Origin of the sequence: Pseudomonas sp. CFSAN084952 (genome assembly GCF_009648855.1) — a bacterium.
GTDB classification, from domain to species: domain Bacteria; phylum Pseudomonadota; class Gammaproteobacteria; order Pseudomonadales; family Pseudomonadaceae; genus Aquipseudomonas; species Aquipseudomonas paracarnis.
The window spans coordinates 2,468,650-2,524,067 of record NZ_CP045767.1 but is presented as its reverse complement, the minus strand read 5'-3'; the positions used below and the strand labels follow the sequence as shown (position 1 = coordinate 2,524,067).

The following is a 55,418-nucleotide window of genomic DNA, read 5'->3' as shown; positions in this document are numbered from 1 at the left end:
CTGACTGCGCTCGTGATCGGGGTGCTGGTTTGCTGGGCCTTGCGACGGACGGTGGAGAAGGCGGGTATCCGCGTCGGTATCGCTGTTCTGCAGCGTGGTCGTCATCGGCTCGGCGACCATGTGGCGCGTTTGCCGGTCGGTTGGTTCAGCGCACAAAATACCGCACGACTGAGCCATTTAGCCTCCCAGGGCATGATGGAATTGGCTCAGCTTCCGGCCCACGTTTTCACGCCGTTGATCACAGGGGTGGTCACACCGGTTGTAATCGTTGCCGCGTTGTTCAACTTACATTGGCAAATAGGATTGATCGCGCTACTGGCTTTACCCCTCTTGTTGGGTATCTTTGCGCTGACCGCTCATCTGGGGCAGCGCGCCGACCAACGCTTTCAGCACAGCGCCGCGCAGACCAGCCAGCGCATGGTCGAGTTTGCCCAGGCACAATCGGTGCTCCGCGCCTTTAATGGCGAGGACGGCGGCACCCAGTTTCTCGAGCAGGCCATCGGGCGCCAGCAGCAGTCTGCAAAGCGGCTGATCCACGTCTCGGCGATGTCGGTGGTGTTCAATGCCTGGGCGGTGCAGGCCGGCTTCGCCGTCTTGCTGGTGGCTGCCACGCTATGGCTGGGTGATCAGTTGAGCGCAAGCCTGGCACCGTCTTCGGTCATAGCCGTGATCGTGTCGTTGCTGTTGGTCAGCCGCTTTATCGACCCGCTTCTGGAGGTCGCAGGTTATAGCGAAGTGCTACGTGGCGCGCGCGGTCAGCTTGATGCCGTGCGCGAAATCTTCGAGGTCGACCCTTTGCCGGAGCCGCAGGCCCCGCAAGCGCCGGTCGATGGATCGGTCGTATTGGAAAACGTGAGCTTTTGCTATGCCGAGGATCAGGCCGATGTGTTGCGCGATGTCAGCCTGCGTATCGAGCCCGGCAGCATGACGGCGCTGGTCGGTGCTTCTGGCTCGGGCAAGACCACCCTGGTGCGGCTGATTGCGCGCTTTTTCGATGTGACGCAAGGCCGCGTGATGGTGGGCGGTGTAGATGTTCGGCAGATGTCCAGTGGGCAGCTGGCCGGTCAGATCAGCCAGATCTTTCAGGATGCTTACCTGTTCCAGGGCAGCATCGCCGACAACATTCGCATCGGTAAACCCGATGCCACTGATGCCCAAGTGATGCAAGCAGCAACACAGGCTGGCGTCCTGGAGATCATCGAACGCTTGCCCCAAGGCCTGGACACGCCAGTAGGCGAGGGCGGTGCACGCCTGTCCGGGGGAGAGCGACAGCGAATCTCTATCGCCCGTGCGCTGATCAAAGAGGCGCCGATTTTGTTGGTCGATGAGGCCACCGCCGCTCTCGACGCCGAGAACCAAGCGGCGATCGCGCAAGCGTTGGCGCGTTTACGCGGCACGCGCACGCTGATTGTCATCGCGCACCAGCTGTCGACAGTGGTCATGGCCGACCAGATTCTAGTGCTCGACCACGGCCAGATCAGCGAGCAGGGCTCCCATGCGCAGTTGAATGCCAAGCCAGGGCTCTACGCGCACTTTCTCGCCCAACGCCAAGCCGCGAAAGGCTGGCGGATTGCTGGAGAATCAGACGGTGAGGGCGGTTCTTGAGCCGTGCAATCTTACTCTGCGTGTTTGCCGTGCTTTGTTGCCTTTCGTTGATGGTGGGGGTCAAAGAGGTTTCCTGGACGGCACTGTTCACGTTATCCGATGACGCTTGGCTGACACTGACTGCCAGCCGCCTTCCTCGCCTGGCCGCCCTGATTCTCACGGGGGTGGGGCTGGCCGTGTGCGGCGTGATTCTGCAGCAGATCGTGCGCAACCGCTTCGTCGAACCGGCAACTTCCGGCGGGCTGGATGCAGCAAAGCTGGGCATTCTGATTTCATTGACGGTGGCCCCCGCTGCCGGTGCGGCCGGCCGTATGCTGTTTGCCTTGGCGTTTTGCTTTGCGGCGAGCCTGCTTTATGTCGCGATCATCCGCCGCATCAAGTTCAAGAACACCGTAATGGTTCCGGTCATCGGCCTGATGTACGGCAGCGTATTGAGCGCCATCGCCGAGTTCTACGCCTATCGTCACAATATCTTGCAGAGCATGCAGGGCTGGATGCTCGGAGACTTCTCGAAGATCGTCCAGGGCAATTACGAGATCATCTACCTGATCTTGCCGATAGTCGTGCTCACTTATCTGTTCGCGCACCGCTTTACTGTACTCGGCATGGGCGAGGGCATGGCCGGCAGCTTGGGCCTGAACTACACGGCAAATGCGGCGTTGGGGTTGATGCTGGTGGCGGTCACCGTTTCCGCCACGGTCATTACCGTAGGGGCCATTCCCTTTGTCGGGCTGGTTATTCCCAACCTGGTGGCGTTGCACTACGGCGAGAACCTGGAGCGAACATTGCCCATCGTCGCGTTGTGCGGCGCGTCGCTGTTGCTGGCGTGCGACATTCTCGGCCGCTTGTTGATCTATCCCTTCGAAGTGCCCATCGGTCTCACCGCGGGAAGCGTAGGCGGTGTGTTGTTCCTGGTGTTGCTGATCAGGAAATACGCATGAGGCGTGTGGCTACCCGCTATGGTCTATGGGCACTGGTGCTGGTCCTGGCGATAGCGTTCCTGTTGTTGGGCTCAGGCTTTGACTTCGAGTACGTCATTCCCAAGCGAATGACCCGTTTGGCCGCGATGGTTATTGCCGGAGTATGCGTTGCTTATTCTTCGGTGATTTTCCAGACCCTTGCCGGCAACCGAATACTGACGCCGGCGATCATGGGGTATGAGGCAATCTACCTGTTGTTCCAGGCCTTGCTGATCCTGGTGCTGGGTACCCAGAGCCTGGTGCTGTTGGGGCGTAACGGTAACGTATTGTTGTCGATCCTGTTGATGCTCGCTTATTCAGGGCTCATTCACCGTTGGCTGTTCCATGACGGACGCAACAACGTGTACCTGCTGCTCCTGCTTGGGCTGGTACTGAGCATGGTGATGGGCACCTTTACCCAGTTTATCCAACTGAAGATCAGCCCTGGTGAGTTCTCGATCTTCCAGGGTTTCAACTACGCCTCCTTTAACAAGGCGCAACCCACGCAAGTGATCTATTCGGGGCTGCTGGTGGCGGCGGCGTGCTTTATCGCGCAAAGAAGCCTGCCGGTGCTCGATGTGTTGTCGCTGGGGCGTGACCAGGCGATTTCCCTGGGTGTCGATTTTCAACGCAGCGTGCGCCTGCAACTTGCGCTGATCGCGATTCTGGTGGCTGTCTCAACCAGTCTTGTCGGGCCGACGGCTTTCATGGGCGTGTTTGTGGCAAACATCACCTATGCGCTTGCCCGCACCGCCCGGCACCGGATTACATTGCCCATGAGTTGCGCCATTGCCATTGGCATTTTCATCGTCGCCCAGTACGTGGTCGAGCAGATGTTCAACTACAACACCTCCGTCAGCATTCTCATCAACCTGGTGTGCGGCGGGTATTTCCTCGCGCTGATGATTCGAACCCGAGGCGCTTCATGATTTCCCTTCGTCACGTCTATAAGACCTACGGCACCAAGCACGTCCTGAGTGACGTCAGCGTTCAGTTCCCGCCAGGGCAGGTGACTTCGCTGATTGGACCCAACGGGGCAGGCAAGACTACCTTGCTGATGTTGATCGCACGTCTGCTGGCGCCGACCCGCGGCGAACTGCTGATTGGCGGGCGTAGCATTGCGGATGTGCCCATCCGCGAATATGCCAGGCGTGTCGCCACCTTACGCCAGACACCCGATTTCAACCTGCGGCTGACCGTTGAAGAATTGGTGGCTTTCGGGCGTTTCCCTTATAGCCGAGGGGCGCTCACCGTCCAGGATCGCCAGGTCATTGACGAAGCCATCGAGTTTCTGTCGTTGCAACCATTACGCCTTTCTTACATCGACGAGCTGAGCGGCGGGCAGCGGCAAATGGCGTTCCTGGCAATGACCATTGCCCAGCAAACCGATTACCTGCTGTTGGACGAGCCGCTCAATAACCTGGACATGAAGCATGCCGTACAAATCATGCGTGCGCTGCGCCGCTTATGTGACGAACAAGGTCGCACCGTGATTCTGGTGGTGCATGACATCAACTTCGCGGCCAACTACTCCGATCATATCGTGGCCATGAAAAACGGCGCGGTGCACTTGCGTGGCCCGGTAGCGGAGGTTGTCACCGAGGCGCACCTGCGCGATCTCTTTGATTTGGATTTCGAGATTCTGCAGAGCGAGCAGGGGTTCGTCTGCAACTACTTCAACCCATCATTATCAAGGGAGCAGATATGAGTATTGGTAAGGCAAAAACAATCCGTGGGGCACTGCTGGCGGTCGCGGTGGCGGCCGGCCTGCAGGGCTGTGACAAACCCTCGGCACAGGCGTCCGCGCCAGTCGCTGCGCATACGCACTACGAGCCGATCAAGATCGAGCATCCACTGGGTAGCACGATGATCACCCAGCTCCCCCAACGTGTGGTGGCGTTCGATATGAGTGAACTCGATACACTCGACCAGCTGGACGCGCCGGTGGTGGGTATCGCCAAGGACTATGTCGCGAGTTTCCTTATCAAGTACCGTGACAATCCGAACATCATGGACGTGGGGTCGACCATCCAACCCAACCTTGAACGGTTGCATGCCCTCAAGCCCGACCTGATCCTGATCTCGCCGCTGCAGGCGCAAAGTTACGCAGAACTGAGCCAGATCGCACCGACGCTCTATGACGATGTGGACCTGACCAACCAACACGGCAATCTCTTCGCCACCGCCAAGGATCACCTCATGACCCTGGGGCGCATTCTAGGCAAAGAAGCGTTGGCTCGTCAGAAGGTTGCGCAAATGGACGCCAAGGTTGAACAGACTCGGCGCGTCACCGATGGGCGCCCGGAGAAAGCGCTGATCGTTTTGCATAACAACGGCGCATTCACCTCCTATGGCGTGAAGTCGCGCTACGGTTTCATCTTCGACACCCTGGGCGTAAAACCCGCCAGCACCGACATCGAGGCTGGCTTACATGGCCAGCCCATCTCCAATGAATTCATCCAGCAGGCCGATCCCGACATTCTCTACGTGATCGACCGTACCGCAGTGATGGAACGGCGGCCGGCGCTGGACATGAAGAGCCTGGATAACCCGCTGCTGCGCAAAACCAAGGCCTGGACCAACGGACGTGTGATCTTTGTCGACGCCCAGACCTGGTACCTGTGTACCGTCAGTGCAACGTGCCTGGGTCGCATGGCCGACGAGGTGGTTCAAGGCTACAAGGGCTGACCCGCTGTGCTTGGGGGCGCAAGGGCGGGTGCCGTGCAGGCACTCGCCTTTATTTTCAAAAAAACACAAATGCTAATGATTGTTATTGAGGGTTTTGCCTTCTGGTTCGGAAAGCCTAGTGAGCACATACACATTCTCCGAATCAAAAGGAATTCAGCATGTCGGAACGCTGTCGCCAACATCGCGCTACCCCTGATTCACCGCAGGCTGCGCAACGCTTTACTTTGAGTCATATGTTCACGGCTGTGCAGATGGCGCTGGTACTGGGGCTGACGGCGGCGCCCACCGCCGCGAGCGCTGCCCCGCAAGCAGGCACAAGCAGCGCCAGCCTGGAGTTGTCGGAAACGGTGGTGGAGGGCGTCATGGACCCCGCTACAGGTCTGCCGCCGGCTTATGCTGGCGGGCAGGTTGCCTCCGGCAGCCGCGTTGGGCTGTTGGGCAACAAGGATTTCATGGAGACGCCTTTCAATACCATCAGCTATACCGATGAATACATACAGAACCGTCAGGCGCAGGATATCGGCTCGGTGATCGGTGCGACCGACCCCTCGGTGTACGTGCCCACCAAACGAAGCAACTTTGAAACCTTTTTCATCCGCGGCTTCTACAGCAACGCCGATGACATCACCTTTAACGGCCTGGTCGGCATGGCGCCGAATATGCGCGGCTCTACCGAATTGGCGGAGCGCATCGAAGTGCTCAAGGGCCCTTCGGCGCTGCTCAACGGCATGCCGCCAAGCGGCAGTGTAGGTGGCAGCATCAATCTGGTACCCAAGCGCGCCGGCGACGAACCGTTGGCACGCTTGACCACCACTTATGAGTCCCGGGGCCTAGGGGGTGTGCACGCGGACCTGGGGCAACGTTTTGGTGATCAGAAGCAGTTTGGTGTGCGCTTCAACGGCGTTTACCGTGACGGCGATACCCCCGTGGATAATCAGCAACACAAAATGGCACTGTCTTCCCTCGGGCTGGATTGGCGTGGCGAGCGGGCTCGGATATCGCTCGATTTCTACAAACAGCGTGAACGCATTGATGGTCTCAACTACTTCGGGATCAACACAATTGCCCCCAACGTCACCCACTTGCCAAGCCCCAAGAAGGGCGATTATGCGTTGGCACCCAAGTGGGCCTACACCATCAACAACACCACTACCACGATGGTGCGGGGCGAATACGACCTGACGGATTCGCTTACTGCCTACGCGGCGTGGGGGCAGCGCGATGGTGGTTACAACGCGATGATCAACTCAAGCACCCTGGTGAACAATGTGGGTGGCATCAGCTCTTCGGCCATTCGTTCGATTCGCAGTGGCACCCAGCAATCGGGTGAGGTCGGGTTGAAGGGCAAATTCCAGACGGGCCCCGTGGATCATGCCTGGACCATCGCCGCGACCCGTTTTACCTCCGACAACAGTTTCAAGGACGCGAGAGCCGCCATCCCCGGCACCACAAATTACGACAACCTCGACTTTGGCAACGCGCCGACCTTCCCGGGCTATGGTGCAACCACCTCGCAAACCAGGGCCAACCTGGGCAGCTATGCGATTGCCGATACGCTGTCCTTCGCCGAAGGCCGTGTGCAATGGACCGTAGGCGCCCGTCGTCAGCGCGTGCAAAACACCACCGACGCTTTCGGCCCCAGGGCTTCGAAAACCAGCTATGACGAAAGCCGTGTCTCGCCCGCCACCGCACTTCTGGTCAAGGTGACGGATGAGGTGTCGCTCTATGCCAACTACATCGAGGGCCTCAGCCAAGGCGCGTCGGCCCCTGACTCGGCAGAGAACGCAGGTGCGGTCATGCAGCCGTACCAGACCAAGCAATACGAACTGGGGACCAAGGTAGACCTGGGCTCTTTCGCCCATACCGTCAGCCTGTTCCAGATTGAGAAGCCCAGTGCCTTTACCGATCCGCTCACCAATGTCTTCGGCGTCTACGGCGAGCAACAAAACCGTGGCGTGGAATGGTCGTTCTTTGGCGAGTTGCAACCAAGATTGCGCCTGATGGGCGGTGCGACCTATACCCAGGCAGAAATGACCAAGGTGGTCACCGGTGGTGTCAAAGACAAGCAAGTGACAGGCGTGCCCAAGGTGATTGCCAAGCTAGGCACGGAGTATGACCTCCTCGACGTCCCTGGGTTGACCCTGACCGGCAACATCAACCACACGGGCAAACAATACGCGACCAACGATCATCGGGTGTCGTTGGACTCGTACACCACCTACGATGTGGGGGCTCGCTATGCCTTCAAGGTCGAGACCAAGCCTGTGACCTTGCGCGCCACCGTGCAGAACGTCACCAATAAGGCGTACTGGCTTGGTTCGTGGAACGGCGGGGATGGCAGCGGCCTTTCTGGCGGCTTGGGCGCGCCGCGCACGGTATTGCTCTCGGGTACGGTAGATTTCTGAGGGTTTGCAAGTCCAAAAGCACTGGACCCTGGCGAGGAATGCCAAGCCAGCGTTCATACAGGCTGAGCGCTTCCTCGCTGGCAGAGTTCGGAAACACGAAAGTCTGCAAACATACGGAAACCGACGAAACGCCATAAACGAAAAAACCCGCCAAACGGCGGGTTTTCAAGGGTTCCACAAACAGTGCTGGCCGTCAGTGGAACAGGAGATGGTGCCCGAACCCGGAATCGAACCGGGACGCCCTTACGAGCGGGGGATTTTAAGTCCCATGCGTCTACCAGTTTCGCCATTCGGGCGGTAGCGCGGTGTAACAGGGTTGGGAATATATAGATCCAGCCGCTTCAGCGCAACCTCCAAGCCGGTTTTCCCGCATAAAGATGCGCAGGAAAAAGCGTGGCAGATCAGTGATCTACAGGGCCTTTGTGTCAAGTCCAGATGAACGCAAGCCACCCAGGAACAAGCCCCATAAATGACAGTCATAGCGATAGGCCATTTCGGCATTTTCGCAGGGAGTCGTTTGATGCTCAGTATCCGTAAGCAGGCTTGGATCATGGCCGCAGGTGTCGCGGGGTTGTTGGGCACTGGCGTATTCAGTCTGGCGCAGGCGGGGAGTGCGGTGCAGTGGGGGGAGTTCAGTGCGTCGTCTTCAGACAAGTTGACGGCCGGCTCGATGGATGTGGGCGGCGCCTATGTGTTGAAGCCCTCGGGTGTTTCCGTGGGTGATGTCGAGGCGCTGCAGGCTGGGCAAAAACAGAGTCAAAGCGAATTGCAAAGCTTGAAAAGCAAAGTGGAGGGCCAGGAGCGGGCGTTTGATGAGTTCAAGCGCAAGGACGGCTCGAGTGCCAGTAGCAGTGACAGCCAGCTGTCGAGTCTCAAGCGTACGGTGGATGAGCAGAAGAGCACGATAGAGCGGCAGAAAAGCGAAATCGACGGCCTCAAGCGAAGCCTGGATGATGTGAAGCGCAGTGTGGAAAACTTGAGCAGCAAGGTGAAGTGACAGCACTGATGCTGTGGGCAATATAGCGCAACTGTGGGAGCTGGCTTGCCTGCGATAGCGATGTGTCAGTCACAGGTATTGAACCCGTTACACCGCCATCGCAGGCAAGCCAGCTCCCACATTGACCGTGTCGGCCTTCAGTCAATCAGCGCCAGCAAGTCGGTGACCCCTACGTCCACACCCGCCTGGCTCAGCAGTGTCGTCACCTGGCCGCGGTGATGAGTCTGGTGGTTGAAAAAGTGCACCAGCAAACCGAAGAAGGGTTTCTCGGCGGCCACGCCGCGCATGTTGTGATAGCGCAGGCGTTGGTCGAGGTGGGGCTCGTGCAGGCTGTGGGCCCAATCGATGATGAGTTGATCCAGCCAGGCGCGATGGGCCGCTAGTTCGGCAAGGCTGGCGAAGGCCAGTTGCGTGAGGTCGCCGGGCGTGGCAACCCCGTTCAGCGGCGCCAAGGCCGCAAAGTTGGCCGGGTGTTCGGCGAAGCGCTTGAGCCAGACGGTGTCACCCAGCATCAGGTGGTTCAAGGTGCCGAAGATCGAACCGAAAAACGCTTGGCGGTCCAGGGTCAACTGCGCGTGCGTCAGGGCGGCGGCGGCGTCGTAGACCTTGCGGTTCATCCATTGGTTATAGGTGGCCATCAGCGCAATGTGCTCGATGCGGTTCACCGCGGTTCTCCCTTCTTGGCGTGATCGCGCCATCATAAAGCTTGCCCGCCCGACGGTCATGGTGTTCCATCAGGGGAGGACTATGTTTGATCAACGCCACTATTGCGCCCCGGAGGGCGACACCATGAATACCAGCGATCTACTGGAACAACTGTTGCGTGCAGGGCAGCAAGGCGGCGGAGCTGCGGGCGGCGGCCTGGGCGGGTTGCTTGGAGGGTTGTTGAAGGGCGCCGGCACCGGCAATGCGTCTGCGGCGGGCGGCGGTTTGGGTGGTTTATTAGGTGGCCTGGGTGGCTTGTTAGGCGGCGCGCCGGCGGGTGGGGCCACCCAAACGCGTAGCGGCGGTGGGATGAACTACGCGGCGCTGGCGTCCCTGGGCATGGCGGCGTTCCAGGCGTACCAAGCGTGGCAACGCCAACAGGCTTCGGCCCCGCAGCAAGCTATCCAGACCGTTGACCAGCTTGAAGGGCCTGAAGCCGAAGCCCATAGCCACGGCGTACTGCGTGCGTTGATCGCGGCGGCCAAGGCCGATGGCAAAATCGATGCGCAAGAGCAGCAAATGATTTCTGCCGAGATTGGCCGTCACACCGACGACCCTCAGTTGCAGCAGTGGCTCGACGCCGAAGTCGCCAAGCCCCTGGATGCCGCCGATTTTGCCGAGTATGCCAATGACCGGGCACTTGCTGCGGAGATTTACCTGGCGAGCGTGATGCTGGTCGATGATCAGCAGGACGCCGAGCGCAATTACCTTGACGACCTGGCTGGTCAGTTGCACATCGATCCGCAATTGCAGGTGCATCTGGAGCAGCAGGCCAACGCCTAGAACCTCAGTGTCGCCCCAGTGGTCAGCCACTGGGCGCGATCGCCAATCAGGCTGCGCCCGACCAGCAGGTCCACGTCGACACACTCACCAATGTGCAAGCGCGGCCCAGCCTGCCAGGCCTGTTCGCCGCCTTCCTGGCCATAGCGCTCGCCAATCAGCGTGAGCTTCTCTGCCAACTGATATTCGAACCCCGTGCCCCACGTCAGGCGATGCTGTTGATCACCGTCGTTGTAGGCGTGGCCCCAACCGGCGTTAAGGTTCAGGCGCAAGGGTGCCAGGGGTTGCCATGTCAATGGGACGTTCAGGTCTGCGCCATCAAACCCGTGATGGCGATCCAGCGCGACATGCGCCCCGACCGCAATCGCCAGTTCCAAGCCCAACTCTTGTCGTGACAGCACCTGCACCTTGGCTTGCGGGTTGATCTGCGTCTCGCCTTTGCCTGCATCCACGGCCCGTGACAACGCGGCGCCCCATTGCACGGCAGGCATAGCGCTGAACGTGCACGCGGGCGACAAGCTGCTGTTGTGGGTGCTGCCCGCGTGCCGATGGGCGCTGTACCAGGCGTCGACGTTGCATTCCCCCGGCGCGTTGATCGCACCGTCATCAACCACATAAGCGCCGCCTGCGGCTTGGGCTTTTGAAATCAACGCGACGACAAAGACCAGGCCCAGGGTCATGCCGATAAAGATCAAGTTGCGCTGCAATGCACGGCGCTTTGCTGGCGGCAGTAACAGCAGGGTGTGACGAGAGTGGCGTGCGCGATATTTGGTAAACCCGTCGCGGCGTGCCGGCGTGTATTTTTTGTGCATGATGCACCTCGCTTGAATTCAGCTTTCTACGGTCAGCACCGAAATGCCGCTGGCTTTGGCCTGGCAAACCAGCTCCGAGGTATCGTCACCACCCGGCAGGGCAATGATCAGGTCGGGGCGGCTGTCGGCCAGCATGAAGTGGTTGCGCTGGCGTTCCGCCTGTTTGCCATGGCGCTGCCAATTGGGTGGATAACGCACCACGTCGATACCGATTTCCCGCGCCCATTCCTCGATCTCACTGCCCAGGAACTGGTTGCCGCCGTGAATCAGTACCTGCACCGGGCGCAGGCGGTGGTAAGCGTCCAGCACATGGCGGGACTTTTTGGTGTCGGCGTAATGACGACCTGCACAGATCAACACGCGCATGAGCAAATCCTTGTATTGCACGCAGGCGACCAGGCAGCCGCCTGCGTTTGAACGGCGGGGAGGGTCAGTACCACTGTTTGAAGCGGCGGATGTAGATCGTCTTCATCAGTTGGGCGACGCAGCAGTAAGCCAGCAAGGTGCCCACCAGCCATGGGAAGTACGCCAGCGGCAGCGGTTGCAGGCCCACCAGGGTGCCCAGTGGCGAGAACGGTACGTAGATGCCCAGGGCGATCACGATGCAGGTCATCATCAACACCGGCCAGGCGGCCGTGCTCTGGAAGAACGGGATCTTGCGGGTGCGCAGCATATGCACCACCAGGGTTTGCGAAAGCAGCCCCTCGATAAACCAGCCGGACTGGAACAGGGTCTGCATTTCCACACTGTTGGCCGAGAACACGTACCACATCAGCGCAAAGGTGGTGATGTCAAAGATCGACGAGGTAGGGCCAATCCAGATCATGAAGCGGCCGATGTTTTTCGCATCCCACTTGCGTGGCTTGGCCAGGTATTCCTTGTCCATCTTGTCCCACGGCAGGGCCAGTTGGGAGATGTCATACATCAGGTTCTGCAGCAGCAGATGGATCGCCAGCATGGGCATGAACGGGATGAACGCACTGGCCACCAGCACCGAGAACACGTTGCCGAAGTTGGAGCTGGCGGTCATGTTCAGGTACTTCATGATATTGCCGAAGGTTTCGCGGCCCTTGAGCACGCCTTCTTCCAGCACCATCAGGCTCTTTTCCAGCAGGATGATGTCGGCCGATTCCTTGGCGATGTCGGTGCCGCTGTCCACCGAAATACCCACATCGGCATCCCGCAGCGCCGGTGCATCGTTGATGCCGTCGCCGAGGAAGCCGACGGTGTGCCCGTTAGCTTGCAGGGCCTTGAGCACGCGGGATTTTTGCAGCGGCGTGAGCTTGGCGAACACCGTGCGTTCTTCCACGCGACGCAGCAAGGTGGCGTCGTCCATGGCTTCGATTTCCACGCCCAGCAGCGGCTGGCCGGGTTCCAGGCCAACCTGGCGGCAGATCTTGCTGGTGACCACGGCGTTGTCACCGGTCAACACCTTGATCGCCACGCCAATCTGTTGCAGCGCCGCAATCGCCGGGCCTGCGGTTTCTTTCGGTGGGTCGAGGAAGGTCAAGAAGCCCTGGATCACCAGGTTGCGCTCGTCGCTGGTGGTGTACTGCTGGCGTGCCAGCGCTTTAGGGATATTGCGGGTCGCTACCATCAGCACGCGGAAACCGTCTTCGTTGTAGTCATTGGCGAGCGCCAGCAGGGCGTCACGACGGCCGTCATCCAGAGGCAAGGCTTCGCCGGCCTCCATGACATGGGTAGAAATGCTCAGCATCTCTTCCACCGCGCCCTTGCACACCAGCAACTGGTCATCGGCGGCATCCTTGACCACGATCGACAGGCGACGACGGACAAAGTCGAACGGCAATTCATCGACCTTGCTGTAGGCAAACGGCACCTGGAACTTGGGGTTTTGTTCCGAGAACTGCACCACTGCCTGGTCCATCAGGTTTTTCATGCCGCTCTGATGAAAGCTGTTGAGCCAGGCCAGGGACAGCACGGCGTCATCGCGCTGGCCGAAGGCATTGACGTGATGTTCGAGGATGATCTTGTCCTGGGTGAGGGTGCCGGTCTTGTCGGTGCACAGCACGTCCATCGAACCGAAGTTCTGGATCGCATTGAGGCGCTTGACCACTACTTTGCGCTTGGCCATGGCCGTGGCGCCCTTGGCCAGGTTGGCGCTGACGATCATCGGCAGCATTTCCGGGGTAAGGCCGACGGCGACCGCCAGGGCAAACAGGAAGGCATCACCCCAATCGCCCTTGGAGAAGCCATTGAGGAGGAACACGATGGGCACCATCACCAGCATGAAGCGGATCAGCAGCCAACTGACACTGTTCACGCCCCGGTCGAAGGCGGTTTGCACCCGCGAGCCGACAATCGCCTTGGCCAGGGAGCCAAAGTAGGTGCGCGGCCCCGTTGCCACCACCACTGCTTTAGCGCGGCCGCTGACCACGTTGGTGCCCATGAAGCAGATGTTCGGCAAGTCCAGCAAGTTGCCCTGGTCGGCGGCCAGGGTAGAGGCGGATTTTTGCGTAACATCGCCCAGGGTGTCGTACTTCTCCACCGGCAGGGCTTCGCCGGTCAGCACGGCCTGGCTGATAAACAGGTCGCGGGACTCGATCAGGCGGATATCGGCGGGGATCATGTCGCCGGCGGACAATTGCACGATATCGCCGGCCACCAGGTCACGCATCGGCACTTCGCGCAAGGTGGGCTGAGCACCAACCTGCTCGCGGCGCAGTACGGTGGCGGTGGTGCGTACCATGGCCTTGAGGGCCTCGGCGGATTTGGCCGAACGGTGTTCCTGCCAGAAACGCAGCAGGCTGCTGAGCAACACCATGGTCATGATGATGACGACCTTGGTCGGGTCGGCTTCTTCGCCTTCCTGCATCGGCAGCCAGCAGTCAGTCACAAAGCTGATGCCACCCAGGGTCAGCAGCACGTAGATGAACGGGTTGTTCAGAGCCTGCAGGAACTGGACGATAGCGTGTGGCGGCTTGTCGTGGGCGACTTCGTTATAGCCTTCTCGTTGCAGACGCGCCGAAGCGTCCAGTTCGGTTAGGCCGTCCTGGGTGGCCCGTACATTGGCGAGGGTGGCCGCCAGGCCATTGTGGGCTTCACGGGCGGCACGCATCGACAGCTTGGTGTCGGCAGCGGTGCCATTTTTTTTGTGCAGAGGCGTGTTTTTTACGGCGCTCATTGTCTGTACTCCTGTCGCCAATTCTCGACAAAACATACCCGGTACTTACCTGAATACAGGCGAGCGAAAGCATGCCGAGCCGCAAACTTTGCGATCGGTTTAAATAAGGTGTTCACATAACTTCTGAAGGGCCCGATAACAGCGCGTTAGTTAACGAGCGTGCAGCGGGCTACTACTGGATTTGTTCATAAAGAACTCCAGGGTCATCAATAAGAAAGTTGCTGTTTCCAGCTAGCTCAGGCGGCGCGAGTGCTCAGGTAAAGACCGAGCATCAGGCGCGCTTGCGCCAGGCGGGAAACCTTGGGTCTCTGCGGGTCTTGAGGGTCAGCATGATCCCAATGCTGCACCAGGTGGCCGCTTTCAGGGCAGATACGCCAGTGCGCCAGCGGCGGTGCCGGGCGCACTTGAGGGGAGGGTGTGACAAAGGTCGAGCGGGTTGGCGAAAAGCCCGCCGGCGCTCGGCACAGCTTGGCGCGCAGGGCGGCGACCAGTGTGCGTGTATCAGGCAAAACAAGGAGTTGGAAGGTCATAACACACCTCGGGACCGGACGGGCGACCGGTGAGGCAGTTACGATGGAGCATCAAGCTCTAGCGCAGCTTACCGGACCTGGAACGCGAGTCCTGTCATATTCTGGGTTTGGCGCCCGATGCCCGCAGAGGCGGTGCTCGGACAGCGACTAGATACTGTGTCCATTGGCTTCTTTTGTGAGGTTTAAAAAAGGCCCCAGTTGCGGGCACGGGCAATCTACTCAGGGCGTCACAGAATGTCAACGCATGATTAATTAAATTAGCCCGTGTTCAGAGTTTGTTCAGACAAGAGGCATGCAAGTTATTGGCTGGATAACTTTATATACCGTGCGCGGCGAGTATCGCCAGATAAATCAATACTAAACCGCACGCCGCATAACTCACACGTTGCCAGCTAGGTGATGCGTTCTTGCGTAGCAGGTTCACCAAGGCGGCGGTAAGAAAACACGAGAGTACCGACGCCAGCATGAAGCCGGCAAAAAACATCAGGGTCTGCCCGTGACTGGGGGTGGTGCCGACAATCCCCGACAGTGCGCTGCCCAAGGCGCCCCAGTAGACGATGTTTTTCGGATTAGCCAAGGAAATCGCCGCGCCCACCGCCAACGCATTTTTGCCTGAGCTGGCAGGGGCGTTGTCGGTTGCGGGTAACTGCCAGGCATCAATCAGGCTGCGGATGCCCAGCCAGGCCAGGTAGAGCGCACAGACGATTGTAAGTGGAACCCGCACTGCATCATGCTGAATCAGCAGTGCGATACCGGTGAGGCCAATCACGGCCCAGACGGCGTCGCCCACCAGTGAGCCGAACTGCACCAGCAACGCCGGCGTGAAGCCATGGAGCAAGCCGCGGCGCAGAGTCTCTGCCAGCACGGCGCCGGGAGAAAGGCAAAATACAAAACCGAATACCAGCGCATAGACAAAGATCGACAGCATGCTCAGTTCCTTTCGAGAAAGTGCCAGAGCATACGTCAGTCCGAGAGAGGGATACCACGTCCTCTGTAGGAACGTTCGCGATGGCGGTATGTCAGCCACTCAATCTTCAACTGAACCACCGCCATCGCAGGCAAGCCAGCTCCCACACTGGTCATGCATTGCCCACAGAGTCAGCGCCTGTCACAGGACCCTGTAGGAGTGAGCAAGCTCGCTCCTAAAAAGGCTGCGGTGTTGAGGCAATGCGGTCGACTGCAGCCTTCAATTCATCTGGCGATAAACTCGCAAAGGGGAGCGCAAAAAACGCTTCGCAGCGTGCGGCGATGATGTTGAGGGTGGCCTTGAATGCAGCGTCTACTTGCGCCTCATCACCCTGCATCTCGGAGGGGTCTTCCAAGCCCCAATGGGCCTTCACCGCCGGGCCAAAATACACCGGGCACGCTTCACCGGCTGCTTTATCGCACACGGTGATGACCACATCCGGCGGGCAGCCTTGAAAGGCGTCATTGCCCTTGCTGTACAAACCTTCGATGCTGATGCCCGCCGCCTGCAGCGTGCTCAGGCTACGGGGCAACACCTGGCCCTTGGGAAAACTGCCCGAGCTGACCGCCTCGAAACCCTCTGGCGCCAGGTGATTGAACATCGCTTCGGACAAGATGCTGCGGCAACTGTTGGCGGTACACATGAACAGGACTTTCATGGCGCGTTCCTTTAGAAACTCAAGCGCAAGGCGAGGGCGGCCAGGGTGATCAGCAGCACGGGCAAGGTCAGCACGATCCCGACCTTGAAGTAGTAACCCCAGGTGATAGTGATGCCTTTGCGCGCCAGGATATGCAGCCACAGCAAAGTGGCCAAACTGCCTATGGGGGTGATTTTCGGGCCCAGGTCGCTGCCAATCACGTTGGCGTAGATCATCGCGTCCTTGACCACGCCCACAGCATGGCTGGACTCGATGGACAATGCGCCAATCAGTACCGTCGGCAGGTTATTCATCGCCGATGAGAGCAGCGCCGTCAGCAACCCGGTGCCCATGGCCGCGCCCCACACACCATAGGTGGCGAAGGTGTCGAGCCAGGTGGCCAGATAGTCGGTCAGGCCGGCGTTACGCAGGCCGTACACCACCAGGTACATGCCCAAGGAAAAAATCACGATCTGCCAAGGCGCTTCCTTGAGGACTTTGCGCGTGGAAATCTTATGGCCCTTGGCGGCAATCACCAGCAGCAGCACGGCGCAGACGGCGGAAATCGCACTGATGGGAATACCCAAAGGTTCCAAGGCGAAACAGCCGATGAGCAGAATACCCAGTACCCACCAACCGGCGCGGAACGTCGCAGGGTCATGGATGGCACTGCTGGGGTCTTCCAGGTCAGCCGGGTCGTAGGTTTGAGGAATGTCCCGGCGAAAAAACCACAGCAGCACTGCCAGGGTCGCGGCCACGCTGACCAGGTTCACCGGCACCATCACGGCAGCATATTCGTTGAAGCCGATCTTGAAATAGTCCGCCGAAACGATATTCACCAGGTTCGACACCACCAACGGCAGGCTCGCCGTATCGGCGATAAACCCGGCGCCCATGACGAAGGCCAGGGTCGCCGCCGGGGAAAAACGCAAGGCCAACAGCATCGACATCACGATAGGCGTCAGGATCAACGCCGCACCGTCATTGGCAAACAGTGCCGATACCAGCGCACCCAGCAGCACCATATAAGCAAACAACCGCCGGCCGCGGCCACGGCCCCAGCGCGCCACATGCAGGGCCGTCCAGGCGAAGAAGCCGGCTTCGTCCAGCAACAGGCTGATGATGATCAGCGCGACAAAAGTACCGGTGGCGTTCCAGATGATGTGCCACACCACTGGGATGTCCGCCAGGCTGATCACCCCACAGGCCAGCGCCAGGATCGCCCCCAGTGTGGCACTCCAGCCGACGCCCAGACCCTTGGGTTGCCAGATGACCAGCACGATGGTGACGAGGAAAATCGCAATTGCGACAAGCATGAATAAAAGCTCCGATGGCTCAGCAGCAGGTGCTGGCCCGTTGTGGTCTGTCGCCCATTGCATTCAGACGCAGTGCGTCATCCTGCAACCATGGCTGGTTGGCTTGCAGAGTGGTGTCCAGCACCTGAGTAACCCAGGCGGGCAGTGCCGGATTGATGCGGTAGTAGATCCATTGCCCTTGACGTCGGTCCACCAGCAGCCCGCAACTACGCAATTGCGCGAGATGACGGGAGATTTTTGGCTGGCTGTCGTCCAAGGCATGGATCAACTCACACACACAAAGTTCGCCTTCGCGCAGGATCAGTAAGGTCACCCGTGCACGGGTGGCATCGGCCAGGCACTTGAACAGGGCGGTCGGGATGAGGAGGTCTGACATGATCAAGGACTTTTCAAGTGAATATATTCGAATATACGTATTTCCATATATATAGGTCAAATCTTGTTTCAATTGATATGGATCAAAGGCCTTTGAAACCGCCACAACTGTTTGAAATTAAAATGAAACACAAATGTCCTAACGTGCCTGCCCATTGCTGATGAAGGAAGACCCCGCGTGACCCGAGCCACCCGCAACCTGCGCAAGACCCTGGATTCCGTCGCGGAAAATAACGAAACCGCGGCCTTTGACCTGATGCGCGCCGTGGAAAAACTCGGCGATGAAGTGCTGCGCCAGCGCCTGCTCAATACCATCCACCGGCTGAACCAGGATGCGTATGAATTGCGCGAAGCCCGGGATTCGGTGGAGCAGGTATCAGTCAAGCTCGCCTGAGCAAGATCGTTCAAGACAAGCCTTCGTTCGTGCTGGCATGCTTGTCGACTGTCTGTCGATGAGCCGTTTTCCATGCCCACTGCATTGCCTCATTACGCCTTCACCCGCGGCGCCATCGCCGTTATTCCCTTATCCCTGGCCTGTGCGCCCTGGGGGTTGCTGGCCGGCTCCATGGCCATCGACGCGCAATTTACCCCGCTGCAAGCCCAAGGCTTGTCTGCCATTGTGTTTGCCGGTGCCGCACAACTGGTGGCCATCGGCATGGTCAAGAGCGGTGCCAGCCTGATTTCCATCGTGCTGACCACCTTGCTACTGACCTCCCAGCACCTGCTCTATGGCATGCATATGCGTCCTACGTTGTCTTCGCTCAACACCCGTTGGCGCATGAGCCTGGGTTTTTTGTTGACCGATGAATTCTTTGCCCTGGTCAACCACTATGACCGCCAGACCTTCAATCGCTGGTACGCCCTGGGCGTCGGCCTGACGTTTTACCTGATCTGGAACCTCTTCACCCTTGCCGGCATTGTGCTGGGCAAGAGCATTCCCGGCCTTGATCAATTGGGGCTGGAGTTTTCGATTGCCGCCACCTTTATCGCCTTGATCACCCCCGTGGTGCGCGACGTGCCCACGGTGGTATGCGTTGCCGTGGCACTGCTGAGCTCGGTCTGGTTGAGTTATCTGCACTGGGAGTCGGCGGTGGTGGTCTCGGGTGTGTTGGGGATGAGCGCGGGGTTTGCTTGTAAACGGCTGGGAGTGGGGCAACGATGATTTACCTGATGATTGTGGCCATGGGCCTGGTGGTGTTCTTCAACCGTTACCTGTTTATCGAGCCACGCTTGCCGGTACGGCTCAATCGCGGCGCGCGTGAATTTTTGGGCTTCGCCGTGCCGGGCATGCTCACGGCGATCTGCGGGCCGATTATTTTTCTGGCTGACCATCGGCTTAACCTGAGCCCGAGCAACCCTTACCTGCTGGCCGGCATCTGCGCCGTGGCGTTGATGTATTGGGCGCGCAGCGTATTGACCACCGTGCTATTGAGCATGGCGCTGTTCTATCTGTTCCGTTGGTGGTTTTGATACCCAGGCAAAAAAAGCCCGCGGGGTGGCGGGCAGAAGGGAGACTTCCAAAAAATGAGCCTGGCCACTATAGGCGGCGTGTTTGCCTTTCACAGTGAAACAAAGTTCATGGGCGCGTCAGTTGGCTTTCGCACAGTGGTAGAGTCACGGTTTTTCCAAGGAAGCAATGGCATGCACAAAGTGGTAATAGGCGCATTGATACTGGCGGCACTGGCCGGTTGTGCAGGTTCCAAGATGAAAGAGGCGCGCGCAGGCAGCCCCTACAAGACCCTGGCATCGGACAAGGCCACTCTGGTGGTTGCCCAATGCATCCAGTTCGGTTGGCAGGATGAAAGCGTGTTCGGCATCGATGCCGGCGGCTTCAAGGAAGCGACCGAGGCGGGTGGTTTTACGGTGTACACCACCGGTGGCGATTACTTTGTCGATGTACTCAGCACCGGCGCGGGTTCTACGGTCAACTACTACGCCGCTCAGGACACGATGCCAGCCAAACGTCGCCTGGCAGCACTGGCCACTTGTCTGTAAGTCGGTTGCCTTAGTCATATTCCGAAACGCCTGGCGGGACAGCCGCCGGGCATTGGCTTATGATTCACTCGCTCGTTCGACGTGATGGCTCTTTACCGGTACACGGATGTCGAGGCTTAAACGTCGAACGAGCTCCTCCACCCCACCTCAACGGGGCATGAAACCCAAGTGCCAGCGTCGCGGAATCAACAGTGTCGCCACCCCCAAGGCCCCAGCCAACGCACCACTGACCCACAATGCGCGCAGTCCCATCTGCTGTTCCAGCAGTGCACCGATCACAGCGCCAATGAACATCCCGCCCCACGGAATCAATTGCACGCGCCAGCCATTGCGGCGCTCGCCCAATAACCAACGGCCCAGCCCGCGACCAAAGCGTGACAGCGCTCCGGTGACGTAGGTCAGCCCCACCGGTAACCCGTTCACCTCCTCGACGGCCGCGTTGAGCATGCCCATGGCAATGATCGCTGCGAGCAACGCGGGCAAGGTGTCGGTCGATGGCCACAACGCCGCAGCACAGAGCAAGGCGCCGATGCAGAGCAATAAGGGCAACGCATGGCGCTTGCTGAAACGGCTGACCAGCACGCCCAAGGCATTACCGACCACGAAGGTGGCGACCAGGAGCACCAGCCGCCCGGTGAGCCCCAGGTCGCCCGCACTGATGGCCACCGCCAGGCGCGTGGTGTTACCGCTCATGAACGAGACGAAATCGCCGCTGGCCATAAAACCGATGGCATCGGTCATACCCGCCACCACCGACAGACAAGCCACCAGCATCAAGCCCACCCGCCCGCGCCAGCGCTGTCGATGGGCGAGCGTGGCATTGGTGTAAGGCTTGCGAGACGAAGGCAGCATGGGGCCGGTTTCCTCGGTGAGATTATCCGGCCACTACCGTAGGACGCTTTGCCTGTCTGCGCAATGACCTCAGACACGCTCAAGTTGCCAGCCGGTGGCGTGCCACGTCAGATGGTGAGTCGGCTCGATCGCCTGCAAGAATGCCTCATCGTGTGATACGGCCAGCAGCGCGCCGGCAAACCCCTTCAATGCCTGCTCAAACGCCAGCACCGACTCCAGGTCCAGGTGATTGGTGGGTTCATCCAATAACAGTAATTGCGCCGGTGTCTCACGCCACAAGGCTACGGCCATCGCGGCTTTCAAGCGCTCGCCGCCGCTGAGTTGCCCTGCCGGCTGCGTAACCCGCAGCGCGTCCAACTGCAACAACGCCAGACGTGTGCGCAGTTCGGCTTCGGCCAGGGGCGTGTCGAGCAGGTTGAGTTGCTCGACAAGGCTGCGACGGTCGTCCAGCAGCGCCAGGTGCTGATCGATATAGGCGCTGGGCACCGCGACGCTGCACTCGCCACTGACCGCCTGCCAGTGGCCGGCTAGCACTTTGAGCAAGGTCGATTTGCCGCAACCGTTCGGCCCACGTACGGCAACGCGAGCCGGGCCTGTCAGGTTGAGCGTCAGGTAGCTGGCGGGTGCTTGGGGATCAAGCCAGGGTAATTGCGCCTGTTCCAGCACCAGCACCTGGCGGCCATTCGGGACGGTTGAGCCTGGTAATGCGAGCAGTGTGGGCGTCTCATCCGCCACGCGCTCGTAAGCTTGGCGCACTTGGGCGTCGAGTTGGTTTTTGTGTTCGTGATGGGCACTGCGTACCGTGCTGACAATCTCCTTGGCTGCGCTTTTCCAGCGGGCCTTGGTAAAACGGTCGACGTTTGCGGTCTCGGCCTGTTTACGTGCGCGTGCGGCGTGGCGCTGCAGGTCGTCGTGATCTTTTTGCAGGCGCCGACGCTCGCGGCTGCGGGCCAGACGCGCCTGTTCCCACGCAGCAATCGCGGCCTGCTGATGAGTGTCGCGTTGCTGGCGATAGGCATCGTAGTTGCCGCCATACACTTGAATGCCCAGGGGCGACAGCTCGATGATGCGGCCCATGGCATTGAGCAACTGTCGATCATGGCTGACCACCACCAGGCCACCGCGCCAATCGCGCAACACACGCAACAGCCAGTCGCGCCCGTCAGCATCAAGATGGTTGCTGGGCTCGTCCAGAATCAGCAACTGCGGTGCCGCCAACAACGCCCCGATCAGCGCGACCCTGGCAAGTTGGCCGCCGCTGAGTTGATCGGCCGGGGTACTGCCACTGAGAGTCTGCAAACCCGCTGCATCCAGTGCCTGACGCAGGCGTTCGGCGAGGTCCCAGCGATCGTCGATCAGTTCCAGGTCACCGAGGCGTGCATCGCCCTGGCCCATTCGCTCAAGGGCAGCCAAGGCCGCGGCAGTTGCGGTGATATCGGCGATGGTTTGCCCTGGTTGAGCCGTGATGGCCTGGGGCACATAGGCAACATTGGCGGGTTTTTTCAACGTCCCGCAGGAGGGCAGCAGCACGCCGGCCATCAACTTGGCCAGGATACTTTTGCCCCGTCCATTGCGCCCGACGATACCGGTAGGCGTTTGATCAATGGACAGGTTCACGTCGGCCAGCAAGGTTTCGCCATTGGCGAACTGGAAAGACAGGTGTTGCAGGGAAACAAGTGCGGGCAGCCGTTTGACGTCAGTCATCAGCACCTCCAAAAAAATGTCGAACAGGCCAACAAGCGCGCCAGGCGGCTCGTTGCAGATACATTTTGGAAGGCTTAGTTGTTCACGTCGGCGGTCATCCCGTGAGTCAGAAGGGAGGCAGAGCCTAACCCAACTTAACTTTGTGCGGCAAGTCTTCGGCCAGTTTTTCCAGGAACATTGCCAGCGCGACTTCTTCGGCTTTCAGGCCTTTGCGCACTCGCGGCTTGGGCAGCTTCGACAATTCACCGAGGCTGAAATGCTCAAGCACCGCCGGGTGGATATAGCACTTGCGGCACACCGCCGGCGTGTTGCCCAACTGCCGGGCGACATCCTTGACCATCGCCACCACATGCCGCTTGGCGTCCGATTCGGGCTGCCACGCCAACTCGCGCAACACCGCCAGCGCCATTGCTGTGCCGGCCCAGGTGCGGTAGTCCTTGGCGGTAAAGTCTTCGCCGGTCAGGCGGTGCAGGTAGTCGTTGACGTCCTGGGAGCTGACGGTATGCCGCTCACCGTCTTCGTCCAGGTACTGGAACAGGTTTTGCCCTGGCAATTCCATGCAACGCTTGACCACCCGGGCCAGGCGCCGATCCTTGACACTGACTTGGTGCTCCACGCCACTCTTGCCACGAAACTGGAACTGGATCTCGCTGCCCTTGATGTCCACATGGCGGTTGCGCAGGGTGGTCAGGCCGTAGGATTTGTTTTCACGGGCATATTGGGTATTGCCGACGCGGATCAGCGTGGCGTCCAGCAACATCACCACCGTGGCCAACACCTTTTCGCGGGTAAACCCCGGCTCGGCGATTTGTGCTTCGAGCTGTTTGCGCAATCTGGGCAAAGCGGCGCCAAAAGCCTGTAAGCGCGAGTACTTGTCGCTGTCGCGCACCTCGCGCCAGCGTGGGTGGTAACGGTACTGCTTACGGCCACGGGCGTCGCGGCCGGTGGCTTGCAGGTGGCCGCGAGGGTCGGCGCAGATCCACACATCGGTGTAGGCGGGTGGCACCGCCAAGGCGTTCAGGCGTTTGATTTCGTCCGCGTCGGTAATGCGCTCGCCTTTGGCGTTCAGATACTGGAACTTGCCTCGCACTTTTTTACGGCGGATGCCGGGCTGGGTGTCATCCACATAATGCAGGTCGCGAGGCAGGTCGGCGGGTAACGAAGAGTCAGGCATGGGGCGGGTTCCTTGGCAACAAATCAGGCCGGTATGTCTGATTGACCGCAGCGCCCTGCGGTCGTGCCAAATGCTTAAGCCAGTACGGCCACCGCCTTGATTTGCGCCCACAACGTCTGGCCCGGATGCAGTTGCAATTGGTCGCGGGAGAAGCGCGTGATGCGCGCCAGTAACGGCGTGCCGCCGGCGTCCAGGCGCACCAGCACATGGGCGCTGTTGTCCGCGCCGATAGTCTGGGTGACGGTCACCGGCAAGCGGTTGAGGATGCTGCTGTGTTCTTGGGCCTGCAGGCTCAGGCTTACATCCCGCGCCTGGACCTTGACCCGCAGCGGGTTGCCCACCGCCAGCGGGACATGGGCCACGCGCATCTGCAACGGGCAATCGGGCAACTGCAGAGTGAGCAACTGATAGTGCGCGTCGTAGGCAACGACGCTGCCGGCGATCACCACGCCGGCATCGTCGCCCAGCGCCAGGGGCAGGTCGAGGCGCGCCAGGGTCTCGCCGATCGGGCCACTGGCCAGGGCCTTGCCGTCGCTGAGCAGGACGATATGGTCGGCCAGTCGCGCCACTTCGTCCTGGGCATGGCTGACGTAGAGCACCGGGATATCCAGCTCGTCGTGCAGGCGTTCCAGGTAAGGCAATATCTCGCTTTTGCGCTGGCTGTCCAGGGCCGCCAGCGGTTCATCCATCAACAACAACTTGGGGCTGGTGAGCAAGGCGCGGGCGATGCCGATGCGCTGGCGCTCGCCGCCGGACAAGTGTTGCGGATGACGCTCAAGCAAGTGCCCGATACCCAACAGTTCGGTGGCCTGGGCCATGTCCACGCGCCGTTGCGGGCGTGGGATACGTTTGAGGCCGAACTCCAGATTGGCGAGCACCGACAGGTGAGGAAACAGGCTCGCCTCTTGGAACACATAGCCCAGGGCGCGTTTATGCGGCGGCACAAACAGCCCTTTGCGGCTGTCTTGCCACACCTCGTCGTTGATGTGCACAAAACCGTGTTCGGCGCGTTCCAGACCGGCGATGCAGCGCAGGCACGTGGTCTTGCCTGAACCGGAATGTCCGTACAGCGCGCTCACGCCACGGCCGGGCAATTGCAGGTCCACATCCAGTGCGAAGGCGGAGTATTTCAGGTGCAGGCGTATATCCATCATCGCGATCAACTCCAGCCCATCTTGGTTTTACGGCTGGAATAGAGCACCAGCAACACGAGGAAGGCGAATACCACCATGGCCCCGGCCAGCCAATGGGCCTGGGCATATTCCATGGCTTCGACGTGGTCGTAGATTTGCACCGAGACGACACGGGTCTTGTCCGGGATATTGCCGCCGATCATCAGCACCACGCCGAACTCACCAACGGTATGGGCGAAGCCCAGAATCGAGGCGGTGATAAACCCAGGGCGTGCCAGCGGCAGGATCACCGTGAAAAACGTGTCCCACGGGTTGGCGCGCAAGGTCGCGGCCACTTCCAGCGGGCGCGTGCCGATGGCAGAAAACGCATTCTGCAACGGCTGCACCACGAAGGGCATGGAGTAGATCACCGAGCCAATCACCAGCCCGGCGAAACTGAAGGTGAGGGTGCCCAGGCCCAGCCACTGCGTGAATTGGCCGACGTACCCATTGGGCCCCATGGCCAACAGCAAGTAAAAGCCGATGACCGTTGGCGGCAACACCAACGGCAGTGCGACCACTGCGCCGATGGGGCCGCGCCACTTGGAACGGGTGCGCGACAGCCACAGGGCGATCGGTGTGCCGATGATCAACAGGATCAGGGTGGTCAGTGAGGCCAGTTTGAGGGTCAACCAGATCGCAGAAACATCAGCACTTGTCAGGGGCATTTACAGCTCGTAACCGTAGGATTTGATAACGGCAGCCGCTTTCGGGCCTTTGAGGTAGTCCACCAGGGCCTTGGCGGCGGCGCTGTCCTTGCCCTTGTTGAGGATTACGGCGTCCTGTTTGATCGGGTCATGCAGGGAGGCCGGAACAATCCACGCCGAACCGCCGGTGACTTTGCCGTCTTTGTAGATTTGCGACAAGGCCACAAAACCCAGCTCGGCGTTGCCGGTAGACACAAACTGATAAGCCTGGGTGATGTTCTGGCCCTCGACGAGCTTGTCCTTGACCTTGTCAGTCAAGCCTTCCCTGGCCAGTACCTGGGTGGCGGCCAGGCCGTAGGGCGCTGTTTTGGGGTTGGCGATGGACAAGTGCTTGAACTGGTTTTTCTTCAGCACATCACCGTTGGCATCCACATAGCCTTCTTTGGCCGACCACAGCGCCAGGGTGCCGACCGCGTAGGTGAAGCGTGAACCCTTGACGGTAGCGCCTTCGCTTTCGAGTTTTTGCGCGGTGGTGTCATCGGCGCTGAGGAACACTTCAAACGGCGCGCCATTCTTGATCTGGGTGTAGAACTGCCCGGTGGCACCGTAGGCCGCGACCAGTTTATGGCCGGTGTCTTTCTCGAAGTCGGCGGCAATCGCCTGTATCGGGGCAGTGAAGTTGGCGGCCACGGCCACCTGCACTTCGTCGGCATGGGCCGTACCCAAGGCAAAGGCGGCAAGCAGGGGGGCCAGGCGCGAAACGCGGGTCATCATGAAGCAACTCCTTGAAGGTGTACGGCAGGTTGTAGGTAAAAAGGCTTACCGCTATGTATGGGAATATATAGCGGTAGGCTATTGCCGGTACAGCACCAAGTTGTTGCGCAGGTCAGTGGCGGGTGAATCTGGCTATCGCGTGCTCGGCCAATTCGCGGGTCAGGTCATAGGTGGACAGGTCTTTGCCCAGCCTCAGGGCCTGGCCCGCCCACAGGTTGCTGAAACCGGCTTCATCCTTGGCCTTGAGTGGCATTAATGCGCCTCCGGCTTTGGGGAACGCCGGCGCCGCTGGGTTGATTGCGCCGAGTTCACGCATCACCCGGTTGACGATGCCCCGCGCCGGGCGGCCGGTGAACAGGTTGGTCAGCGCGGTTTCGCTGGCCTGGGCATGGCGCAGCGCATGGTGATGGGCGGCGCTTACAGTGGCTTCGGGCGTGAACAGGTACGCCGTGCCGATCTGCACCGCCGAAGCGCCGAGGGCAAAGGCCGCAACGATGCCGCGTGCATCGGCGATTCCGCCCGCAGCAATCACCGGCACGCTGACCGCGTCGACGATCTGTGGCAGCAGCGCCATCAAGCCGATCTGGCTATTGAGGTCATCGCTGAGAAACAGGCCACGGTGCCCACCCGCTTCGATGCCCATGGCGATGATCGCGTCGCAGCCGTGCTGTTCCAGCCACACGGCTTCCTCGATGGTGGTGGCCGATGACAGCACCTTGGCACCGGTGGCTTTTACCCGGTCCAGCAAAGACTTCTCTGGCAGGCCAAAATGAAAGCTCACCACTTCTGGCCGAAACGCTTCCACCACCTGGCAGGCTGCGTCATTGAACGGCGCACGGTTGGACGCCGGGGTTGGCGCATCAAAGTCGGCGCCCAGCTCATGGTAGTAAGGTTGCAGCAAGGCCTTCCAAGCCTGATCCCGCGCTTCATCGGCATCGGGCGGTTGATGGCAGAAGAAGTTGACGTTCAGCGGCGCATGATTGGCCTGGCGAATGAGGGCCAAGGCCTCGCGCAGTTGCTCCAGGCTCAGCGCCGCCGCAGGCATGGAGCCCAGGGCACCGGCTTGCTGAGCGGCGATGACCATGGCGGTGGTCGTCGCGCCAGCCATCGGCGCCTGGATGATCGGCACCTCAATGCCCAACAGGTCAAGAATGCGGGTGTCTGGCCAGGTGCTCATGGGTTGCTTCTCCAGCGTTAGTAGGGCTTTTCGCTGTTTTAGCAGGGCAATCAGCACCCGGCCAGTCTGTTTTATTCACTGGACGGGAGCGGCGTTTTGTGGGGCTGGGTTTCGCGCTCAAGTAACTGGCGCTTGCGCTCTACGCCCCAGCGGTAGCCCGACAGCTCGCCATTGCTGCGCACCACGCGATGACAGGGAATCGCCACCGCCAGGTGGTTGGCACCACACGCCTGGGCCACGGCGCGAAAGGAGGAGGGTGCGCCGATACGCTCGGCAATCTGCGCATAGCTGGCGGTGCTGCCCGCAGGGATTTCGCGCAACGCCTGCCACACCCGCTCCTGAAAGGCCGTGCCGCGCAGGTCCAAGGGCAAATCCAGGCCCACGGCAGGGGCCTCGACAAAGCCAACGACCTGGGCCACCAGTTGTTCGAACCCCTGATCCGCGCCGATCAACTCAGCCTTGGGAAACTGGTCTTGCAGGTCGCGCACCAGTTTGTCCGGATCATCACCCAATAAAATCGCACACACGCCACGTTGGCTTTGCGCCACCAGAATCGCCCCCAGCGAGCACTGGCCAACGGCAAAGCGGATGGTGTTATTGGCGCCGCCGCCTTTGTAATCTCGCGGTTTCATGCCGAGCACTTGGTCGGCGGCTTCATAAAAGCGGCTATTGGAATTAAAGCCCGCGTCGTACAGGGTGTCTGTCACCGAATGCTGGCCCTTGAGGCCGTCGCGCACTCTGCGCGAACGCAGGGCGCTGGCGTAACCCTTGGGGGTCAACCCGGTGTTGGCTTTGAATACGCGGTGGAAGTGAAACGGACTCAGCCCGGCGGATCGGGCGAGCGCGTCCAGGCTAGGCGGGGTTTCGGCTTGTTCGATTTGCCGGCAGGCTTCGGCCACTAACTGCCCATGGTGTGCAGCCAACTGCGTCTGGTCGCCGGCAGCGCGTTTACTGGGACGATAGCCGGCGGCTTCGGCCTGCGCCGGCGTGTCGAAAAACTCGACATTCTCCGGGCGCGGCAAACGCGAAGCGCTGCTGGGGCGGCAATACACGCCGGTGGTTTTCACGCCGTAGACAAACAAGGCGTCAGCCTTGGCATCACGGGCAATAATGGCAGCCCAGCGCGGATCGTGTTCGTTGTTCATGGCCTGCACTCTTGACGGTTCAGGAGCAGATTAAGCCTGCCGCTCGTCATCGACACTCCGAAGCTTGCGGTCAAATTAGCCCGCGGTGCGAAAGGTCAGGTTGATGCGCTGCGGGCCCATGATCGAATGCAGGCCGTCTTTGATCGGCATCACGCCATGAAAGCGCAGGCGATCAACGCCGCCCCACACGACCACATCACCATGAAACAGCGAGACCTTTTGGGTGTTGTCGCTGCGCGCATGGCCACCGAACAGGAAAATCGCCGGCAGCCCCAGGGACACCGAGACCACGGGCGCGCTGTAGTTGCGCTCGTTCTTGTCTTGGTGCAGGGACATTTTCGCCCCCGGTACGTAACGGTTGATCAGGCAGGCATCGGGTAGAAAACCGCTGAAACCGGCCTCGATTGCCGCTGTCACGGCCAGTTGGCGCAACGTCTCGGGCATGGCGGGCCAGGGCTGCTGGTTGCGCGGGTCGAGTGGGCTGTAGCGATAGCCACGGGCGCCGGTGGTCCAGCCCAGCTCGCCGCAACTGCTCAGCGCCGCCGACATGGTAAAGCCGCCGGGGGTGACCATCTGCCGAAACGGTGATTGAGCCAGGACACGCCGCAGTTCAGGCAATAACCGCTCGATCCAGGGCAAGGCATAGCCCCTCAGTACATACGACTCTTCGCCAATTTGCTCGCGCCCGGCAGGCTGTTGCAGGGCCTCATCGGCAAACAAATCGGCGGTAGGGCCTGGCATGGCTTACAGCGCCTTGCTCACGTTGATGTCGGTGATTTCGTCGCTGGCATCATGAATTTTTGCCAAGGCTTGCTTGGCTTCTTCGACGCTGTTGTTTTGCAACTGGGCAAATTCAAAGCGGCGTTCGCCGTTGAGCTTGTACTTGATGACGTATTTGGTTGTGGTGGTCACAGCTTTTTTCCTGTCAGGTGTTCGGGTCAGCTCAGCTTGCTGCTGGTACGACGAACGATACGAATCTTGTGGGACAACGCGGGTTTACGGGTCACGCTGATGGCGCGACGGGTCACCACATCCAGGGTGATGTTCCAGAAGCCGGTGCTGGGCGCGGTGATCTTGGCCGGGAATTTATCAAATGCGCCGCCGTGGTAGGTATGGCGGCCGCCATTTTTGAAGCTGCGAAAGTTCGCATCGCTCATCAGGCGAATATTGCAGGTCTGCGAGCATTCGATGACGACAATGTCTCCCTCGTTGAGGTGCTCACGCTGGTGGATGAATTTCATGGGGTGTCTCCAGAAGGGCTTTTTCTGAAAAATCAGAACGATACGTAGGTTAAGATGGAGTTTATCAGCCCCAGCGCGTTTATTATCGGGCCGTCGTCGACGACTTCGACAATTTAAAACAGTTATTTACCGAGTTATCACAGATAAATCCTACGTTGGTGGGAGAAAATTACCATCCCCGCTGTCGTAGGGTCTTTATCGGAGGTTTTTGTATGAAGTGGAGTGTGTTGGTGCTGGCCTTGGCAATAGGTGGGTGTGCTTCGGTTGCAGATATCAAGCAGACCCCGCCAACATTGGTGGTCATCTCAGGGAAGAAGCCGCAGGAATATGCGGCGTGCGTGGTGCGCAAATTGGAGGCGACCCGTCGGCCGCCGCAGATCGAGCCCCATAAAGACGGCATTCAGGTGATCGTGCCGCAGAAGTTCTCGGCAGACCCGTCGGCGATCTTTGAAATTGAAGACCGCTCCAGCGGTAGCAGCATCAAGCTTTATGAAAGCATGTCCAATGTGCCGATCCGCCCGGGCGACGTGAAGAAGGCAGGGGAAGAGTGCATTTCCGGTTGAGCCACAGGCCCACCCCTCAAACCCGATAAAAAAAGCCATCACCCTGCAGGGACGGCCTGCATCCGTTAAACTGTCGGGCATTCACTACAAAGATGCTGCTCAAACCCTGGGTTTGAGCGGCATTTGTTTTTCTGGAAGCCCGTTATGAAACGAGAACACGTCAAAGCCCGCCATGCCGAAGGGCAGATCTCGGCCACCCATGTCATCCAGAACCCCGCCGATCTGGGCGAGTGGATCGTGTTTTTCAAGAAGAGCGGCGGGCGCAGCTACTTCCTGGTGGACGAACAGGATGAGGTCGAATCATTTGCTCGCCTGGATGACTTGATCGAAACCCTGCGTGGCCTGGGGGTCAAATTCGCTGAAGTGCACCTGTAGCAGCGTTACTTGCAGACCACCACCACGCTGCGGCCTTTGAAGTTGCCCACGTCCTGGCCCAGGGTCTTGTCGCTTTCCTTGAGTGCCGGCGTGCCATTGGTGCCAACGATGCGGTAACCGGTGCCGGCGCAGGATGCGTCCGCCTTTTCGTAGCAACTGGCCCATGAATTGGCCTCACCCGAGCAGTCGATGGTCAAACCTTGTTCACCATTTTTCAGCACGGTGTCGGAAGCGGTGGTGCAGCCGGCGAGTGCCAGTACTGCGGTCAGTGCCAGGATTTTTTTCATAAAGGTTCGTCATCGAGGGTATTGGAAGGGCGCGCTGACACTGTCGTGGCGTTGCTGAAGGTTATAGCGAACTGCCATCTAGGTACAGACAAACAAAAAAGCCCCGCTTAACGGGGGCTTTAAAAGCGGTGCAACGAGGCTTACTTGGTTTTCGGCCGCTTGCTCGATGCATGGCCTGCCTCATCTACAAACACTTCGGCGACGGCGATCGCCATGCTTTCGGTCTCGAATACGCCGGCAACGCTGTCACCGTGAAAATTGATCAAGTGCCAGCCGTCCGCTCGCTTCGTGATCAGGTAGCCGTTTACACCTTTGGGTTCTGACATCTGTTGGCAATCTCGTGGTCTTGGTTCAAGGCGCCCATGATAGCGCCAAATGCCGGGGCGGGGCGCAAGTTGTTGCGGGTCAGTGCCAGGGGCGCCAAAGCGTGCTAAAACCAATGCAGCCCTTCTAAACAAGGGGCCAAGTCGGATTCTGGCCGACCGTTGGTGATGCGCTATGCAGCATCAGCGGAACTTACGCCGACATTTTTTCTCTATGATGACATTGCAACGCCAGCAGGACCCCATTGTAAGGTGACTGCGGCCTGATTAGACTGCGCCGAATTCCGTACGCACAGCCCTTTGTAAGGACTCATATGATCAAGAAATGCTTGTTCCCAGCAGCCGGTTACGGCACTCGCTTCTTGCCAGCGACCAAAGCCATGCCCAAAGAAATGCTGCCAGTGGTGAACAAGCCACTGATTCAGTACGGTGTGGAAGAGGCACTGGATGCCGGTTTGAACGAGATCTCCATCGTCACGGGTCGTGGTAAGCGCGCGCTGGAAGACCACTTCGACATCAGCTATGAGCTGGAAAACCAGATCAAGGGCACCGACAAGGAAAAATACCTGGTCGGTATCCGTAAACTGCTCGACGAGTGCTCGTTCTCCTACACCCGTCAGACCCAGATGAAAGGCCTCGGCCACGCCATCCTTACCGGCCGCCCGCTGATCGGTGATGAACCCTTCGCCGTGGTCCTGGCGGACGACCTGTGCGTCAACCTGGAAGGCGACGGTGTGCTGACCCAGATGGTCAAGCTCTACCAGAAATACCGTTGCACCATCGTTGCGGTAATGGAAGTCAACCCAACCGAAACCAATAAGTACGGTGTTATCGCCGGCGACGATATTGGCGATGGCCTGATCCGCGTACGCGACATGGTCGAGAAACCAGCACCGGAAGACGCGCCATCGAACCTGGCGATTATCGGTCGTTACATCCTCACGCCGGACATCTTCAAGCTGATCGAAGAAACCGAGCCAGGCAAGGGCGGCGAGATCCAGATCACCGACGCTCTGCTCAAGCAAGCCAAAGATGGTTGCGTGATTGCCTACAAGTTCAAGGGCCAGCGTTTCGACTGCGGCGGCGCTGAGGGCTACATCGAAGCGACCAACTTCTGCTACGAGCATTTCTACAAGACGGGCAAGGCTTACTGATTCACGCTTGCCGGTACGTTTTAAGCCAAAGCCACCTTCGGGTGGCTTTTTCGTTTTTTAGCCCCATGTAAGTCGGTATGCTGGTGTCCTGCCGAGGAGAGTGAAATGGCCTACGATTTTGACCTGTATGTAATTGGCGCCGGTTCCGGCGGTGTTCGCGCGGCGCGCTTTGCCGCAGGCTTTGGCGCCAAGGTGGCGGTGGCCGAGAGCCGCTACCTGGGTGGCACCTGTGTGAACGTCGGCTGCGTGCCAAAGAAGCTGTTGGTGTACGGCGCGCATTTTGCCGAAGACTTTGAACAGGCCAGCGGCTTTGGCTGGTCCCTGGGTGAGGCGAACTTTGATTGGGCGACCCTGATCGCCAACAAGGATCGTGAGATCAACCGCCTCAACGGTATCTATCGCAACCTGTTGGTCAACAGCGGCGTGACCCTGCATGAAGGGCATGCACGCCTGGTCGATGCCCATCAGGTGGAGATCAACGGTGAGCGCTTCACTGCCAAGCACATCCTGATCGCCACCGGCGGCTGGCCGCAGATCCCTGAGATTCCAGGGCGCGAGCACGCCATTGGTTCCAATGAGGCATTCTTTCTTAAAGAGCTGCCCAAGCGCGTGCTGGTAGTGGGTGGTGGTTATATCGCCGTTGAGTTCGCCGGCATCTTCCACGGCTTGGGCGCCCAAACGTCATTGCTGTATCGCGGCGATCTGTTCTTGCGCGGCTTTGACGGTTCGGTGCGCAAACACCTGCAAGAAGAGCTGACCAAGCGCGGCCTGGACTTGCAGTTCAATGCCGACATCGAGCGCATCGACAAGCAGGCCGACGGCAGCCTCAAGGCCACTTTGAAGGATGGCCGCGTGCTGGAAGCCGATTGCGTGTTCTACGCCACTGGCCGCCGTCCAATGCTGGATAACCTGGGCCTGGAAAATACCGGGGTCAAACTGGACGAGCGCGGTTTCGTCGCGGTGGATGATCTCTACCAGACCGTCGAGCCGTCGATCCTGGCGATTGGCGATGTGATTGGTCGTGTGCAGCTGACGCCGGTGGCCCTGGCTGAAGGCATGGCCGTGGCGCGGCGGTTGTTCAAGCCCGAGCAATACCGCCCGGTGGATTACGCCAATATCGCGACGGCGGTGTTCAGCCTGCCGAATATCGGCACAGTCGGCCTGACTGAAGAGGATGCACGCAAAAATGGCCACAACGTGCAGATCTTTGAAAGCCGGTTCCGGCCGATGAAGCTGACCCTGACCGATTGCCAGGAAAAGACCCTGATGAAGCTGGTGGTCGACGCCGACACCGACAAAGTATTGGGTTGCCACATGGTCGGCCCGGATGCGGGTGAGATCGTGCAAGGGCTGGCGATCGCGCTCAAGGCGGGCGCGACCAAGCAGCATTTCGACGAAACCATCGGCGTGCATCCTACGGCGGCGGAAGAATTCGTCACCATGCGCACGCCTGTGGCGCCCTGATCAGCTTGGCTCTGCTGCCTCTGGCACCGTTGCAACGACGGTCGCCAGGCGCAGGGCTTCGATGCTTGCCTGGGCCTTGATCAGGTCCAGCTCAAGCGCCTTGTTGTGCTGCTGATATTCAAGCAGTGACGCTTGGCGCGATTGGCTGTCCAGCACGGCAACCCGTAGGCGCTCCTGGAGCAGGGTGCGCTCGCTGTCGATCTGGCTGAGCTGTTCCTTGAGTTTCAACTGTAGCGCCTGGTCCTGGCGAGCGTGCTCCTGCAGCGTATTCAATTCCTTGGCGGTCACTCGCTGCTCACTCAGCAGGCGCTCGTTGTCGCGATGCAGTTGGGTGATTTCGTCCTGACGCACCAGAGCGCTTTGCTGGGCCTGACGCAATTCGGCCTGTACCTGTTGCAACTGGCCCTCATGGCGACGCTGTTCCTGTTCACGCTGCTCCTTGATGGCAGTGCGGTAATGCTCAAGCGCATCGCGGGCGTGCAGGTGTTTTTCTTCCAGTGAGCGAATCTGCTCGTCTTTGTCGTTGAGCCTTAGCTCGTAGTCGCTGCACGCCTGGCTCAGCCCGGCGTTACGGGTTTGCTCGGTCTGCAGGCTGGTGCTGGCAGTTTGCAGCGCCGCGCTTTCTTCAGCGAGGGCAGCGGCCTGGATATCAAATTGCTGTTTGAGCTGGGTGTGCGCTTCTTCCAGGGTTTCTACCTGGGCGAGCAGGGCGGCTTTTTGTTGCTCGAATTGCGCCAGGGCCAGGTCGATCGGCTCTTGGGCCTTCTCTTTCAGGCGTTGGGACAGGCGTGCGACCAGTTCACCAAGCTCATCGTCGATCGGCGCTTGGGTGATGGTCTGGCGCGTCTCACTTTCGTCCAGCTCTTTCAAATAGCGATGAATGGTGGTTTTCGAGCCGGTATTACCCATTTCGATACGCACCGCATCGATGCTGGGGTTTTCGCCACGGGCGAGGATCGCCAGGCGTGCCGTTTGCACTACTGCTTTGTTTATGCCGCCGCGAGCCATGGGGTCTCCGTCGATTTAGTACTGTGGTACAGAGTATGTATGTACATACTGTAACACGATTAAAAACTCGTTGAAATTCATGATTTAACAGATGGGATATTGGCGTATTATCCCGTGTCATAAGCATTTTCATCAGCCATTCACCCGTCAGCGGTACGAAAAGACGCCTATGAGCGACCTGGACCGATATCTCAACGCTGCCACCCGCGACAACACGCGCCGCAGCTACCGCGCGGCCATCGAGCATTTCGAAGTCAGTTGGGGAGGGTTCCTGCCGGCCACCAGCGACAGCGTGGCGCGCTACCTCGTGGCGCATGCCGGGGTGTTGGCAGTCAACACCTTGAAACTGCGGCTCTCGGCCTTGGCGCAATGGCATACCAGCCAAGGGTTTGCCGACCCGACGAAGGCGCCGGTGGTACGCAAGGTGCTCAAGGGCATCCGCGCCTTGCACCCGGTGCGGGAGCGGCAGGCCGAGCCTTTGCAGATCACGCAGTTGGAGCAAGTAATCGCCGCCCTGGACATTGAAGCCAAACAGGCCAGCGAGCATCACGACCAGCCGCGCTTGCTGCGGGCCAAGCGCGACGCTGCGCTGATTCTGTTGGGCTTCTGGCGGGGTTTTCGCAGTGATGAGCTGTGCCGATTAAGCATCGAGCACGTGCAGGCCGTGCCAGGCGCAGGCATTAGCCTGTACTTGCCACGCAGCAAAAGTGACCGTGACAACCTCGGCAAAACCTACCAGACCCCAGCGTTGCTCCGGCTGTGCCCGGTGCAGGCTTATAGCGAGTGGCTCAGCGCCTCGGCTTTGGTGCGCGGCCCGGTGTTTCGCGGCATCGACCGCTGGGGCAACCTGGGTGAGGAGGGCTTGCATCCCAACAGTGTGATCCCGTTATTGCGCCAGGCCCTTGAGCGCGCAGGCATCCCCGCCGATCAATACACCAGCCACTCCCTGCGTCGGGGCTTTGCCACTTGGGCGCATCGCAGTGGTTGGGATTTGAAGTCCCTGATGAGTTACGTCGGCTGGAACGACATGAAATCTGCGATGCGCTATGTTGAAGCGACGCCGTTTCTGGGCATGACCCTGGCAACCCAACCGCTGATTTGAGATTTTTTCTATTAATAGCGTCACCTGATAGAGAAACCCAATCGTCAGCATCAGGTTTGCCAATGAGCCATCGACCGTAAGAGCCGGTAGGATTCACTTCATCAACTTCTTAACCCCTGACGGAGAGTCAACGATGCCTATCATCAACAGCCAAGTAAAACCGTTTAAAGCCACCGCTTTCAAAAACGGCAGCTTCGTCGATGTGACCGACGCTGACCTGAAAGGCAAGTGGTCGGTTGTCTTCTTCTACCCAGCCGACTTCACCTTCGTTTGCCCAACCGAACTGGAAGACCTGGCTGACAACTATGCCGAATTCCAGAAGCTGGGCGTCGAAATCTACAGCGTTTCTACCGACACCCACTTTGCCCACGCTGCCTGGCACAACACGTCGCCAGCCATCGGCAAAATCCAGTACACCATGATTGGCGACCCAACCCTGACCATCTCCCGTAACTTCGACGTGCTGATCGAAGAGGCTGGCCTGGCAGACCGCGGCACCTTCGTGATCAACCCGGAAGGTCAGATCAAGATCGTTGAGCTGAACGACGGCGGTGTAGGTCGTGACGCTTCCGAGCTGCTGCGCAAGATCAAGGCCGCTCAGTACGTCGCTGCCCACCCGGGTGAAGTCTGCCCAGCCAAATGGAAAGAAGGCGAGGCCACTCTGGCGCCGTCTCTGGACCTGGTCGGCAAGATCTAAGTCTGTGAACGCGTATCAAGGGCGGGTATCCGCACTTAAGTAAGCTGCATCCGCCCTCAAAACGCCCGGGCGAGAGTCGCTCGGGCGTTTTTTTGTCTGCAATAAACCGAATGAACAGGAAATCGCCCGTATGTTGGACGCCAATCTTAAAGCTCAGTTGAAGTCATACCTGGAACGGGTCACCCAGCCGATCGAGATCATCGCCTCCCTCGACGACGGTGCGAAATCCCAGGAAATGCTTGCTCTTTTGCAGGACGTAACCAGCCTCTCAACGCTGATTACCCTGAACACCGATGGCAATGATGCGCGCAAGCCATCGTTCTCCATCAATCGCCCGGGTGCTGAGATCAGCCTGCGTTTCGCCGGCATCCCTATGGGCCATGAATTCACTTCGTTGGTGCTGGCCCTGTTGCAAGTGGGTGGCCACCCATCGAAAGCCAGTGTCGAAGTAATTGAACAGATCCGCGCCCTCAAAGGCGAGTTCAGCTTCGAGACGTACTTCTCGCTGTCGTGCCAGAACTGCCCGGACGTGGTCCAGGCGCTGAATCTGATGGCCGTGCTGAACCCGAACATCCGCCACGTTGCGATTGATGGCGCGCTGTTCCAGGCTGAAGTCGATGAGCGCCAGATCATGGCGGTCCCGAGTGTCTACTTGAACGGAGTCAACTTTGGCCAGGGCCGCATGGGCCTCGAAGAAATCCTCGCCAAGCTCGACACCAGCGGTATCGAGAAAGCCGCGGAAAAAATCAGCGCCAAGGACGCCTTCGACGTCCTGGTGGTTGGCGGTGGCCCCGCCGGGTCCTCGGCTGCCATTTACGCGGCACGTAAAGGTATTCGTACCGGTGTGGCGGCTGAACGCTTTGGTGGCCAGGTACTGGACACCATGTCCATCGAGAATTTTATCTCGGTACAGGAAACCGAAGGGCCGAAACTGGCTAGTGCGCTGGAAGCCCATGTGCGTCAGTACGATGTGGACATCATGAACCTGCAACGCGCTAGCAGCCTGGTACCGGCGAAAAATGCCGGGGAGCTGCACGAAATTCGCTTCGAAAGCGGTGCGACCCTCAAGTCCAAGACCGTGATCCTGGCCACAGGCGCCCGCTGGAGAGAGATGGGTGTGCCCGGTGAGCAGGAATACAAAGCCCGCGGCGTGTGCTTCTGCCCGCACTGCGATGGCCCGCTGTTCAAAGGCAAGCGTGTGGCGGTGATCGGCGGCGGTAACTCCGGCGTGGAAGCGGCCATTGACCTGGCCGGTATCGTCAGCCATGTCACCTTGCTTGAGTTCGACAGCAAGCTGCGCGCCGACGCCGTGTTGCAACGCAAGCTCTACAGCCTGCCGAACGTGGATGTGATTACCAGTGCATTGACCAGTGAGGTCAAAGGCGATGGCCAGAAAGTCACCGGCCTTGCCTACAAGGACCGCGACAGCGGTGAGTTCAAGACCATCGACCTGGAAGGCATCTTCGTGCAGATTGGCTTGCTGCCCAACACCGACTGGCTCAAAGGCACGGTAGAGCTGTCGCCGCGCGGCGAGATCATTGTCGATGCCCGTGGCGAGACTTCACTGCCTGGCGTGTTCGCCGCCGGTGACGTAACCACCGTGCCGTACAAGCAGATCGTGATTGCAGTAGGCGAGGGCGCCAAGGCTTCGTTGAGCGCGTTCGATCACTTGATCCGCACCTCTGCTCCGGCGTAATCCTGGGCTGAAAATGAAAAACCCCATGAGCGATCATGGGGTTTTTCTCGTTCCCACGCCCGGCGCGGGATTCTCGTTCCCACGCTCCGCGGGGGAATGCATCCGGTGACGCTCCGCGTCACGCAGTGCTTATTACATCGGCGCCGGCTGGATGATCTCAACCCAATAGGCATCCGGGTCCTTGATGAACGCGAGGCTCTTCATGCGGCCATCCGTCAGGCGTTTCTGGAAATCACAGCCCAAGGCTTCGAAACGTTCGCACGCCGCCACAATGTCCGGCACCGAGATGCAGATATGGCCAAAGCCGCGTGGGTCGGTGTTGCCGTTGTGGTAGGCAAAGTCGGCATCGTTTTCGGTGCCGTGGTTGTGGGTCAGTTCGAGGATGCCCGGAATCGATTTCATCCATTGGGTACGCTCGGCGGCGTCGGCCGGGATCTGGGCCTTGTCCACCAGGGCCAGGAAGTACAGGCTGAATTCGGCTTCCGGGAAGTCACGTTTCTCGACCAGGGAGAAACCCAGGATGCGCGTGTAGAAGTCCAGCGACTTGGTGATGTCCTTGACCCGCAACATGGTGTGGTTGAACACGAAGTTCGCCGTAGCGTTGTCGGGTTGGGCAGTGACGCCCGGGAAGGTGTTCAATTCGTGCAGGCTCATGGGCCCTCCAGAAAAAATGTGAGATGAGCGGTCCATTGGCTTGCGGCCTGCCTCCATGCAGGCGGGCCATGATACGCAAGGCGCACCGGCTGCGCCAAATGAAAAAGCGCGCTAAACCCTTGCGGTCAGCGCGCGCCGGGCCGCACACTTTGCGGCTGGAACCTTGGGTGTTTTTTGCAATGATCGAGTTTCGTAGGCCGCTGTTGAGTGCTGTGTGCGTGTTGTTGGGCAGCCCGTTTGTGCTGGCAGCTGACCCGCAGGTCCATTGGCCCAGCGGTTGGCAGGTCGAAGAAGTCGTGCCTGACGGCGAACTCCCTGCCAAACCCCAAGCAGTGTCCCGGCAGCGAGCGATCAAGAATGATGAAAATGGCGCCACGTTGATGGTGATGGAGTTGACCGGGACGCCGATAGAAACCGGCCATAAAGTTAATCTTCCCGGCGTGTTGCTGGAGATGCGCAAGTCGATCCAGAAAGACTTTGCCCGTGGCGGTTATCAAAGCGTGTGCAGCAAAATGCACCCCACGACATTGAGTCGGCTTGACGCGCTGGAAACTACCTGTGTGATTACCGAGAACGGTCGACACGTATTGTCGCAAACATTAGTCGGTGCGCTGGATGTCGATAAGGCCTATGTATTTTCATACGCGGGCCAAGCGCAAGCGTACGAGGCGAGCAAGGAGGAAATCAGTTCGGTGCGTAACAGTCTGAAACTTTGACCCGCTCAAGCTGAGCGAATGTGAACAATGTGAACGCTAAGTTAAATTCGATTCCGAACCGCTAGAGCAAAAAAAGCCCCGCGTATGCGGGGCTTTTTTTAGTACATGTTTCAGCCGCGAAGCCAGGAATCTACAGTGGCAGCGCCGTACTGTTCTTTCCAGGCTTTAAGGCCGCGGTGGTTGCCACCTTTGGTCTCGATCAGCTCGCCGGTATGCGGGTTGTGGTAAACCTTGACCACCCGTGCGCGGCGCTGTTTTGGCGCGGCGGCGGCCGGTGCGCCGCCTTTGCGTGGCGCTGGGTCGAGGATGGCGATCACGTCGCGCAGGCTTTTGTCGTATTTGCCCATCAGCGTCTTGAGCTTTTCTTCGAATTCGATTTCTTTCTTCAAGCCAGCGTCATTCTTCAAAGATTCCAGCTGTGCAAGCTGCTCTTGAAGGGCTTTTTCTGCTGCGCGAAATTCGGCGAGTCTGGACAAAATCTGTACTCCAATAATGTAGTTGCGGATATCAACTGCAGACAAAGCTATAAGCCAAGAACGTTAAGCCACGTCAACGAAAAAGACCCTTCTGCGAGTTCTGCACAGGCAGAAAAAATTGTAGTAGTTAATTCATTCCGAGTAAATCATGTCTTTTAAAGAAAGACCAATCTTTCATCGTAGACCGCGCAAGGCTATTCAACGATCCCCAAGGATTTAATGAATTCATCGCAGGGTAATGGTCGGCCAAACAGGTAACCCTGTAGGAAATCCACGCCTTGGGCCACGAGGTATTCACACTGTTGGGCTGTTTCTACACCTTCGGCAACAATGCCTAGATCCAGCTTGACCGACAACTCTATGATGCTGTCGAGAATATGCCGCGACAGCGCATCTGCACCGATCATGGCGACAAAGCTTTGATCGATCTTCAAGTAGTCGACATTGAAATTGCGCAAATAGCCCAAGCTGGAGTGGCCGGTGCCGAAGTCATCAATGGCGATCATGACGCCCAGTTGATGCAGGGCCTCGAACAGCCGGCGGGTGGTCTCGGTGGGTTCGATCAGCTCCCGCTCAGTCAGCTCCAGCACCAGGGTGACCTGGCCGGGTGGGAACGCGGCCAGAAATTCCTGGCAGTCCTGCACCAGCGCCATGTCCTGGCAATGGCGTGCAGTGATGTTCACGCCGATATGAAAGCCGGGGCTGAAACGTGCGGCATGGGGCGCCAGTTGCGCGGCGGTCTGGCGCAGCAGGGCGCGGGTCATCGGCACGATCAGGCCAGAGTCTTCGGCCAGGGGAATAAACAGGTCCGGGCGCACCAGGCCTTCTTTGGGATGCCTCCAGCGCATCAGCACCTCACAGCCGGCCCATTGGCGTGTGTCACCCCGTACCACCGGTTGGAAATACGGGATGAACTCATTGGCGCCCAAGGCGCGTTGTAACTCGTGGGTTGGCGCGGACGAGCGTTTTTGCAGCCAGTGAGCGAGCAGCCCCGCCAATATGCCGAAAAACACCACCAGGCTGAACAGCGCCGGATACCGCGCCTGCATGTAGCGCCAGACTTCACCCTGGGGCATCCCGGCTTCGACACTGTAGCGATAGCGCTCGGAAGCCAGGCGTTGTGGGGCCACGGCAAATACCGGCAACGCGCCTTGATGCACCTTGCCGTCGGCCCCCAGCCAGTTCGGGCCGACTTGCAATACCAAGTACGCGTAACGGCTGATCAAGCGCAAGGCGTTGGTGAGGTGGTAACCGTCAACCGAGGCAAACGCGCCTTGATCGCCTTCCACCAGGCGGTACACCAGCAGGGCGGTATCGGGTGTAACGGGGTTACCTTTCATCAACCACAGGCGCCCATCCACATAGTCGTCCGGGTTGACGGGCGATTGGTAGCGACCGCCAAACAACGAGCTGCAATAGATGTTTTTCTGCCAGGACAGCGTCGTGGCCCGCACAAACGGCCGGCGCGTGACTTGTTCACGTAGCGCCAACTTGGCGCTGCTGTCACAAGGTTTACCGGCCAGCGGCAGCAAAGCCTGGGCAGCGATGGCGGTATTGTCGAGCATCAGGTCGAACTGGCGGACCGCTTCTTGAGCGGTTTGCGCCGTGCTTTGCTCAAGGGTGCGCTCGGCTTGCCAGTACAGAATCACAACCCCCAGCAAGATGGGCAACACGCCGCTGGTTGCACTGATGAAATAGCGTGCGGCTCGGCTTCGTGGGCCTTTGACAGTCAGGGGCATAGGGGCAGTCAGTCGCGAGAAAAAGAGTGAGATAAGCCGATGATAGATGGCATTACGCAGGCCTGCTCACTTGTTTCAAGCGGGTTGACCTCGCCGTTCGGTCAGTGGTGGCGGGGATCAGGCACCGCCCCCGCCCGAACCCGCAAAGTCCGTTGAAGTACAGAGTGTGGAGGGTGTCGCCGACGCTGCGTTTCACTACATTGGGTGACTATGTAGGGTGCGACGCATGAGAGGACGCTGCGCATAGCCAGGTCACTAAGTGAGCGAGGGGTACAACCCTTGCGCCAGCTCGATGAATGCCAGGGTAGCCGGGGAGGACTGTCGTCGATCCAGCACCGCCAGTCCGATCCGGCGTGGGACCTGCGGCGCCAATGGCAACGCCACATAACGCCAGTCGCTATGTTCCGGCAAGGAGGCCTGCGCAACCACACTCAAACCATCGCCCCGACTGACCGCCTCCAATGTACTGAGCAACTGCGCACAGCGGTACCGGACTTTGGGCTGCAATCGGGCTTGACTGAACAAGCGCATCACCAGCTCCGACGAGCCGGCTTCAGTCAGAATAAAGGGTTCATCGCAGAGCGCTTGCAGGGGCACGGCCTCAAGGGCGGCCAACCGGTGCCCGGCCGGTAGCAGCGCCACCAGTTGATCTTCCAGCAGCGCGACCGTATCGAAGCGTTCCTGCTCCAGCACCACAAAACCGATATCCACACGGCGCTCATCCAGCCACTGAATGACCTGGCGATCAGGCCCTTCATCCACATGCACTTCAATACCCGGATAAACCTGGCGAAAGCGCCTGAGGATAGGCGGCAACAACCGAACCGACGCCGTCGGCCCGAACGAGCCGATACGCAGCGTGCCACGCTTCATGCCGCGTGCATCCGCCGCTTCCTGCTGCAAGGAGTTGGCCAGCCCCAGCATGGCCCGGGCGCGTCCCAGCAATTGTGCGCCGATTTCGCTCAGTTCCACCGCCGTCTGATGGCGCCGAAACAACTCCACCCCCAGTTCCTGCTCCAAGGCCTTGATCGCGTGGGACACCGCCGACTGGCTGATACCCAGGCGATGCGCCGCACTGGTAAAACCTTGCAGTTCGGCCACCAGAGAAAAGATTTCCAGTTGGGTCAGGGTCATGAGTAAAGGCTCATTTTACGATGATGAGTGATTAGCCAAAGAATACGCCCATTCGTCCCTCACCTGAGCACCGCCTTATGCGTCACGTCGCCGATGGCCTCACTTATCTGAAGCTTGCCGCTGTCACCATGATCTGGGGCGGCACCTTTGTCGCAGGGCGCTACCTGGCTGATCAGGTCCACCCGCTGCTGGCCGCCACTCTGCGCTTCACCTTGGCCAGCGCAGCATTGCTGCTGTTCATGGCCGCTTCGCGCACGGCCCTGGTGCGCCCCAGCACGCGCCAATGGGGCCAATTGGCGGTGTTGGGGTTCTTTGGGATTTTCTTTTACAACCTGTGCTTCTTTTATGGGCTGCAGTACACCAATGCGTCACGCGCCTCGTTGATTGTCGCGTTGAACCCGGCGGTGATCGGCCTGGCGTCCTGGTGGTTGTTCAAGGAGCGCCTGGGCCGCATCAAATGTATCGGTATCGCGTTGTGCCTGGCAGGCGCGGCGACCGTCATCATCAGTCGCAATCCCCAGGCATTGCAGGGCGCGACCATGGCCTGGGCCGGTGACCTGCTGATCCTCGGTTGCGTGGCGGGGTGGGGCGTTTACACGCTGTTCTCCCGTGGGCTCAATCAGAGCCTGGGGCCGTTGCAGACCGTGACCTGGTCGGTGCTGCTGGGCACGCTGATGCTAAGCGTTACGGCGCTGGTTTCACCCAGCGTGACCATGGCAGAGCTGCACGCTATTGATCTGCCGCAACTGCTCAGCCTGATGTACCTGGGCGTGATGGGTTCGGCGCTGGCGTATATCGGCTATTACGATGGCATTCGTCGCATAGGCGCCACACGGTCCGGGGTGTTCATCGCGCTCAACCCATTGACGGCGGTCATTTGCGGCGCGGTGCTGCTGGACGAACCGCTGACGATGGCGATGTGGGTGGGGGGGGCGGTCATCCTGCTGGGCATCTACCTGTGTAACAAACCCCTTGCGCAGGGCAGGGTAATGGGGATTTGATAAGACTACGGACAAACCCGGTTACGCTGTGTAGAATCAGTTTACGCATACAAGAATATGGACTTGCGCTCACGCAAGCCTCGGCCGTCAGAGACTGATGACACCATGAAGCTACTTGGCTCGCCCCTCATCTTTGGTGACTTCCTCGCCCGCAGCGTGCGAGGCCTTTCTTGTGCGCCACCCTCCAGCCTCATCCTTGCTCGCAACTAAACAATTGCTACCTACAAGAATGATGAGGCACCGAACATGACCGACCAACATGCAAACCCAATGGGCCTGATGGGCTTTGAATTCATCGAATTCGCCTCGCCGACCCCGGGCACACTGGAGCCGATCTTCGAGATCATGGGCTTCACCAAAGTGGCCACCCACCGTTCCAAGAACGTGCACCTGTATCGCCAGGGCGAGATCAACCTGATCCTCAACAACGAACCCGACAGCCTCGCTTCCTACTTCGCGGCCGAGCACGGCCCGTCGGTGTGCGGCATGGCGTTCCGGGTCAAGGACTCGCAGCAGGCTTACAAGCGCGCCCTGGAACTGGGTGCCCAGCCGATCCACATCGACACCGGCCCGATGGAATTGAACCTGCCGGCGATCAAAGGCATTGGCGGTTCGCCGTTGTACCTGATCGACCGTTTCGGCGAAGGCAACTCGATCTACGACATCGACTTCGTCTACCTTGAAGGCGTTGACCGCCATCCGGTAGGCGCTGGCCTGAAGGTCATCGACCACCTGACCCACAACGTCTATCGCGGGCGCATGATCTATTGGGCCAATTTCTACGAGAAGCTGTTCAACTTCCGTGAAGCGCGTTATTTCGATATCAAGGGCGAGTACACCGGCCTGACCTCCAAGGCCATGAGCGCGCCGGACGGCCAGATCCGGATCCCGTTGAACGAAGAGTCGTCCAAGGGCGCCGGGCAGATCGAAGAGTTCCTGATGCAGTTCAATGGCGAGGGGATCCAGCACGTAGCGTTCCTCACCGACGACCTGATCAAGACCTGGGACGCGCTGAAGAAGATCGGCATGCGCTTTATGACCGCGCCGCCAGACACTTACTACGAAATGCTCGAAGGTCGCCTGCCGAACCATGGCGAGCCAGTGGATCAATTGCAATCGCGCGGCATCCTGCTGGACGGCTCGTCGGTTGCCGGTGACAAGCGCCTGCTGCTGCAGATCTTCTCGGAAACCCTGATGGGCCCGGTGTTCTTCGAATTCATCCAGCGTAAAGGCGACGATGGGTTTGGAGAGGGCAACTTCAAGGCGCTGTTCGAGTCGATCGAGCGCGACCAGGTGCGTCGTGGTGTGCTGACCGCCGATTGATCGACAGGCTAAAGCAAAACAGCCCGGTTTTTACCGGGCTGTTTTGTGCCTGATGCAGCGTGTTGCAAATGGCCTGTGGTTTATTGGGAACAGACGCTTCTTGAAATATCACTCAGAGGGTAGGGCGCAGACAATTTCTGCGTGTCCAATATCAAGAGGCCCTCTTATGAATGTGAATTCTCCTCCCCTTCAACGCCCGATTGGCCCATCTACATCAACCGAGCAGATAGGGCCTGTGCGCAATGTTCGCTCAGCCGGTAATGCAGACCCAGTCGATCAGGCGCGTAAAAAGTTTCTCGATGACAGTGAAACCGAGTATTTGGGCAACACACTCACCGCCAAAGCGCATCAACTGACGGAGGCCGCGCTGTCACCCAACAAACCGGGAAGTCCAGGGGTGCAGGTCTCGACATTTGCCGTTGATGGTGTTCAGTCCAACGACCTGATAATGATCAAGCGGGTGCCGCTTACAGAAGAGGGGCCTAATTTCGTCCTGTACATGCCGGAAGACGACGTGACCTCGTTTCATGAGTTCGATAATGCGCAGCAGATGACGGACTGGCTCAAAGACGTGGCCAATGATCCGATTGAGCGCAAGCGATTTACGAAGCATTTTGCCAATGATCAAGCGCCCAAGCAGGAGGAGCGGGTCAACCAGAAATTTGGCATGTTCGCTGATGGCGATAGCAATGCAGTGGTAGGAAATTTTGGTTATGAGAAGGGGGATATCTTCGAGCGTTTAAACAAGGGCACTTCGATCCCTCCGGTTCAGGTCGACGGGCTGGTGCGAACACAGCTCTATAAACTGGAACCTGATGGCAAGGCGTTTTATGTCGGATATCGGCCAGATGGAGAAGCCATCGTCTATAGTTACGACGCTTATGGAAACTTGTACGGCGAGGGACAAAAAAAGGACGCCAAGAAGCGCAGATTTTATTTCGTTCAAAATGGGTTGAACGAAAACAAACCGCTTGAACCCATGACGTTCAATGCGTTCCGCAAAAAAATAGCCAGTGTTTCCTTGGACAATGTGGATGCCAATAATCTAAACGGTCTTTACGACGAATTCCTGAAGCAACTCAGAAGTCCTGGGCATGGCCTCGCCACCGCGTTGAAAGCGCTGGGTGTTCCTGAAGACATAGCCCACTCCATCGAAACCATCGCGAAAGACCCCGTCAAAGGAACGTTGCTTGAATTGAACCGCGACAACCGTATCGGCAAGCTGTTTGGTGTCGATCAGCAAGAGATGGATGCCAAGCTGGAAAGCGCAGGCAACCAAGCTCAACACAACATCCCCTATTACGGTAAGTGGCGAGAGAGGTTGGAAGATACCGCCAACGTCATTGAACAAGTTGCCGGCACACCTGATGTGCCGACAACCGAAGTCAGGACCTGACTCAATTGACAGAGGGGTACGGACGCCCCCACAGCCGACATCCACTCTCAGCCTCCCATCAAGCCCGGCGCTGACGCACCAAATGCTTGAATCCCTCATACACCAGCACCATCACCGCCAGCCAGATCGGAATATAGGTCAGCCACTGTCCGCCCTCGATCCCTTCGCCCAACAGCAACGCCACCGCGAGCAGCAATACCGGCTCCACATAGCTCAGCAGCCCGAACAGGCTGAACGCCAACAAGCGACTGGCAATGATGTAACTCACCAGCGCCGAGGCACTGATAAGGCCCAGCATGGGAATCAATGCATAGAGCTTTGGATGCCCATCCAGTACGGCAAAGCCTTGTTCGCCGCTTTGTACAAACCACCAGGCCACCGGCAGCATCAACGCCATATCCAGCCACAGCCCTCCCAGATGATCAGTGGTCAGGTATTTACGCACCACGAAGTACACCGGGTAGCCGATGATCACTACCAGTGTTGCCCAGGAAAAACCACCGGCCTGATACAGCTCATTCAGCACACCCAGCGCGGCAAACACCACAGCAATCTGTTGCAGCCGCGACAGGCGCTCGCCGTAGACCAGGCGCCCGGTGAGCACCATGGTCAACGGCAGCAGAAAATACCCCACGGACACGTCCAGGCTGCGCCCATTGAGCGGCGCCCACATGAACAACCACAACTGCACGCCGAGCAAGGCCGACGACACCAGTACGCCGCCGACCAGCCGTGGCTTGGCCGCCAGCATGCGCAGCAGTTCCCAGACCCTGCGCCACTCGCCGCTGACGAGCATGAACACCGTCATGCAGGGCACGGTGAGCAGCATGCGCCAGCCGAAAATCTCCAGGCCACTCAGGGGCGTAAGCAGTGATGTGAAGTAATACATCACGGCAAACAACACCGAGGCCAAGACCGATAACACAACACCTTTAGACACGCTGCCCTCGCGAAAGCCAATTATTGCGCGGGTAGTCTACAGGCGTGCCAATCGACCGGATACAAAATGCCCGACATCGTTGAACCCCGGCGAGGACGAATGCCCTGGCGTAACCAACGAATCAATGAACGCCTCGTCCTCAGCGCTGATCTTCACCGCCAGCGCTCCGGTGTAGGCGTCCCACTGCGCCTCGGTTCGCGGCCCGACAATCGCCGAGCTCACCGCCGCATTGTTCAGCACCCAGGCGATTGCGAACTCGACGATCCCCACGCCACGCCCTTGAGTGTATTGCTGGATCTGCTGGGCAATGCGCAGTGATTCAACCCGCCACTCGGTTTCCAGGATGCGCTTGTCCTGGCGCGCGGCACGGCTGCCGGGCTCGGGCGTGACGTCCGGGGCGTACTTGCCGCTAAGAACCCCTCGGGCCAGCGGGCTGTAAGGCACCACACCCAGGCCGTAGGCCGCTGCAGCGGTGATCTGTTCGACCTCGGCCTGACGGTTGACGATGTTGTACAGCGGCTGGCTGATAATGGGTTTATCCACGCCCAGGCGTTCAGCCACGCGAATCACTTCAGCGATGCGCCAGCCTCGGTAGTTGGACAGGCCCCAGTAGCGGACTTTGCCCTGGCGGATCAGGTCGCCGATGGCGGACACGGTCACTTCCAACGGCGTGTGGTGGTCTTCGCGGTGCAGGTAGTAGATGTCCAGGTAGTCGGTATCCAGGCGTGCCAGGCTGGCGTCCAGCGCGTTGAACAGACGCTTGCGGCTCAAACCGCTGCGGTTGGGCACGCCGTCGGTAGGGCCGAAGCCGACCTTGGAGGCCACCACCCAATCCTGGCGGTTGCGTGCAATCGCCTCGCCGACGATTTCCTCGGAGCGTCCGCCTGTATACACGTCAGCTGTATCGATGAAGTTGATGCCCTGGTCCCAGGCCTTGTCGATGATGCGCAGCGAGTCTTCGGTACCGGTCTGCTCGCCAAACATCATGGTGCCGAGGGTCAGAGCGCTGACCTTTAACCCGGACTGACCCAATGTACGGTAAATCATGCAAAGCTCCTCATGGCAGGTAAACGTGAGTCATGCAATACCAGACCCGAGCGCTCTGGAACAAGCCCTGAGCGGATTTGTTCATGCGCGTAGCAAAGTCTCGCAACGGGCCTGTAAAAAACGATGCAGCACTTTCACGCGTTCTGACACTTGCAGGCGGTGAGGGCACATCAGGTTGAATGGCGTGGGTTCGCCTTGCCAGTCGAGTAGCAGGGGCACCAGCCGCCCAGCCTGGATATCACGGGCCACGTCCAGGTTGGCTTTATAGGCAATGCCATGCCCCGCCAACGCCCAGCGGCGGACAATCTCGCCATCGTCGCTGAGATAGTCACCGCTCACTTCAACCTCCTGGAGCAAGGTCCCCTGGCGGAAATACCAGGTGCTATTGGCCTGGCCCCGGCGCATGTAGCGCAGCGTGCTGTGGTGGGCCAAGTCTTCGGGCGTATGCGGGGTGCCGTGGCGCGCCAAGTAGTCGGGGCTGGCGCAGGCAATGCGATGGTGATCGGGTACCACCGGCAGGGCCACCAGGCTGGAGTCTCTCGGCACGCCAAAGCGCAAGGCGATGTCGACAGTGTCGCGAAACAAATCGGCATTGCTGTCGTTGAGCAACAGTTGCAGACGGATAGTGGGGTGCTCCAGCTTGAACTCATCCAACCAGCCCAACAGCACATTGCGACCGAAGTCCGAGGGAGCGGCCAATTGCAATAAACCACTGAGGCTTTGGCCTTGTTGCTTGATGGCATGTTCGCCTTCGGACAGGGCTTCCAGCGCTACCCGCACGCTGTCCAGATAACGCCGGCCTTCTTCGGTCAGGCGCATGCTGCGGGTGGAGCGGGCAAGCAGGCGGATGCCGAGACGGGTTTCAAGGCGCTTGAGGGCGATACTCGCGGCCGCTGGCGTGAGGCCCAGGCCACGGGCGGCGGCCGTCAGGCTACCGGTGTCGGCGCTGCGCACGAAGACTTCAAGGTCGAGAATCGAGCTCATTGATAAAAATCCTTTAAAGATCTTGTCGTTTTACCCGGATTTTTCATCGATTACCAAGCTGGGAAGATGAACGTTCACTTTCTGACCCAGGTAGTTTTCTCATGACCTCTTCTCTGAGCGGTAAAACCATCATCGTCATCGGTGGCAGCAGCGGTATCGGCGCGGCAGTTGCCCAGGCAGCCTTGGCGCGAGGCGCGCATGTGATCGTGGCCGGGCGCCGCTTGGCGCCAGGTTCCGACAGCGGGCTGCGCAACGAGCCGGTGGACGTCACCGACAGCGCCTCGTTAAAGCAGTTGTTCGAAACCGTGGGGCGCTTTGACCATCTGGTCTACACCTCGGGGCCTTCGGTGCGGGCCAAGCCTTTGATCGAAACAGACCTGGATGAAGCCCGGGACAACTTCGATGTAAAGCTCTGGGGCGCACTACGCGCCATTCAACACGCGCTGCCGTTTTTGCACGAGCAGGGCAGCATCACCCTGACCTCGGGCCAGTTGGGGCGCAAGTTAGCGGCAGGGCAGTTCATCAAGACGGGCATTAACGCTGCGACCGAGGCCTTGGGCAAGCAACTGGCCAAGGAACTGGCGCCGCGTCGAGTCAATGTGATCAGCCCAGGGGTGATAGACACACCGGCCTATGCAGGGCTTGGCCAAGAGCAACGTTTGGCAATGTTTGCCAAGGCGGGCCAAGGGTTGCCGGTTGGGCGGGTGGGGCAGGCTGAAGAAGTGGCGGCGGGGTATGTACTGGCCATGGAAAATGGCTTTATGACCGGTGCGGTGGTTGATATCGACGGTGGCGGCCTGTTGTAAATACATGGCCCAAGTGGGAGGGAGCAGATCCCTCCCACGTTGAAGGCGTCAGGCCTTGAGCGTGCGCGTCATCCGCAATGCCAGAACACTGCCGCTCACAATCACCGCCGCCAGCAGGTACAACGCCACATCCGTAGAGCCGGTAGCATCCTTCACAAAACCCACGATATACGGGCTGAGAAACCCCGCCATCTGCCCCATGGAGTTGATCAACGCCAAGCCACCCGCCGCCGCACCCGCGCTGAGCATCGCGGTGGGCACCGGCCAGAACATCGGCAGGCCGGTGAGGGCGCCCATGGTGGCGATGGTCAGGCCGAGAATGGCGATAGCGGGGGTGGTGGCGAAGTTAACGGCGATCACCAGGCCAATGGCGCCCATCAACATCGGTACCACCAAATGCCAGCGGCGCTCCTTGCGCAAATCGGCAGAGCGGCCCACCAGCAGCATGAACACTGCCGCCAACAGATACGGAATCGCGCTGAGCCAGCCAATCACCAGGTTGTCGCTGAAACCCATGTTCTTGATGATCGACGGCAGCCAGAAGTTGATCGCATACACGCCACTCTGGATGCAGAAGTAGATCAGGCCGAATGCCCAGATCGCCGGGTTCTTGAACACTTGGGCCAGGGAGTCGCTGGTGGTTTTCGGCTTGTTTGCCAGGTCTGTGGCCTGGTCAGCTTCCAGTACCGCACGCTCATGGGGCTTGAGCCACTTGGCGTTGGCGAAACTGTCACTGAGCAGGAAATAGGCGAGGGCGCCGAGGATCACGGTCGGGATGCCTTGCAGCAGGAACATCCACTGCCAGCCCGCCAAGCCACCTTGGCCTGCGGCAAAGTGATTGAGAATCCAGCCGGAAAACGGGCTGCCGAGCAAACCGGACACCGGGATCGCCGACATGAACAGTGCCATGATTCGCCCACGGCGGAAGGTCGGGAACCACTGCGAAAGGTACAACACCACACCGGGGAAGAAGCCGGCTTCAGCGGCACCGGTGAGCAGGCGCAGGGCGTAGAAATGCGTGGGTGTGGTCACAAACAGCAGGCATGTGGAGAGCGTACCCCACACGATCATCATCAATGCGATCCAGCGCCGCGGGCCAAACCGGGTCAGCGCCAGGTTACTCGGCACGCCGCACAGCACGTAGCCGATAAAGAAAATCCCGGCCCCCAGGCCGTACACGGTTTCACTGAATTTCAACGCATCGAGCATCTGCAGCTTGGCAAAGCCAACGTTTACCCGATCGAGGTAATTGAACAGATAGCAGATAAAGATGAAGGGGATCAGGCGCAGGGTGATGCGCTTGTAGATGGCGTTCTTATCGTCATCGCTGGCCAGTGCGGCAGTGGCGCTCTGTGACATGGGATTCTCTCTTTATTATGATTTTTCGCGGTGCGAGGGTAACGTTGACCGCCCTGACAGTCTCGGTGACGTGACGGGCAGCTGTCTTTGTGCTGGCGCACAGTCAAGCTGCCTTTGCGCTGTGCCGGTGAACAACCTTTTTTAGGAAATTAGCCCCATGTTCGAGCTGGATCATGCCCTGGCGCAGGAGATTGTCGATCGCACCATGGCAATCCTGCCCTATAACGTCAATGTCATGGACAGCCAGGGCTTGATCCTGGGCAGCGGCGAGCCGGAGCGTATCAACACACGCCATGAAGGTGCGCAATTGGTGTTGGCCAATGGGCGTGTGGTGGAAATCGACGGGCAGACCGCCAAGCATCTCAAGGGTGTGCAACCCGGCATCAACCTGCCGCTGTTGCATGATCAGCGCCTGATTGGCGTGCTGGGTATCACCGGAGAACCAGATGGGTTACGCACCTACGCCGAACTGGTGCGTATGACCGCTGAAATGCTGGTCAGCCAACGCCACCAGCAGGCCGAGCAACAATGGCGGCGCCAGCGTTGCGATGATCTGCTGGCCCTGCTGTTGGCCGACAGCAGCGACTCCCCGCGCCTGGTGGACGAAGCCCAGCAATTGGGGCTCAAGCCACAACTGGCGCGCACGCCGTACCTGTTTGAACTGGGCCCGGGCCAAACGGCGGAGGCCCTGAGCGCCTGGCTCGCCAGCCGCTACCCGGACAGTTGGTGCGTCAGCTCCGCGCAGTTTTCCTTGCTGTGGTGCCGACCTGCTGCGGTGCAGGTCGATAACCCCCGCTTGCTGGAAAAGCTCGAGGGCCTGGGTTGGAACATCCAGCGCATTGCCATCGGCGGGCAAGCGGAGGGCTTGGCGGGGCTGCGCCGCTGTTACCGCCGGGTAGGAGATCTGCTGGCTTATGGCCGCGATATCCTGCCGCAATCACGCCTGTTGACCCTCAACCGTTATCGCCTGCCGGTCATGCTTTGGCGTCATCGCAACGACGACGCCCTGGACGAATTGCTCAACCCGTTGCGCAAGGTGTTGGCCAAGGACAGCAACGGGCAACTGCTCGCCACGTTGCGCAGTTGGTGCGAGCACGACGGGCAAAGCCAGGCGTGTGCCGACGCCTTGGGCATTCACCGCAACAGCCTGCGCTACCGCATGGAACGCATAGCCGAACTCAGCGGCGTAGACCCGCTGACGCTAGATGGGATGCTTGCCTTGTACCTGGGCGTACAACTGCTGCCCCACCCCCTGTAGGCGCGAGCAAGCTCGCTCCTACAGGGGGCATTGTAGAAATGAACAACAAACCCGCCCCACACTTGTGCATCGGCCCCGCGTCATTGCCCCTGCCAACTGGCAGCATGGGCGTTATAAAAACCGGAGAACGTCCATGAAAATCGTGATCGCCCCTGACTCGTTCAAAGACAGCCTGAGTGCCGCAGGCGTCGCCCAGGCGATTGCCGAGGGGTGGGCCGAGGTCTGGCCGGATGCGCACGTGCTTCAATGCCCGATGGCCGATGGCGGTGAAGGCACGGTGGATGCGGTGCTCGCCGCGTGTAAGGGGCAATTACGTCGGCAAACAGTCCGAGGCCCGCTGGGCGACAGCGTCGAAGCACGTTGGGGCTGGTTGGCCGACAGCCATACCGCGATGATCGAGATGGCCGAGGCCAGCGGCCTGCAACTCGTCGCGCCGGGGCAGCGCGACGCCTGTTCCAGTACCACCTATGGCACCGGCGAGTTGATCCGCGCCGCGCTGGATGCCGGGGCGCAGCGCATCATCCTGGCGATTGGCGGCAGTGCCACCAACGATGGCGGGGCGGGAGCGATGCAGGCCCTTGGCGTGCAGCTATTGGATAGCGAACGTCAGCCACTGCCGGCGGGTGGGTTGGCATTGGCACGCCTGGCCCATATCAGCCTTGAACAACTCGACCCGCGCCTGGCGCAGGTGCGTTTTGAAATCGCCGCCGACGTCAACAATCCCCTGTGCGGCCCCCACGGTGCCTCGTCGATTTTCGGCCCGCAAAAAGGCGCGAGTCCCGAGCAAGTGGCACACCTGGACGCGGCCCTTGGGCACTTCGCTGACCATTGCGCTCAGGTGCTGCCCAAGGATGTGCGCGACGAACCTGGCAGCGGCGCCGCCGGTGGCCTGGGCTTTGCTGCCAAGGCGTTTCTCGCTGCCCAGTTTCGTCCAGGGGTTGAGGTAGTCGCTGAACTGGTTGGCCTCGATGAAGCGGTGCGTGGCGCCGACCTGGTAATCACCGGTGAAGGTCGCTTCGACGCCCAGACGCTGCGGGGAAAAACTCCGTTTGGCGTGGCGCGCATTGCCCGGCGACACGGCGTGCCGGTGGTCGTGATCGCGGGCACCTTGGGCGACGGCTACGAGCAGATGTACGCCCACGGTGTGGATGCAGCGTTCGCCTTGCCGTCGGGGCCGATGTCTCTGGAGCAAGCCTGTCACGAGGCGCCGCGCCTGTTGCGTGAGCGGGCCTCGGACGTTGCACGGGTATGGCGCCTGGCAGCTACTCGCTGACCCCGCGCGCCAGCCGCTCCACCCACTGCTCTTGAAATCCCTGTAGCTGCACACCGGGTTGCTGCAACTGCACAAATTCAAGCATCGGGTCTTGCACCGCCGTGCGCACTCCGCTCAGTTCCTCCAGGGTCGCCAAGCCGCAGAACGGCACATAGGCTTCGCTGTAGCCGCCTTCATGTACCAGCACCAGGCGGCCCTGGCACAGACGCTCGGCGGCCAGGCGCAGGGCGCGGGTCAGCAGCCGGAACGATTCACTGTGCAACAGCATGCGCGCCAACGGGTCGACGGCGTTGGCGTCATAACCACAGGCGACGATGATCAACTCCGGCTCGAAGCGCTCCAGCGCGGGCACTACGATGCGTTCCATGGCGTGTAGATAGGTGGCGTGGCCACTGCCTGGCGGCAACGGAATATTGATGTTGGCCCCCACGCCGGCCCCGCGGCCTCGATCCTGCTCGCCGCTGTAGCCAGGCGGGTAGCAGCCGTCCTGATGCAGGGAAATCGTCAACACATCGGCCCGTTCTTCGAAGATCGACTGCGTGCCGTTACCGTGGTGCACATCCCAGTCGATCACCGCGACTTTGCCCAGACCGTTGCGGGCCTTGGCGGCCTCGATGGCAATGGCAATGTTGGCCAGAAAACAAAAGCCCATAGCACTGTCTGCCAGGCAGTGATGACCCGGTGGCCGCGACAGCGAATAGGCGTTGTGCGCCTGGCCCTTGAGCACCATGTCCACGGCGGCCAGGGTCAGTCCGGCGGACAGTTGCGCAATTTCGAAGCTGCCCGGCCCAATCGGTGCCTGGGGGCCAAGCTCACCGCCACCCGCATCGCTCAAGGCCTT

General features: G+C 59.6%; 58 protein-coding genes and 1 tRNA gene (2 of these 59 only partly in view). 26 read left to right on the top strand and 33 right to left on the bottom strand.

All coding sequences use genetic code 11. The features are described 5' to 3' along the window. The 6 genes from GH769_RS11400 to GH769_RS11375 all read left to right on the top strand — a co-directional run. Positions 1-1,605, top strand: partial view of an ABC transporter ATP-binding protein gene (locus tag GH769_RS11400; RefSeq protein WP_032903020.1) — the 3' portion only. 165 nt of this gene lie to the left of the window's left edge; the window shows 1,605 of its 1,770 coding nt (coding positions 166-1,770); its start codon lies off the left edge, out of view; it ends in the stop codon at positions 1,603-1,605. Beyond that, positions 1,602-2,546 (top strand): ABC transporter permease, encoded by a 945-nt coding sequence (locus GH769_RS11395; protein ID WP_014718544.1) that lies wholly within the window; start codon positions 1,602-1,604, stop codon positions 2,544-2,546. The genes GH769_RS11400 and GH769_RS11395 overlap by 4 nt, the downstream gene beginning before the upstream one ends. Continuing rightward, positions 2,543-3,493 carry an iron chelate uptake ABC transporter family permease subunit gene (locus GH769_RS11390; RefSeq protein ID WP_020302741.1) on the top strand — a complete coding sequence of 317 codons (951 nt, stop codon included), beginning with the start codon at positions 2,543-2,545 and terminating at the stop codon, positions 3,491-3,493. The genes GH769_RS11395 and GH769_RS11390 overlap by 4 nt, the downstream gene beginning before the upstream one ends. Then, the gene (locus GH769_RS11385; RefSeq protein ID WP_019817091.1) at positions 3,490-4,272 is read left to right on the top strand and encodes an ABC transporter ATP-binding protein; all 783 of its coding nucleotides are present in this window, start codon (positions 3,490-3,492) and stop codon (positions 4,270-4,272) included. The genes GH769_RS11390 and GH769_RS11385 overlap by 4 nt, the downstream gene beginning before the upstream one ends. After that, entirely contained in the window at positions 4,269-5,252 is a 984-nt protein-coding gene (locus tag GH769_RS11380) for a siderophore ABC transporter substrate-binding protein (RefSeq protein WP_032903021.1), read from the top strand. The genes GH769_RS11385 and GH769_RS11380 overlap by 4 nt, the downstream gene beginning before the upstream one ends. Positions 5,253-5,410: 158 nt before the next feature. Further along, the gene (locus tag GH769_RS11375) at positions 5,411-7,657 is read left to right on the top strand and encodes a TonB-dependent siderophore receptor (protein WP_014718540.1); all 2,247 of its coding nucleotides are present in this window, start codon (positions 5,411-5,413) and stop codon (positions 7,655-7,657) included. Positions 7,658-7,866: 209 nt separating this feature from the next. Here GH769_RS11375 and GH769_RS11370 read toward each other — a convergent pair. After that, positions 7,867-7,953 (bottom strand) — tRNA-Leu (locus GH769_RS11370). Between the two features lie 224 nt (positions 7,954-8,177). On the opposite strand from GH769_RS11370, the gene GH769_RS11365 reads away from it, so the two are divergent. Next, on the top strand, positions 8,178-8,654 hold the full coding sequence (locus tag GH769_RS11365; RefSeq protein ID WP_019817088.1) for a hypothetical protein: 477 nt from the start codon (positions 8,178-8,180) through the stop codon (positions 8,652-8,654). A gap of 137 nt (positions 8,655-8,791) precedes the next feature. On the opposite strand, the gene GH769_RS11360 is transcribed toward GH769_RS11365, so the two are convergent. Further along, positions 8,792-9,319, bottom strand: a complete 528-nt coding sequence (locus tag GH769_RS11360) for a DinB family protein (protein ID WP_032903022.1) — start codon at positions 9,317-9,319, stop codon at positions 8,792-8,794. A 124-nt stretch (positions 9,320-9,443) separates the two neighbouring features. On the opposite strand from GH769_RS11360, the gene GH769_RS11355 reads away from it, so the two are divergent. After that, positions 9,444-10,142, top strand: coding sequence for a tellurite resistance TerB family protein (locus GH769_RS11355; protein WP_032903063.1), 699 nt, complete (start codon positions 9,444-9,446; stop codon positions 10,140-10,142). Here GH769_RS11355 and GH769_RS11350 read toward each other — a convergent pair. The 8 genes from GH769_RS11350 to GH769_RS11315 all read right to left on the bottom strand — a co-directional run bounded on the left by GH769_RS11350 (position 10,139) and on the right by GH769_RS11315 (position 17,922). Next, on the bottom strand, positions 10,139-10,951 hold the full coding sequence (locus GH769_RS11350) for a hypothetical protein (RefSeq protein ID WP_014718536.1): 813 nt from the start codon (positions 10,949-10,951) through the stop codon (positions 10,139-10,141). The two genes, GH769_RS11355 and GH769_RS11350, sit on opposite strands and share 4 nt — an antisense overlap. Before the next feature lie 18 nt (positions 10,952-10,969). Beyond that, a complete protein-coding gene (locus GH769_RS11345; RefSeq protein ID WP_003191350.1) occupies positions 10,970-11,317 on the bottom strand; it encodes a DUF2493 domain-containing protein in 348 nt (115 codons plus the stop codon). Between the two features lie 64 nt (positions 11,318-11,381). Then, on the bottom strand, positions 11,382-14,096 hold the full coding sequence (gene mgtA / locus GH769_RS11340) for a magnesium-translocating P-type ATPase (RefSeq protein ID WP_032903024.1): 2,715 nt from the start codon (positions 14,094-14,096) through the stop codon (positions 11,382-11,384). Between the two features lie 236 nt (positions 14,097-14,332). Continuing rightward, positions 14,333-14,626 (bottom strand): hypothetical protein, encoded by a 294-nt coding sequence (locus GH769_RS11335; protein ID WP_014718533.1) that lies wholly within the window; start codon positions 14,624-14,626, stop codon positions 14,333-14,335. Positions 14,627-14,942: 316 nt separating this feature from the next. Then, positions 14,943-15,554 (bottom strand): LysE family transporter, encoded by a 612-nt coding sequence (locus GH769_RS11330; protein WP_014718532.1) that lies wholly within the window; start codon positions 15,552-15,554, stop codon positions 14,943-14,945. A 214-nt stretch (positions 15,555-15,768) separates the two neighbouring features. Further along, positions 15,769-16,251, bottom strand: coding sequence for an arsenate reductase ArsC (locus GH769_RS11325; protein WP_020302748.1), 483 nt, complete (start codon positions 16,249-16,251; stop codon positions 15,769-15,771). Positions 16,252-16,262: 11 nt separating this feature from the next. Beyond that, entirely contained in the window at positions 16,263-17,546 is a 1,284-nt protein-coding gene (locus tag GH769_RS11320; protein WP_014718530.1) for an arsenic transporter, read from the bottom strand. A 19-nt stretch (positions 17,547-17,565) separates the two neighbouring features. Further along, entirely contained in the window at positions 17,566-17,922 is a 357-nt protein-coding gene (locus GH769_RS11315; RefSeq protein ID WP_014718529.1) for a metalloregulator ArsR/SmtB family transcription factor, read from the bottom strand. 177 nt (positions 17,923-18,099) lie between these two features. Between GH769_RS11315 and GH769_RS11310 the strand changes: the two genes are divergently transcribed. The 4 genes from GH769_RS11310 to GH769_RS11295 all read left to right on the top strand — a co-directional run bounded on the left by GH769_RS11310 (position 18,100) and on the right by GH769_RS11295 (position 19,916). Next, positions 18,100-18,315: a hypothetical protein gene (locus GH769_RS11310; protein WP_003191339.1), complete on the top strand. Its 216-nt coding sequence runs from the start codon at positions 18,100-18,102 to the stop codon at positions 18,313-18,315. 72 nt (positions 18,316-18,387) lie between these two features. Further along, on the top strand, positions 18,388-19,083 hold the full coding sequence (locus GH769_RS11305) for an AzlC family ABC transporter permease (RefSeq protein WP_014718528.1): 696 nt from the start codon (positions 18,388-18,390) through the stop codon (positions 19,081-19,083). Then, a complete protein-coding gene (locus GH769_RS11300; protein WP_153649760.1) occupies positions 19,080-19,391 on the top strand; it encodes an AzlD domain-containing protein in 312 nt (103 codons plus the stop codon). The genes GH769_RS11305 and GH769_RS11300 overlap by 4 nt, the downstream gene beginning before the upstream one ends. A 171-nt stretch (positions 19,392-19,562) precedes the next feature. Beyond that, on the top strand, positions 19,563-19,916 hold the full coding sequence (locus GH769_RS11295; RefSeq protein WP_032903026.1) for a hypothetical protein: 354 nt from the start codon (positions 19,563-19,565) through the stop codon (positions 19,914-19,916). A 147-nt stretch (positions 19,917-20,063) separates the two neighbouring features. On the opposite strand, the gene GH769_RS11290 is transcribed toward GH769_RS11295, so the two are convergent. The 11 genes from GH769_RS11290 to GH769_RS11245 all read right to left on the bottom strand — a co-directional run bounded on the left by GH769_RS11290 (position 20,064) and on the right by GH769_RS11245 (position 29,802). Continuing rightward, the gene (locus GH769_RS11290; RefSeq protein ID WP_020302749.1) at positions 20,064-20,768 is read right to left on the bottom strand and encodes a YoaK family protein; all 705 of its coding nucleotides are present in this window, start codon (positions 20,766-20,768) and stop codon (positions 20,064-20,066) included. 69 nt (positions 20,769-20,837) lie between these two features. After that, entirely contained in the window at positions 20,838-22,472 is a 1,635-nt protein-coding gene (locus tag GH769_RS11285) for an ABC-F family ATP-binding cassette domain-containing protein (protein WP_032903028.1), read from the bottom strand. A 124-nt stretch (positions 22,473-22,596) separates the two neighbouring features. Further along, complete coding sequence (locus GH769_RS11280; RefSeq protein ID WP_032903030.1) at positions 22,597-23,646, bottom strand: DNA topoisomerase IB; 1,050 nt, start codon at positions 23,644-23,646, stop codon at positions 22,597-22,599. 74 nt (positions 23,647-23,720) lie between these two features. Further along, positions 23,721-24,800 carry a molybdenum ABC transporter ATP-binding protein gene (gene modC / locus GH769_RS11275; protein WP_032903032.1) on the bottom strand — a complete coding sequence of 360 codons (1,080 nt, stop codon included), beginning with the start codon at positions 24,798-24,800 and terminating at the stop codon, positions 23,721-23,723. A 5-nt stretch (positions 24,801-24,805) separates the two neighbouring features. After that, on the bottom strand, positions 24,806-25,486 hold the full coding sequence (gene modB, locus GH769_RS11270) for a molybdate ABC transporter permease subunit (RefSeq protein WP_019817081.1): 681 nt from the start codon (positions 25,484-25,486) through the stop codon (positions 24,806-24,808). Then, entirely contained in the window at positions 25,487-26,239 is a 753-nt protein-coding gene (modA, locus tag GH769_RS11265; protein ID WP_032903034.1) for a molybdate ABC transporter substrate-binding protein, read from the bottom strand. A gap of 112 nt (positions 26,240-26,351) precedes the next feature. Further along, the gene (locus GH769_RS11260; RefSeq protein WP_032903035.1) at positions 26,352-27,416 is read right to left on the bottom strand and encodes a nitronate monooxygenase family protein; all 1,065 of its coding nucleotides are present in this window, start codon (positions 27,414-27,416) and stop codon (positions 26,352-26,354) included. A gap of 71 nt (positions 27,417-27,487) precedes the next feature. Further along, on the bottom strand, positions 27,488-28,561 hold the full coding sequence (gene ada / locus GH769_RS11255; RefSeq protein WP_014718518.1) for a bifunctional DNA-binding transcriptional regulator/O6-methylguanine-DNA methyltransferase Ada: 1,074 nt from the start codon (positions 28,559-28,561) through the stop codon (positions 27,488-27,490). Positions 28,562-28,636: 75 nt separating this feature from the next. Then, the gene (alkB, locus tag GH769_RS11250) at positions 28,637-29,302 is read right to left on the bottom strand and encodes a DNA oxidative demethylase AlkB (protein ID WP_032903036.1); all 666 of its coding nucleotides are present in this window, start codon (positions 29,300-29,302) and stop codon (positions 28,637-28,639) included. A gap of 3 nt (positions 29,303-29,305) precedes the next feature. After that, a complete protein-coding gene (locus GH769_RS28820; protein ID WP_014718516.1) occupies positions 29,306-29,473 on the bottom strand; it encodes a hypothetical protein in 168 nt (55 codons plus the stop codon). 26 nt (positions 29,474-29,499) lie between these two features. Then, positions 29,500-29,802, bottom strand: a complete 303-nt coding sequence (locus GH769_RS11245; RefSeq protein ID WP_003191319.1) for a DUF1883 domain-containing protein — start codon at positions 29,800-29,802, stop codon at positions 29,500-29,502. Positions 29,803-30,014: 212 nt separating this feature from the next. Between GH769_RS11245 and GH769_RS11240 the strand changes: the two genes are divergently transcribed. Both GH769_RS11240 and GH769_RS11235 read left to right on the top strand, forming a co-directional pair. Then, positions 30,015-30,365 (top strand): hypothetical protein, encoded by a 351-nt coding sequence (locus tag GH769_RS11240; protein WP_003191317.1) that lies wholly within the window; start codon positions 30,015-30,017, stop codon positions 30,363-30,365. A gap of 144 nt (positions 30,366-30,509) precedes the next feature. Beyond that, entirely contained in the window at positions 30,510-30,740 is a 231-nt protein-coding gene (locus GH769_RS11235; RefSeq protein ID WP_014718515.1) for a hypothetical protein, read from the top strand. Positions 30,741-30,745: 5 nt separating this feature from the next. Here the strand turns inward: GH769_RS11235 and GH769_RS11230 are convergent, their stop codons facing one another. Together GH769_RS11230 and GH769_RS11225 are read right to left on the bottom strand one after the other, a co-directional pair. Further along, on the bottom strand, positions 30,746-31,027 hold the full coding sequence (locus GH769_RS11230; protein WP_014718514.1) for a hypothetical protein: 282 nt from the start codon (positions 31,025-31,027) through the stop codon (positions 30,746-30,748). A 140-nt stretch (positions 31,028-31,167) separates the two neighbouring features. Continuing rightward, positions 31,168-31,353 (bottom strand): hypothetical protein, encoded by a 186-nt coding sequence (locus tag GH769_RS11225; RefSeq protein ID WP_003191311.1) that lies wholly within the window; start codon positions 31,351-31,353, stop codon positions 31,168-31,170. A 311-nt stretch (positions 31,354-31,664) separates the two neighbouring features. Here GH769_RS11225 and galU point away from each other — a divergent pair, with 311 nt between their 5' ends. Further along, positions 31,665-32,504 (top strand): UTP--glucose-1-phosphate uridylyltransferase GalU, encoded by an 840-nt coding sequence (galU, locus tag GH769_RS11220; protein ID WP_003173830.1) that lies wholly within the window; start codon positions 31,665-31,667, stop codon positions 32,502-32,504. Positions 32,505-32,609: 105 nt separating this feature from the next. Continuing rightward, on the top strand, positions 32,610-33,968 hold the full coding sequence (gene gorA / locus GH769_RS11215) for a glutathione-disulfide reductase (RefSeq protein ID WP_032903037.1): 1,359 nt from the start codon (positions 32,610-32,612) through the stop codon (positions 33,966-33,968). On the opposite strand, the gene GH769_RS11210 is transcribed toward gorA, so the two are convergent. After that, positions 33,969-34,976: a DNA-binding protein gene (locus tag GH769_RS11210; protein WP_014718512.1), complete on the bottom strand. Its 1,008-nt coding sequence runs from the start codon at positions 34,974-34,976 to the stop codon at positions 33,969-33,971. Positions 34,977-35,145: 169 nt separating this feature from the next. On the opposite strand from GH769_RS11210, the gene GH769_RS11205 reads away from it, so the two are divergent. The 3 genes from GH769_RS11205 (at position 35,146) to ahpF (ending at position 38,471) form a co-directional block, all read left to right on the top strand. Further along, positions 35,146-36,078 carry a site-specific integrase gene (locus tag GH769_RS11205; RefSeq protein ID WP_153649759.1) on the top strand — a complete coding sequence of 311 codons (933 nt, stop codon included), beginning with the start codon at positions 35,146-35,148 and terminating at the stop codon, positions 36,076-36,078. 133 nt (positions 36,079-36,211) lie between these two features. Further along, entirely contained in the window at positions 36,212-36,775 is a 564-nt protein-coding gene (gene ahpC, locus GH769_RS11200; RefSeq protein WP_003191303.1) for an alkyl hydroperoxide reductase subunit C, read from the top strand. A 130-nt stretch (positions 36,776-36,905) separates the two neighbouring features. Further along, positions 36,906-38,471, top strand: coding sequence for an alkyl hydroperoxide reductase subunit F (ahpF, locus tag GH769_RS11195; RefSeq protein ID WP_020302758.1), 1,566 nt, complete (start codon positions 36,906-36,908; stop codon positions 38,469-38,471). Between the two features lie 132 nt (positions 38,472-38,603). Here the strand turns inward: ahpF and gloA are convergent, their stop codons facing one another. Next, on the bottom strand, positions 38,604-39,125 hold the full coding sequence (gene gloA, locus GH769_RS11190) for a lactoylglutathione lyase (protein ID WP_003191301.1): 522 nt from the start codon (positions 39,123-39,125) through the stop codon (positions 38,604-38,606). 179 nt (positions 39,126-39,304) lie between these two features. On the opposite strand from gloA, the gene GH769_RS11185 reads away from it, so the two are divergent. Further along, a complete protein-coding gene (locus tag GH769_RS11185; RefSeq protein ID WP_032872390.1) occupies positions 39,305-39,841 on the top strand; it encodes a DUF4946 domain-containing protein in 537 nt (178 codons plus the stop codon). Between the two features lie 110 nt (positions 39,842-39,951). On the opposite strand, the gene GH769_RS11180 is transcribed toward GH769_RS11185, so the two are convergent. From GH769_RS11180 to GH769_RS11170, 3 genes are all read right to left on the bottom strand, one after another. Continuing rightward, positions 39,952-40,317 carry a histone-like nucleoid-structuring protein, MvaT/MvaU family gene (locus GH769_RS11180; RefSeq protein ID WP_014718508.1) on the bottom strand — a complete coding sequence of 122 codons (366 nt, stop codon included), beginning with the start codon at positions 40,315-40,317 and terminating at the stop codon, positions 39,952-39,954. 194 nt (positions 40,318-40,511) lie between these two features. Beyond that, positions 40,512-42,056, bottom strand: a complete 1,545-nt coding sequence (locus tag GH769_RS11175) for an EAL domain-containing protein (RefSeq protein ID WP_020302760.1) — start codon at positions 42,054-42,056, stop codon at positions 40,512-40,514. A 255-nt stretch (positions 42,057-42,311) separates the two neighbouring features. Continuing rightward, entirely contained in the window at positions 42,312-43,190 is an 879-nt protein-coding gene (locus GH769_RS11170) for a LysR family transcriptional regulator (RefSeq protein WP_032903040.1), read from the bottom strand. Positions 43,191-43,267: 77 nt separating this feature from the next. Between GH769_RS11170 and GH769_RS11165 the strand changes: the two genes are divergently transcribed. The 3 genes from GH769_RS11165 to GH769_RS11155 all read left to right on the top strand — a co-directional run bounded on the left by GH769_RS11165 (position 43,268) and on the right by GH769_RS11155 (position 46,910). Further along, positions 43,268-44,191 carry a DMT family transporter gene (locus GH769_RS11165; RefSeq protein WP_014718505.1) on the top strand — a complete coding sequence of 308 codons (924 nt, stop codon included), beginning with the start codon at positions 43,268-43,270 and terminating at the stop codon, positions 44,189-44,191. Positions 44,192-44,437: 246 nt separating this feature from the next. After that, complete coding sequence (gene hppD, locus GH769_RS11160) at positions 44,438-45,514, top strand: 4-hydroxyphenylpyruvate dioxygenase (protein WP_014718504.1); 1,077 nt, start codon at positions 44,438-44,440, stop codon at positions 45,512-45,514. 235 nt (positions 45,515-45,749) lie between these two features. Then, positions 45,750-46,910, top strand: coding sequence for a dermonecrotic toxin domain-containing protein (locus tag GH769_RS11155; protein WP_032903064.1), 1,161 nt, complete (start codon positions 45,750-45,752; stop codon positions 46,908-46,910). 58 nt (positions 46,911-46,968) lie between these two features. Here GH769_RS11155 and rarD read toward each other — a convergent pair whose 3' ends face one another. The 3 genes from rarD to GH769_RS11140 all read right to left on the bottom strand — a co-directional run bounded on the left by rarD (position 46,969) and on the right by GH769_RS11140 (position 49,881). Then, positions 46,969-47,850, bottom strand: coding sequence for an EamA family transporter RarD (gene rarD, locus GH769_RS11150; RefSeq protein WP_014718502.1), 882 nt, complete (start codon positions 47,848-47,850; stop codon positions 46,969-46,971). A gap of 36 nt (positions 47,851-47,886) precedes the next feature. Beyond that, positions 47,887-48,897 carry an aldo/keto reductase gene (locus GH769_RS11145; RefSeq protein WP_032903041.1) on the bottom strand — a complete coding sequence of 337 codons (1,011 nt, stop codon included), beginning with the start codon at positions 48,895-48,897 and terminating at the stop codon, positions 47,887-47,889. Between the two features lie 81 nt (positions 48,898-48,978). Beyond that, the gene (locus GH769_RS11140) at positions 48,979-49,881 is read right to left on the bottom strand and encodes a LysR family transcriptional regulator (protein ID WP_014718500.1); all 903 of its coding nucleotides are present in this window, start codon (positions 49,879-49,881) and stop codon (positions 48,979-48,981) included. Between the two features lie 101 nt (positions 49,882-49,982). Here GH769_RS11140 and GH769_RS11135 point away from each other — a divergent pair, with 101 nt between their 5' ends. Then, positions 49,983-50,687 (top strand): SDR family oxidoreductase, encoded by a 705-nt coding sequence (locus tag GH769_RS11135; RefSeq protein ID WP_014718499.1) that lies wholly within the window; start codon positions 49,983-49,985, stop codon positions 50,685-50,687. Positions 50,688-50,735: 48 nt separating this feature from the next. Here the strand turns inward: GH769_RS11135 and GH769_RS11130 are convergent, their stop codons facing one another. Then, on the bottom strand, positions 50,736-52,046 hold the full coding sequence (locus GH769_RS11130; protein WP_032903042.1) for an MFS transporter: 1,311 nt from the start codon (positions 52,044-52,046) through the stop codon (positions 50,736-50,738). Positions 52,047-52,203: 157 nt separating this feature from the next. On the opposite strand from GH769_RS11130, the gene GH769_RS11125 reads away from it, so the two are divergent. Both GH769_RS11125 and GH769_RS11120 read left to right on the top strand, forming a co-directional pair. After that, entirely contained in the window at positions 52,204-53,304 is a 1,101-nt protein-coding gene (locus GH769_RS11125; RefSeq protein ID WP_032903043.1) for a sugar diacid recognition domain-containing protein, read from the top strand. Between the two features lie 133 nt (positions 53,305-53,437). After that, the gene (locus tag GH769_RS11120) at positions 53,438-54,577 is read left to right on the top strand and encodes a glycerate kinase (protein WP_019817067.1); all 1,140 of its coding nucleotides are present in this window, start codon (positions 53,438-53,440) and stop codon (positions 54,575-54,577) included. Here GH769_RS11120 and GH769_RS11115 read toward each other — a convergent pair. Continuing rightward, on the bottom strand, positions 54,567-55,418 hold the 3' portion of the coding sequence (locus GH769_RS11115) for a class II histone deacetylase (protein WP_032903045.1). Its footprint extends 261 nt past the window's final position; the window shows 852 of its 1,113 coding nt (coding positions 262-1,113); its start codon lies beyond the right edge, outside the window — the gene reads right to left on this strand; its stop codon occupies positions 54,567-54,569. The two genes, GH769_RS11120 and GH769_RS11115, sit on opposite strands and share 11 nt — an antisense overlap.

What these genes read in the sequence shown, in the direction of transcription:
- modB (WP_019817081.1), bottom strand. Translation starts at nt 25,486, where the DNA reads ATGCCCCTGACAAGTGCTGATGTTTCTGCGATCTGGTTGACCCTCAAA.
- ada (WP_014718518.1), bottom strand. Translation starts at nt 28,561, where the DNA reads ATGAACAACGAACACGATCCGCGCTGGGCTGCCATTATTGCCCGTGAT.
- GH769_RS11245 (WP_003191319.1), bottom strand. Translation starts at nt 29,802, where the DNA reads ATGAAATTCATCCACCAGCGTGAGCACCTCAACGAGGGAGACATTGTC.
- GH769_RS11120 (WP_019817067.1), top strand. Translation starts at nt 53,438, where the DNA reads ATGAAAATCGTGATCGCCCCTGACTCGTTCAAAGACAGCCTGAGTGCC.
- GH769_RS11240 (WP_003191317.1), top strand. Translation starts at nt 30,015, where the DNA reads ATGAAGTGGAGTGTGTTGGTGCTGGCCTTGGCAATAGGTGGGTGTGCT.
- GH769_RS11230 (WP_014718514.1), bottom strand. Translation starts at nt 31,027, where the DNA reads ATGAAAAAAATCCTGGCACTGACCGCAGTACTGGCACTCGCCGGCTGC.
- GH769_RS11165 (WP_014718505.1), top strand. Translation starts at nt 43,268, where the DNA reads ATGCGTCACGTCGCCGATGGCCTCACTTATCTGAAGCTTGCCGCTGTC.
- GH769_RS11205 (WP_153649759.1), top strand. Translation starts at nt 35,146, where the DNA reads ATGAGCGACCTGGACCGATATCTCAACGCTGCCACCCGCGACAACACG.
- GH769_RS11375 (WP_014718540.1), top strand. Translation starts at nt 5,411, where the DNA reads ATGTCGGAACGCTGTCGCCAACATCGCGCTACCCCTGATTCACCGCAG.
- GH769_RS11305 (WP_014718528.1), top strand. Translation starts at nt 18,388, where the DNA reads ATGCCCACTGCATTGCCTCATTACGCCTTCACCCGCGGCGCCATCGCC.
- GH769_RS11295 (WP_032903026.1), top strand. Translation starts at nt 19,563, where the DNA reads ATGCACAAAGTGGTAATAGGCGCATTGATACTGGCGGCACTGGCCGGT.
- GH769_RS11145 (WP_032903041.1), bottom strand. Translation starts at nt 48,897, where the DNA reads ATGATTTACCGTACATTGGGTCAGTCCGGGTTAAAGGTCAGCGCTCTG.
- GH769_RS11225 (WP_003191311.1), bottom strand. Translation starts at nt 31,353, where the DNA reads ATGTCAGAACCCAAAGGTGTAAACGGCTACCTGATCACGAAGCGAGCG.
- GH769_RS11175 (WP_020302760.1), bottom strand. Translation starts at nt 42,056, where the DNA reads ATGCCCCTGACTGTCAAAGGCCCACGAAGCCGAGCCGCACGCTATTTC.
- gloA (WP_003191301.1), bottom strand. Translation starts at nt 39,125, where the DNA reads ATGAGCCTGCACGAATTGAACACCTTCCCGGGCGTCACTGCCCAACCC.
- GH769_RS11345 (WP_003191350.1), bottom strand. Translation starts at nt 11,317, where the DNA reads ATGCGCGTGTTGATCTGTGCAGGTCGTCATTACGCCGACACCAAAAAG.
- GH769_RS11315 (WP_014718529.1), bottom strand. Translation starts at nt 17,922, where the DNA reads ATGTCAGACCTCCTCATCCCGACCGCCCTGTTCAAGTGCCTGGCCGAT.
- hppD (WP_014718504.1), top strand. Translation starts at nt 44,438, where the DNA reads ATGACCGACCAACATGCAAACCCAATGGGCCTGATGGGCTTTGAATTC.
- GH769_RS11260 (WP_032903035.1), bottom strand. Translation starts at nt 27,416, where the DNA reads ATGAGCACCTGGCCAGACACCCGCATTCTTGACCTGTTGGGCATTGAG.
- modC (WP_032903032.1), bottom strand. Translation starts at nt 24,800, where the DNA reads ATGATGGATATACGCCTGCACCTGAAATACTCCGCCTTCGCACTGGAT.
- GH769_RS11280 (WP_032903030.1), bottom strand. Translation starts at nt 23,646, where the DNA reads ATGCCTGACTCTTCGTTACCCGCCGACCTGCCTCGCGACCTGCATTAT.
- alkB (WP_032903036.1), bottom strand. Translation starts at nt 29,302, where the DNA reads ATGCCAGGCCCTACCGCCGATTTGTTTGCCGATGAGGCCCTGCAACAG.
- GH769_RS11355 (WP_032903063.1), top strand. Translation starts at nt 9,444, where the DNA reads ATGAATACCAGCGATCTACTGGAACAACTGTTGCGTGCAGGGCAGCAA.
- mgtA (WP_032903024.1), bottom strand. Translation starts at nt 14,096, where the DNA reads ATGAGCGCCGTAAAAAACACGCCTCTGCACAAAAAAAATGGCACCGCT.
- GH769_RS11210 (WP_014718512.1), bottom strand. Translation starts at nt 34,976, where the DNA reads ATGGCTCGCGGCGGCATAAACAAAGCAGTAGTGCAAACGGCACGCCTG.
- GH769_RS11365 (WP_019817088.1), top strand. Translation starts at nt 8,178, where the DNA reads ATGCTCAGTATCCGTAAGCAGGCTTGGATCATGGCCGCAGGTGTCGCG.
- GH769_RS11320 (WP_014718530.1), bottom strand. Translation starts at nt 17,546, where the DNA reads ATGCTTGTCGCAATTGCGATTTTCCTCGTCACCATCGTGCTGGTCATC.
- GH769_RS11390 (WP_020302741.1), top strand. Translation starts at nt 2,543, where the DNA reads ATGAGGCGTGTGGCTACCCGCTATGGTCTATGGGCACTGGTGCTGGTC.
- GH769_RS11380 (WP_032903021.1), top strand. Translation starts at nt 4,269, where the DNA reads ATGAGTATTGGTAAGGCAAAAACAATCCGTGGGGCACTGCTGGCGGTC.
- GH769_RS11350 (WP_014718536.1), bottom strand. Translation starts at nt 10,951, where the DNA reads ATGCACAAAAAATACACGCCGGCACGCCGCGACGGGTTTACCAAATAT.
- GH769_RS11185 (WP_032872390.1), top strand. Translation starts at nt 39,305, where the DNA reads ATGATCGAGTTTCGTAGGCCGCTGTTGAGTGCTGTGTGCGTGTTGTTG.
- GH769_RS11130 (WP_032903042.1), bottom strand. Translation starts at nt 52,046, where the DNA reads ATGTCACAGAGCGCCACTGCCGCACTGGCCAGCGATGACGATAAGAAC.
- GH769_RS11140 (WP_014718500.1), bottom strand. Translation starts at nt 49,881, where the DNA reads ATGAGCTCGATTCTCGACCTTGAAGTCTTCGTGCGCAGCGCCGACACC.
- gorA (WP_032903037.1), top strand. Translation starts at nt 32,610, where the DNA reads ATGGCCTACGATTTTGACCTGTATGTAATTGGCGCCGGTTCCGGCGGT.
- GH769_RS11385 (WP_019817091.1), top strand. Translation starts at nt 3,490, where the DNA reads ATGATTTCCCTTCGTCACGTCTATAAGACCTACGGCACCAAGCACGTC.
- GH769_RS11285 (WP_032903028.1), bottom strand. Translation starts at nt 22,472, where the DNA reads ATGACTGACGTCAAACGGCTGCCCGCACTTGTTTCCCTGCAACACCTG.
- GH769_RS11170 (WP_032903040.1), bottom strand. Translation starts at nt 43,190, where the DNA reads ATGACCCTGACCCAACTGGAAATCTTTTCTCTGGTGGCCGAACTGCAA.
- GH769_RS11135 (WP_014718499.1), top strand. Translation starts at nt 49,983, where the DNA reads ATGACCTCTTCTCTGAGCGGTAAAACCATCATCGTCATCGGTGGCAGC.
- ahpC (WP_003191303.1), top strand. Translation starts at nt 36,212, where the DNA reads ATGCCTATCATCAACAGCCAAGTAAAACCGTTTAAAGCCACCGCTTTC.
- GH769_RS11330 (WP_014718532.1), bottom strand. Translation starts at nt 15,554, where the DNA reads ATGCTGTCGATCTTTGTCTATGCGCTGGTATTCGGTTTTGTATTTTGC.
- modA (WP_032903034.1), bottom strand. Translation starts at nt 26,239, where the DNA reads ATGATGACCCGCGTTTCGCGCCTGGCCCCCCTGCTTGCCGCCTTTGCC.
- ahpF (WP_020302758.1), top strand. Translation starts at nt 36,906, where the DNA reads ATGTTGGACGCCAATCTTAAAGCTCAGTTGAAGTCATACCTGGAACGG.
- GH769_RS11325 (WP_020302748.1), bottom strand. Translation starts at nt 16,251, where the DNA reads ATGAAAGTCCTGTTCATGTGTACCGCCAACAGTTGCCGCAGCATCTTG.
- GH769_RS11235 (WP_014718515.1), top strand. Translation starts at nt 30,510, where the DNA reads ATGAAACGAGAACACGTCAAAGCCCGCCATGCCGAAGGGCAGATCTCG.
- GH769_RS11300 (WP_153649760.1), top strand. Translation starts at nt 19,080, where the DNA reads ATGATTTACCTGATGATTGTGGCCATGGGCCTGGTGGTGTTCTTCAAC.
- GH769_RS11125 (WP_032903043.1), top strand. Translation starts at nt 52,204, where the DNA reads ATGTTCGAGCTGGATCATGCCCTGGCGCAGGAGATTGTCGATCGCACC.
- GH769_RS11290 (WP_020302749.1), bottom strand. Translation starts at nt 20,768, where the DNA reads ATGCTGCCTTCGTCTCGCAAGCCTTACACCAATGCCACGCTCGCCCAT.
- galU (WP_003173830.1), top strand. Translation starts at nt 31,665, where the DNA reads ATGATCAAGAAATGCTTGTTCCCAGCAGCCGGTTACGGCACTCGCTTC.
- GH769_RS11335 (WP_014718533.1), bottom strand. Translation starts at nt 14,626, where the DNA reads ATGACCTTCCAACTCCTTGTTTTGCCTGATACACGCACACTGGTCGCC.